The organism is Lactobacillus kimbladii, from assembly GCF_014323605.1.
GTDB lineage: Bacteria > Bacillota > Bacilli > Lactobacillales > Lactobacillaceae > Lactobacillus > Lactobacillus kimbladii_B.
This window is the reverse complement of record NZ_SCMB01000008.1, coordinates 1-56,470: the sequence shown is the minus strand read 5'-3', so window position 1 is coordinate 56,470 and position 56,470 is coordinate 1. Positions and strand designations below refer to the sequence as shown.

General features: G+C 34.5%; 53 protein-coding genes, 1 tRNA gene, 1 pseudogene and 1 other annotated feature. Of the genes and pseudogenes, 41 read left to right on the top strand and 14 right to left on the bottom strand.

Annotated features, from left to right (window positions below):
• Window positions 1-218 (top strand): IS3 family transposase (locus ERK18_RS09150; RefSeq protein WP_187154761.1); only part of this gene is annotated, 218 nt, incomplete at its 5' end.
• A gap of 123 nt (window positions 219-341) precedes the next feature.
• Window positions 342-1,526, top strand: a complete 1,185-nt coding sequence (locus ERK18_RS09145) for an MFS transporter (protein ID WP_187155191.1) — start codon at window positions 342-344, stop codon at window positions 1,524-1,526.
• A 91-nt stretch (window positions 1,527-1,617) separates the two neighbouring features.
• Here ERK18_RS09145 and pyrE read toward each other — a convergent pair whose 3' ends face one another.
• Complete coding sequence (pyrE, locus tag ERK18_RS09140) at window positions 1,618-2,253, bottom strand: orotate phosphoribosyltransferase (protein ID WP_187155190.1); 636 nt, start codon at window positions 2,251-2,253, stop codon at window positions 1,618-1,620.
• A gap of 1 nt (window position 2,254) precedes the next feature.
• Window positions 2,255-2,962: an orotidine-5'-phosphate decarboxylase gene (pyrF, locus tag ERK18_RS09135; RefSeq protein ID WP_187155189.1), complete on the bottom strand. Its 708-nt coding sequence runs from the start codon at window positions 2,960-2,962 to the stop codon at window positions 2,255-2,257.
• A gap of 244 nt (window positions 2,963-3,206) precedes the next feature.
• Between pyrF and ERK18_RS09130 the strand changes: the two genes are divergently transcribed.
• The 6 genes from ERK18_RS09130 (at window position 3,207) to carB (ending at window position 11,504) form a co-directional block, all read left to right on the top strand.
• Complete coding sequence (locus ERK18_RS09130) at window positions 3,207-4,130, top strand: dihydroorotate dehydrogenase (protein WP_187155188.1); 924 nt, start codon at window positions 3,207-3,209, stop codon at window positions 4,128-4,130.
• Window positions 4,131-4,325: 195 nt separating this feature from the next.
• A complete protein-coding gene (gene pyrR / locus ERK18_RS09125; protein WP_187155187.1) occupies window positions 4,326-4,868 on the top strand; it encodes a bifunctional pyr operon transcriptional regulator/uracil phosphoribosyltransferase PyrR in 543 nt (180 codons plus the stop codon).
• Between the two features lie 145 nt (window positions 4,869-5,013).
• Window positions 5,014-5,970: an aspartate carbamoyltransferase catalytic subunit gene (locus ERK18_RS09120; RefSeq protein ID WP_187155186.1), complete on the top strand. Its 957-nt coding sequence runs from the start codon at window positions 5,014-5,016 to the stop codon at window positions 5,968-5,970.
• Window positions 5,970-7,247 carry a dihydroorotase gene (locus ERK18_RS09115; protein WP_187155185.1) on the top strand — a complete coding sequence of 426 codons (1,278 nt, stop codon included), beginning with the start codon at window positions 5,970-5,972 and terminating at the stop codon, window positions 7,245-7,247. Before ERK18_RS09120 ends, ERK18_RS09115 begins: the two co-directional genes overlap by 1 nt.
• Complete coding sequence (locus ERK18_RS09110) at window positions 7,244-8,329, top strand: carbamoyl phosphate synthase small subunit (RefSeq protein WP_187155184.1); 1,086 nt, start codon at window positions 7,244-7,246, stop codon at window positions 8,327-8,329. The genes ERK18_RS09115 and ERK18_RS09110 overlap by 4 nt, the downstream gene beginning before the upstream one ends.
• A complete protein-coding gene (gene carB, locus ERK18_RS09105) occupies window positions 8,322-11,504 on the top strand; it encodes a carbamoyl-phosphate synthase large subunit (protein WP_187155183.1) in 3,183 nt (1,060 codons plus the stop codon). Before ERK18_RS09110 ends, carB begins: the two co-directional genes overlap by 8 nt.
• A gap of 192 nt (window positions 11,505-11,696) precedes the next feature.
• On the opposite strand, the gene ERK18_RS09100 is transcribed toward carB, so the two are convergent.
• From ERK18_RS09100 to ERK18_RS09090, 3 genes are all read right to left on the bottom strand, one after another.
• Window positions 11,697-14,096 carry a Xaa-Pro dipeptidyl-peptidase gene (locus ERK18_RS09100; protein ID WP_187155182.1) on the bottom strand — a complete coding sequence of 800 codons (2,400 nt, stop codon included), beginning with the start codon at window positions 14,094-14,096 and terminating at the stop codon, window positions 11,697-11,699.
• Window positions 14,097-14,195: 99 nt separating this feature from the next.
• The gene (locus ERK18_RS09095) at window positions 14,196-14,552 is read right to left on the bottom strand and encodes an arsenate reductase family protein (protein WP_109586452.1); all 357 of its coding nucleotides are present in this window, start codon (window positions 14,550-14,552) and stop codon (window positions 14,196-14,198) included.
• 68 nt (window positions 14,553-14,620) lie between these two features.
• Complete coding sequence (locus ERK18_RS09090; RefSeq protein WP_045928278.1) at window positions 14,621-15,658, bottom strand: PTS sugar transporter subunit IIC; 1,038 nt, start codon at window positions 15,656-15,658, stop codon at window positions 14,621-14,623.
• Window positions 15,659-16,213: 555 nt separating this feature from the next.
• Between ERK18_RS09090 and ERK18_RS09085 the strand changes: the two genes are divergently transcribed.
• Window positions 16,214-16,645 carry a hypothetical protein gene (locus tag ERK18_RS09085; RefSeq protein ID WP_052060376.1) on the top strand — a complete coding sequence of 144 codons (432 nt, stop codon included), beginning with the start codon at window positions 16,214-16,216 and terminating at the stop codon, window positions 16,643-16,645.
• A gap of 1,516 nt (window positions 16,646-18,161) precedes the next feature.
• Here the strand turns inward: ERK18_RS09085 and ERK18_RS09080 are convergent.
• The 3 genes from ERK18_RS09080 to ERK18_RS09070 form a co-directional block, all read right to left on the bottom strand.
• Window positions 18,162-19,034 (bottom strand): DNA adenine methylase, encoded by an 873-nt coding sequence (locus ERK18_RS09080; protein WP_187155181.1) that lies wholly within the window; start codon window positions 19,032-19,034, stop codon window positions 18,162-18,164.
• A 54-nt stretch (window positions 19,035-19,088) separates the two neighbouring features.
• Window positions 19,089-20,873 (bottom strand): AAA family ATPase, encoded by a 1,785-nt coding sequence (locus ERK18_RS09075; RefSeq protein ID WP_187155180.1) that lies wholly within the window; start codon window positions 20,871-20,873, stop codon window positions 19,089-19,091.
• 288 nt (window positions 20,874-21,161) lie between these two features.
• Window positions 21,162-21,437, bottom strand: coding sequence for a LexA family protein (locus ERK18_RS09070; RefSeq protein WP_390885867.1), 276 nt, complete (start codon window positions 21,435-21,437; stop codon window positions 21,162-21,164).
• A gap of 1,822 nt (window positions 21,438-23,259) precedes the next feature.
• On the opposite strand from ERK18_RS09070, the gene ERK18_RS09065 reads away from it, so the two are divergent.
• Window positions 23,260-23,445, top strand: a complete 186-nt coding sequence (locus tag ERK18_RS09065) for a hypothetical protein (RefSeq protein ID WP_187155178.1) — start codon at window positions 23,260-23,262, stop codon at window positions 23,443-23,445.
• A gap of 100 nt (window positions 23,446-23,545) precedes the next feature.
• On the opposite strand, the gene ERK18_RS09060 is transcribed toward ERK18_RS09065, so the two are convergent.
• A tRNA-Arg gene (locus ERK18_RS09060) sits at window positions 23,546-23,619 on the bottom strand.
• Window positions 23,620-23,821: 202 nt separating this feature from the next.
• Between ERK18_RS09060 and ERK18_RS09055 the strand changes: the two genes are divergently transcribed.
• The 16 genes from ERK18_RS09055 to ERK18_RS08980 all read left to right on the top strand — a co-directional run bounded on the left by ERK18_RS09055 (window position 23,822) and on the right by ERK18_RS08980 (window position 38,282).
• Window positions 23,822-25,585 carry a DUF2207 domain-containing protein gene (locus tag ERK18_RS09055; RefSeq protein ID WP_187155177.1) on the top strand — a complete coding sequence of 588 codons (1,764 nt, stop codon included), beginning with the start codon at window positions 23,822-23,824 and terminating at the stop codon, window positions 25,583-25,585.
• An 82-nt stretch (window positions 25,586-25,667) separates the two neighbouring features.
• A complete protein-coding gene (locus tag ERK18_RS09050) occupies window positions 25,668-26,999 on the top strand; it encodes a DUF2325 domain-containing protein (RefSeq protein ID WP_187155176.1) in 1,332 nt (443 codons plus the stop codon).
• A gap of 156 nt (window positions 27,000-27,155) precedes the next feature.
• Window positions 27,156-27,995 carry a YitT family protein gene (locus ERK18_RS09045; RefSeq protein ID WP_187155175.1) on the top strand — a complete coding sequence of 280 codons (840 nt, stop codon included), beginning with the start codon at window positions 27,156-27,158 and terminating at the stop codon, window positions 27,993-27,995.
• A gap of 87 nt (window positions 27,996-28,082) precedes the next feature.
• Window positions 28,083-28,157, top strand: a sequence feature (ribosomal protein L21 leader region).
• A 13-nt stretch (window positions 28,158-28,170) separates the two neighbouring features.
• Window positions 28,171-28,485 carry a 50S ribosomal protein L21 gene (gene rplU / locus ERK18_RS09040; protein WP_034981345.1) on the top strand — a complete coding sequence of 105 codons (315 nt, stop codon included), beginning with the start codon at window positions 28,171-28,173 and terminating at the stop codon, window positions 28,483-28,485.
• A gap of 13 nt (window positions 28,486-28,498) precedes the next feature.
• Window positions 28,499-28,792 (top strand): 50S ribosomal protein L27, encoded by a 294-nt coding sequence (gene rpmA, locus ERK18_RS09035; protein ID WP_034981396.1) that lies wholly within the window; start codon window positions 28,499-28,501, stop codon window positions 28,790-28,792.
• A gap of 138 nt (window positions 28,793-28,930) precedes the next feature.
• Window positions 28,931-30,040, top strand: a complete 1,110-nt coding sequence (locus ERK18_RS09030; RefSeq protein WP_187155174.1) for a M24 family metallopeptidase — start codon at window positions 28,931-28,933, stop codon at window positions 30,038-30,040.
• A 72-nt stretch (window positions 30,041-30,112) separates the two neighbouring features.
• Window positions 30,113-30,682: an elongation factor P gene (gene efp, locus ERK18_RS09025; RefSeq protein WP_045928273.1), complete on the top strand. Its 570-nt coding sequence runs from the start codon at window positions 30,113-30,115 to the stop codon at window positions 30,680-30,682.
• A gap of 17 nt (window positions 30,683-30,699) precedes the next feature.
• Complete coding sequence (locus tag ERK18_RS09020) at window positions 30,700-31,158, top strand: Asp23/Gls24 family envelope stress response protein (RefSeq protein WP_122052599.1); 459 nt, start codon at window positions 30,700-30,702, stop codon at window positions 31,156-31,158.
• Window positions 31,136-31,528 (top strand): transcription antitermination factor NusB, encoded by a 393-nt coding sequence (gene nusB / locus ERK18_RS09015; RefSeq protein WP_187155173.1) that lies wholly within the window; start codon window positions 31,136-31,138, stop codon window positions 31,526-31,528. The genes ERK18_RS09020 and nusB overlap by 23 nt, the downstream gene beginning before the upstream one ends.
• 54 nt (window positions 31,529-31,582) lie before the next feature.
• Window positions 31,583-32,434: a tetrahydrofolate dehydrogenase/cyclohydrolase catalytic domain-containing protein gene (locus tag ERK18_RS09010; protein WP_187155172.1), complete on the top strand. Its 852-nt coding sequence runs from the start codon at window positions 31,583-31,585 to the stop codon at window positions 32,432-32,434.
• Window positions 32,421-33,788: an exodeoxyribonuclease VII large subunit gene (gene xseA, locus ERK18_RS09005; protein ID WP_187155171.1), complete on the top strand. Its 1,368-nt coding sequence runs from the start codon at window positions 32,421-32,423 to the stop codon at window positions 33,786-33,788. The genes ERK18_RS09010 and xseA overlap by 14 nt, the downstream gene beginning before the upstream one ends.
• On the top strand, window positions 33,769-34,011 hold the full coding sequence (locus ERK18_RS09000) for an exodeoxyribonuclease VII small subunit (protein ID WP_187155170.1): 243 nt from the start codon (window positions 33,769-33,771) through the stop codon (window positions 34,009-34,011). The genes xseA and ERK18_RS09000 overlap by 20 nt, the downstream gene beginning before the upstream one ends.
• 12 nt (window positions 34,012-34,023) lie before the next feature.
• Entirely contained in the window at window positions 34,024-34,890 is an 867-nt protein-coding gene (locus ERK18_RS08995; RefSeq protein WP_187155169.1) for a polyprenyl synthetase family protein, read from the top strand.
• Window positions 34,891-35,703 carry a TlyA family RNA methyltransferase gene (locus ERK18_RS08990; protein WP_187155168.1) on the top strand — a complete coding sequence of 271 codons (813 nt, stop codon included), beginning with the start codon at window positions 34,891-34,893 and terminating at the stop codon, window positions 35,701-35,703. It abuts the gene before it with no gap.
• 9 nt (window positions 35,704-35,712) lie between these two features.
• Window positions 35,713-37,401, top strand: a complete 1,689-nt coding sequence (gene recN, locus ERK18_RS08985; RefSeq protein ID WP_187155167.1) for a DNA repair protein RecN — start codon at window positions 35,713-35,715, stop codon at window positions 37,399-37,401.
• Window positions 37,398-38,282, top strand: a complete 885-nt coding sequence (locus ERK18_RS08980) for a GNAT family N-acetyltransferase (protein ID WP_187155166.1) — start codon at window positions 37,398-37,400, stop codon at window positions 38,280-38,282. Before recN ends, ERK18_RS08980 begins: the two co-directional genes overlap by 4 nt.
• A 35-nt stretch (window positions 38,283-38,317) precedes the next feature.
• Here ERK18_RS08980 and ERK18_RS08975 read toward each other — a convergent pair whose 3' ends face one another.
• Window positions 38,318-38,593 carry a hypothetical protein gene (locus ERK18_RS08975; RefSeq protein WP_046332278.1) on the bottom strand — a complete coding sequence of 92 codons (276 nt, stop codon included), beginning with the start codon at window positions 38,591-38,593 and terminating at the stop codon, window positions 38,318-38,320.
• A 188-nt stretch (window positions 38,594-38,781) separates the two neighbouring features.
• Here ERK18_RS08975 and gmk point away from each other — a divergent pair, with 188 nt between their 5' ends.
• The 10 genes from gmk to ERK18_RS08925 all read left to right on the top strand — a co-directional run bounded on the left by gmk (window position 38,782) and on the right by ERK18_RS08925 (window position 49,315).
• On the top strand, window positions 38,782-39,396 hold the full coding sequence (gmk, locus tag ERK18_RS08970; RefSeq protein ID WP_187155165.1) for a guanylate kinase: 615 nt from the start codon (window positions 38,782-38,784) through the stop codon (window positions 39,394-39,396).
• Between the two features lies 1 nt (window position 39,397).
• On the top strand, window positions 39,398-39,616 hold the full coding sequence (rpoZ, locus tag ERK18_RS08965) for a DNA-directed RNA polymerase subunit omega (protein WP_046332276.1): 219 nt from the start codon (window positions 39,398-39,400) through the stop codon (window positions 39,614-39,616).
• A gap of 62 nt (window positions 39,617-39,678) precedes the next feature.
• Window positions 39,679-42,078 carry a primosomal protein N' gene (priA, locus tag ERK18_RS08960; protein ID WP_187155164.1) on the top strand — a complete coding sequence of 800 codons (2,400 nt, stop codon included), beginning with the start codon at window positions 39,679-39,681 and terminating at the stop codon, window positions 42,076-42,078.
• A gap of 14 nt (window positions 42,079-42,092) precedes the next feature.
• Window positions 42,093-43,037: a methionyl-tRNA formyltransferase gene (fmt, locus tag ERK18_RS08955; protein WP_187155163.1), complete on the top strand. Its 945-nt coding sequence runs from the start codon at window positions 42,093-42,095 to the stop codon at window positions 43,035-43,037.
• Window positions 43,024-44,349, top strand: a complete 1,326-nt coding sequence (gene rsmB / locus ERK18_RS08950) for a 16S rRNA (cytosine(967)-C(5))-methyltransferase RsmB (RefSeq protein ID WP_187155162.1) — start codon at window positions 43,024-43,026, stop codon at window positions 44,347-44,349. Before fmt ends, rsmB begins: the two co-directional genes overlap by 14 nt.
• Before the next feature lie 4 nt (window positions 44,350-44,353).
• On the top strand, window positions 44,354-45,103 hold the full coding sequence (locus ERK18_RS08945; RefSeq protein WP_034981301.1) for a Stp1/IreP family PP2C-type Ser/Thr phosphatase: 750 nt from the start codon (window positions 44,354-44,356) through the stop codon (window positions 45,101-45,103).
• Window positions 45,100-47,085, top strand: a complete 1,986-nt coding sequence (pknB, locus tag ERK18_RS08940) for a Stk1 family PASTA domain-containing Ser/Thr kinase (protein WP_187155161.1) — start codon at window positions 45,100-45,102, stop codon at window positions 47,083-47,085. Before ERK18_RS08945 ends, pknB begins: the two co-directional genes overlap by 4 nt.
• Window positions 47,081-47,971, top strand: a complete 891-nt coding sequence (rsgA, locus tag ERK18_RS08935; protein WP_373307191.1) for a ribosome small subunit-dependent GTPase A — start codon at window positions 47,081-47,083, stop codon at window positions 47,969-47,971. Before pknB ends, rsgA begins: the two co-directional genes overlap by 5 nt.
• Before the next feature lie 10 nt (window positions 47,972-47,981).
• Window positions 47,982-48,629 carry a ribulose-phosphate 3-epimerase gene (rpe, locus tag ERK18_RS08930; RefSeq protein ID WP_187155159.1) on the top strand — a complete coding sequence of 216 codons (648 nt, stop codon included), beginning with the start codon at window positions 47,982-47,984 and terminating at the stop codon, window positions 48,627-48,629.
• Window positions 48,626-49,315, top strand: coding sequence for a thiamine diphosphokinase (locus tag ERK18_RS08925; RefSeq protein WP_109586432.1), 690 nt, complete (start codon window positions 48,626-48,628; stop codon window positions 49,313-49,315). The genes rpe and ERK18_RS08925 overlap by 4 nt, the downstream gene beginning before the upstream one ends.
• A 47-nt stretch (window positions 49,316-49,362) precedes the next feature.
• Here the strand turns inward: ERK18_RS08925 and ERK18_RS08920 are convergent, their stop codons facing one another.
• On the bottom strand, window positions 49,363-49,587 hold the full coding sequence (locus ERK18_RS08920) for an IS3 family transposase (protein WP_187155158.1): 225 nt from the start codon (window positions 49,585-49,587) through the stop codon (window positions 49,363-49,365).
• A gap of 48 nt (window positions 49,588-49,635) precedes the next feature.
• Window positions 49,636-50,028 carry a DDE-type integrase/transposase/recombinase gene (locus ERK18_RS08915; protein WP_152560586.1) on the bottom strand — a complete coding sequence of 131 codons (393 nt, stop codon included), beginning with the start codon at window positions 50,026-50,028 and terminating at the stop codon, window positions 49,636-49,638.
• 121 nt (window positions 50,029-50,149) lie between these two features.
• Between ERK18_RS08915 and ERK18_RS08910 the strand changes: the two genes are divergently transcribed.
• The 5 genes from ERK18_RS08910 to ERK18_RS08890 all read left to right on the top strand — a co-directional run bounded on the left by ERK18_RS08910 (window position 50,150) and on the right by ERK18_RS08890 (window position 54,253).
• Window positions 50,150-50,356 (top strand): hypothetical protein, encoded by a 207-nt coding sequence (locus tag ERK18_RS08910; RefSeq protein WP_187155157.1) that lies wholly within the window; start codon window positions 50,150-50,152, stop codon window positions 50,354-50,356.
• A gap of 638 nt (window positions 50,357-50,994) precedes the next feature.
• Entirely contained in the window at window positions 50,995-51,378 is a 384-nt protein-coding gene (locus ERK18_RS08905) for an acyl carrier protein (RefSeq protein ID WP_052059689.1), read from the top strand.
• Complete coding sequence (locus ERK18_RS08900; protein WP_052059688.1) at window positions 51,360-52,457, top strand: aminotransferase class I/II-fold pyridoxal phosphate-dependent enzyme; 1,098 nt, start codon at window positions 51,360-51,362, stop codon at window positions 52,455-52,457. The genes ERK18_RS08905 and ERK18_RS08900 overlap by 19 nt, the downstream gene beginning before the upstream one ends.
• Window positions 52,457-53,050, top strand: a complete 594-nt coding sequence (locus ERK18_RS08895) for an NAD(P)H-dependent oxidoreductase (protein WP_038524445.1) — start codon at window positions 52,457-52,459, stop codon at window positions 53,048-53,050. Before ERK18_RS08900 ends, ERK18_RS08895 begins: the two co-directional genes overlap by 1 nt.
• A complete protein-coding gene (locus ERK18_RS08890; RefSeq protein ID WP_122052582.1) occupies window positions 53,051-54,253 on the top strand; it encodes a beta-ketoacyl-[acyl-carrier-protein] synthase family protein in 1,203 nt (400 codons plus the stop codon).
• 353 nt (window positions 54,254-54,606) lie between these two features.
• On the opposite strand, the pseudogene ERK18_RS08885 reads toward ERK18_RS08890, so the two are convergent.
• Window positions 54,607-54,857 (bottom strand): annotated as a pseudogene (locus ERK18_RS08885) (transposase); the annotation flags it as partial.
• A 60-nt stretch (window positions 54,858-54,917) separates the two neighbouring features.
• Window positions 54,918-56,312: an IS3 family transposase gene (locus ERK18_RS08880; RefSeq protein WP_222710143.1), complete on the bottom strand. Its 1,395-nt coding sequence runs from the start codon at window positions 56,310-56,312 to the stop codon at window positions 54,918-54,920.
• Between the last annotated feature and the right edge of the window lie 158 nt (window positions 56,313-56,470).

Sequence of the window (56,470 nt, the reverse complement as noted above, 5' to 3'; positions counted from 1 at the left end):
GACGGGCGACCTGCCACGACAATGCGGCCTGCGAGAGTCTCTTTCACATCATGAAGGTTGAGCTAGACTACTACACCTATACCTATCCTACTAAGAAGGCGCTGCAGGAGGCCATGGAAAAATGGATTAAATACTACAATCAAGCTAGAATCAGGCACACGCTAAAAGGCCGCACCCCGATTGAATATCGGAATACGGCCTTAGCAAACATGAATTAATGTTAACGTCCAATTCTAGGGGGTAACTTCATAAGATCGTCTTTTTAATTTTTTAATTTTTATCTTATGCCAACCTTTAAGTGATATGATAAATAAGTTAGGTTTTGAGTAGGTGAGGTAAAAATGACAAAAGAGAAATCGGTTTATACTAAAGATGTAATATTAGTTATGGCAGCTTCATTCTTTTTTATGTTTAGTACCATGTTTGTGAATCCTCTGATTAATGGCTATGCTAAGAGTTTAGGAGCTAGTAGTGGTTTTGCCGGCTTGATTGTGGGAATTATGAGTATAGCAGCGATGTTTTTGCGACCGATTGCTGGCAATTTGACAGATAGATTTTCAAAATACCGTTTGTCTTTTATAGGCGGCATTCTGATAGTGATTGGGGTAATTGGTTATGTAATTGCACCGGCAAGTGGTTGGCTGCTCCTTTTTCGGTTAATTAACGGTTCAGGTTATGTTCTTTGTACGGTTTGCATGACGACCTGGCTAGCTTTCTTAGTACCACGGGCTCATGTTGGTCAAGCAATGGGTTTTTATGGTCTAATGAATGCACTTGCGATGGCTGTTGCTCCAGCGCTTGCTATTAGTACTTACCAAAAAACTGGTTATAGAATTGCTATCATTGCTTCTGCTGTTTCGGCCTTTTTGATGGTCATTATAATTCAATTTGTTGGCAATAAGGCAAAACCCAAAGAAATTAAGCATTCAGAAAAGAAAAAATCATTTTTACATCTCAAAATTATCCAGAAAAATGTCTTGCCTATAGCAATGCTCACCACTTTATTTGCTTTTCCTTATTTTGCCACGCAAGCTGATCTGGTTACTTACGTTGAAGAACGTCATTTGAGCGTAAATGTCGGTTCCTACTTTTTAATTTATGCTGTTGTACTATTGCTTATTCGAATAGTTTTAAAAAATCTTTTTGATACTGTTAAATTTGGAACTTGGTTCTGGTTTAGCGTTGCTGCCACTCTGATTTACCTGATTTTGCTGGCAATAATGAAGAATAATTGGATAATGGCTCTTGCAGCTGCTTTTATGGCTATTGGCTATGGCCTGATGTATTCTGTTTTACAGTCGACTGCAATGCTCTTAGCGCCCATAAGCGAACAAGGTTTAGCAAGTAGCACGTTTTACTTAGGACTTGACATTGGTATGGCGTTTGGTCCAATAATCATGGGATTTATAAATGACTTATTACCAGTCAAATACTTTTATTTAGTACAACTTATTTTAATACCGTTTATGATATTGATTTATTTACAATATCGCGTTCGTTTGAACGGTGCAATAAGGCACCATTAAACCTTTTTAAAAAAAGAAAAACTGACTAGTCTTGCTATAGCAAAAGATTAGTCAGCTTTTTAATATCTCATGAAATAATCGGCTTTGCTTTTTATTGGAATTTTTTACCCCATTCCCAAGGATCTTCGTGCCAAGTCTTTAAAGCTTCATATTCAGTTGAAGTTATATATTTCATCTCTTTTTCTTTTTGCAATAGTTCAGGATATGTTAACAGAGGACTGTAGTCAACTTTAGCTTGAACAAAGTTAGCTTTAGTATCTTTTAAATAATAAGTAAATATTGAACTCACACCAATTACATTGCCGCCTTCTTTTTCAGTTGCTTTTACTGCATTAATAACTGATCCACCAGTGGTAATTAAATCGTCGATTAGTACAATTCGGTCGTTGCTATTAAAAAGTCCTTCAATTTGTTTACCCTTACCATGATCTTTTGGTTTTGGGCGCACATAAATCATAGGTAAGTGCAATTTAGCAGCAACCCAGGCCGCATGAGGAATTCCGGCAGTAGCAACGCCACCGATTATACTTACATCTGGATATTTTTCTTTAATAAGAGCTGCTAAATCTGCAGCAATCCAGTCACGCAAGTCTGGATAAGAAACAGTTAATCTTAAATCAGTATAAATGGGAGATAACATGCCACTTGCATAAGTGAATGGTTTGTCAGTGGATATTGTAATAATTTTTTTATCAACTAACTTATTAATAATTTGATCTTGATGCATTTTACTCAAACTCCTTTTTAATTTCTCGATAAACTAAAGCAGGATCTTCAGCCTGCGTAATTGGTCGACCCACTACAAGAGCACTTGAACCAAATTCTTTAGCCTTTTGTGGCGTGGCTATACGCTTTTGATCATCAGTGGTGCTATTTGACAATCTTATTCCCGGTGTTACATATAAAAAGTCAGAACCAACCTGTTTTTTTAATTTTTTTACCTCAAGTGGTGAGCAGATTACACCATCTGCTACAGCTTTTTTTGCAGTTTGTGCCAGACTAACAACTTGATCAGTCATTGATAATGAACAATTTTGTTCGTTTGCCAAAATCTTTTCCGAAATTGAGGTCAGTTCAGTCACAGCTAATAATTTAGGAGTATTGTTTCCAGTTGGTGTGCCATCTATCAAGCCTTTTTTTGCGGCGGAAATCATTTCACTGCCACCTAGAGCATGAATAGTCGTGCAAAAAATACCTAAATGAGCAATTTGCCTAGCAGCTCGATAAACTGTATTGGGAATATCGTGTAATTTAAGATCTAAAAAAATATGATAGCCTTGATTTACTAATTTTTCTACAAAATCGGATCCATAATGGTAATAAAGTTCCATGCCGATCTTTAAGTATGTTTCTTGGGGCTGTCCCAATTTTGCTAGTAATTCATGAACCTTATTTTGGCTGTCAAAGTCCAAAGCTACAAACACTGCTTTTTCCATTAAAAACCTCCACAAAAAAAGTCTATTCTGGTACGAGAGTGCATCAAAATAGACCTTTTGTTTAATTTAAGTCTTGTTTTTAACTTGCGGTCTCTCTGTACCGTTTAAAGTTTATCATTAATGAGATTACCATTTTTGTTTATAAAATACAATAAAAATTTTGTTTTTAAAAAGTAAAGAAATTGTGTAAAATATATCCAAAAATAATTGTATTGACAGTGAGCTTACACTTTTGGAGGGTAAAATGACAAACATCAGTGTAAAATTGCCTGGACTTAATTTGAAAAACCCAGTGATGCCGGCTAGTGGTACTTTCGGTTTCGGAGATGTACCAGCAGCTAAAAAATTTGATTTGAATGACCTCGGAGCGCTGGTTATTAAAACTACCACTCCGCAGCCACGTTTAGGAAATCCGCAACCACAAATTGCAGTTTTAGACAATAGTGTATTAAATTCAGTTGGGTTGACCAATCCAGGAGTTGATAAAGTTATCAGCGACAAGTTGCCTGCTATCAAAAAACAATATCCAGCTTTACCAATAATTGCCAGTGTAGGCGGTGAAAGCGAAGATGGCTATATTGAAGTTGCTCAAAAACTGTCAGATTCAAAACTGGTTAATGCTCTAGAAATTAATGTTTCTTGCCCTAATGTAGCTCAAGGTGGGATGTCGTTTGGCGTTCACCCAAAAGTTGTGGAAAAGCTAACTGCAGAAATAAAAAATACAGTTGATTTGCCTGTTTTTGTAAAATTAACACCTAATGTAACTGATATAGTTGTGTTAGCGCAGGCAGCTGAAGCTGGTGGAGCGGATGGTTTATCCTTAATAAATACTGTAACTGGTATGAGGATTAACATAAAGACTCGCAAACCTCTGCTTGGAAATAATTTTGGTGGTTATTCTGGTTCTGCAGTGAAGCCCATTGCCTTATATCAGATTAATCAGGTAAGACGGGTTACTAATTTGCCAATTATCGGTATGGGGGGAATTGCATCTGCTGAAGATGTGGTCGAATTTATGCTTGCTGGTGCTAACGCTGTTGCAGTAGGTAGTGCCCATTTTAAAGATCCTTTAGCTTGCCTTCATATTGTCCATGACTTACCGCAGGTTTTGGATAATTTAGGTGTCAATGATATTAAAGATTTAGTTGGTCAGGTTGAATATAATTAAAAAGCTAGCATCAGCAATATCCAACTTTACTATTGACAATTTGAATTTGAAACAGTATATTTAAACAGATGTCCTTTAAAATTAGTCCCGTGAGGCTAGCAAGGAAAGCTCAATTAAGTATTGACTTTTACAAAGCATTTAGTCTCAAATAGATTAAGTGCTTTTTTCATGGGCAATGTACTACAGGAGAAAAAAATGACAAAAGAAATTTGGGACGCCTCAGCAATGAAAAGAGCGTTGACAAGAATCACTTATGAAATCATTGAACGAAATAAGGGCACAGAGGACCTGGTTCTGGTAGGAATAAAAACTCGTGGCGTCTATTTAGCTCAACGTATTCATGATCGGATTCAGAAGCTTGAAGGTGTTGATGTTCCACTTGGTCAGCTTGATATTACTTTATATCGTGATGATCGTCATGATGCATCATTAAAACTAGACCCCGTTGTTAATTCAAAAGATTTGGGTATTGAAATTAGCAATAAGCATGTGGTTTTAGTTGATGATGTCATTTTTACCGGTCGGACAATCAGAGCGGCAATGGATGCTTTAATGGATAAAGGCAGACCAAGTTCAATTGCCGTTGCTGCTTTGGTTGATCGTGGTCATCGCGAACTACCAATTCGAGCAGATTTTGTTGGTAAAAATATCCCAACTTCATCACATGAAGAGATAGCTGTTCATGTAGAGGAAATTGATAATAAAGACAATGTGGAATTAAAACCATTGCCACAATAAAAAATTAATTCAACCGTTTAATTGGCTCCAGAGAGGGTCAGAAGGGTTTGAGTTCTTTTATTGAGTCTCTAACTATACTAAAAACCCTTTTGCTAAACCTGGAGCTGAAAAAGCTTTAGGTTTATTTTTTTGGAAAAGAGTAAAAATGAAAAATATTAATCTTGTTACCCTAAAATCATTTGTAAGTGTTGAAAACTTAAGACTTGAGCAAGTAATGGCACTTATTGAACGAGCAGAATACTTTAAAAATGGTGGAGCTCGTCCACATTTAACACAGCCGGTTTTTGTCACAAACATGTTTTTTGAAAATTCCAGCAGAACTCACACGAGTTTTGAAATGGCGGAAAGAAAATTGGGCTTAAGCGTAATACCATTTGACCCTGCACACAGTTCAACTAAAAAAGGGGAAACGCTTTATGATACTTCGCTTATTATGGCAGCTCTTGGGATTGATCTTGAAGTTATCAGACATTCTGAAAATGAATACTATAATCAATTAATACATCCCAAACAAAACCAACATCTTAATATTGGTGTCATCAATGCAGGAGACGGCAGTGGGCAGCACCCATCACAATGTATGCTTGATATGATGACAATTCACGAACATTTTGGACATTTTAAGGGTCTTAAAGTAGCTATTATAGGAGATATTACAAATTCTCGAGTTGCTAAAAGTAATATGGAACTTTTGACCAGACTAGGAGCTAAGGTTTATTTCTCTGGTCCTGAATATTGGTATGACAAACAATACGATAAGTATGGTCAATATATGCCAATTGATGATTTAATTAATCAAATGGATGTGATGATGCTATTACGTGTGCAACACGAAAGACACGCAGGAGATCCTAACGAAGCAAAATTTGACGCCAAAAGCTACCATGAAAAATTTGGTATTAATCAAAAAAGGTATGAGCAAATGAAAGATGATGCTATTATCATGCACCCGGGTCCAATTAACCATGATGTTGAACTTAGCGGTGATTTAGTTGAAGCTCCTAAGTGTCAGTTTGTAAGGCAAATGGAAAATGGCGTTTTTATGAGAATGGCAATGATTGAAGCAGTTATGCGAGGACGTAAATTAGGGGGATTGTCTTGATGGCAACTGTAATTAAAAACGGCTATATTTATACTGCTGGAGAATTAGTACATGGTGACCTTTTAATTAAAAATGGCCTAATTTCTGCAATCGGCACTAATTTGAAAGCGGAAAATATAATTGATGCCAAAAAGCAATTAGTAAGCCCAGGACTTGTTGATGTACATGTTCATTACAGAGATCCGGGACAAACTGAAAAAGAAAATGTTAGAACCGGTTCGCTGGCAGCAGCACATGGTGGCTTCACCACGGTTTGTGCAATGCCAAATGTAGTACCGGTACCCAATACACCAGAGCTGATGGGTAAAATGGTGAAAAACAACTGTGAAAATGGTGTAATTCATGTTTTGCAATATGCACCAATTACTGTTAATGAAGATACTAACGAAATTCCTGATTATGCAGCTCTAAAAAAAGCCGGCTGTATTGCACTAAGCAATGATGGCAAAGGTGTGCAAAATGCTCGCACTATGTATTTAGCAATGCAAAAAGCTCAGGCTAATAATTTAATTATTGCCGAACATGCTCAAGATGATTCATTGTTCAATCATGGCGTTATAAATGAAGGTAGAAAAGCAAGTGAATTTAATTTAGCTCCGATTACTGAATTAGCTGAAACTACTCAAATTGCTCGAGATTTATTATTGGCGCAAAAGACTGGCGTTCATTACCATGTTTGCCATGTTTCTACTAAGAAAGGCGTTGAATTGATCAGAATTGCTAAAAGTAAAGGTATTAATGTTACCTGCGAAGTTGCTCCTCATCATCTTCTATTAGGAGAAGAAGATATTATCAGTGATAATGCTAATTTTAAAATGAATCCGCCTTTGAGAACCAAAGGAGATCAAGAAGCACTTATAGCTGGATTGCTTGATGGCACAATTGACATGATAGCTACTGATCATGCTCCTCATACTGCAAGTGATAAGCAAAATGGTTTTGCCACGGCTGCATTTGGTATTGTTGGCAGCGAAACGGCTTTTAGTGAGCTCTACACTAAATTTGTTAAAACTGGTATTTTTACTCTGGAGCAGTTATTAAATTGGCTCACTTTGGCTCCCGCTAACGCTTTTGGCTTGAAAAAAGCTGGGAAAATATCTTTAGGTCAACCGGCAGATATTGCTATTTTCGATCTTCAGAAAAAAGAAGCTATTAATTCAGCTAATTTTAAGTCAAAAGGGAATAATACTCCTTTTAATAATGATGCAGTTTATGGCCAAACTGTTTTAACAATGGTCGACGGCCAGATTGTTTTTCAAAGTGAGGAAAGTAAATGAGATATTTAATTTTAGAAGATGGCAGTATATTTGCAGGCGAAGGCTTTGGTGGAAGTCAAGCGACTAAAGGTGAAGTCGTGTTTACAACCGGAATGACAGGTTATCAAGAGGCAATTACCGATCAATCGTATGCTGATCAAATTTTAGTTTTTACTAATCCGTTAATTGGCAATTATGGGATCACGCTGGCAGATTATGAATCACTTGAGCCGGGCATAAAAGGAGTGATTTGCCATGAAGTGGCACGACACCCTGATAATTGGCGCATGCAAACTACTTTACCAGATTTTTTAAAGAGTCTAGATGTACCTGGTATTCAAGGAATAGATACCAGAAAATTGGTTAAAAAATTACGCGCCCACGGCACAATGAAGGGTCAGATTTGTGATTCTATGGAGAAAGCTACTGAAATTGCAGAGCAGTTAAAAGCAAGTCAGCTTTCAAAGGGCGTAGTTAAGAGAGTTGCGACTACAAAAGCTTATCCTGTGCCGGGCTCAAAGCGCAATATTGTTGTAGTAGATTTTGGACTAAAAAATAGTATTTTGCGTGAATTAAGCAAACGAGATTGCAACTGTATAGTTTTGCCTTATATTATTTCAGCTGAAAAAATATTATCTCTTCATCCGGATGGCGTTTTGCTGTCTAATGGACCTGGAGATCCTTTAGAAATGCGGGGTGCCGTCAAAATGGTTCAAGAAGTAGAAAAGCAGGTACCATTAATGGGAATCTGCATGGGTCACCAGGTTTTTGCTCTGGCTAATGGTGCAAAAACTTATAAAATGAAATTTGGTCATCGGGGATTTAATCATCCTGTACGGGAAATAGCTACTGGAAATATTGGCTTTACCTCACAGAATCATGGCTATGCTGTTAGCCGAGATTCAATTGATCCTGATATTTTAATGGTTACTCATGTTGAAGTTAATGACGGTACTATCGAAGGTTTGCGGCACAAGAAATATCCTGCTTTTTCCGTCCAATTTCATCCTGATAGTACGCCTGGCCCTCACGATGAAGAAGGCATCTTTGATTACTTTATGCAAATGATTGACCAAAGAAAGGATGTTAAAAATCATGCCTAAAAGAACTGATATAAAAAAAATAATGGTAATTGGTTCAGGACCAATTATTATTGGTCAGGCTGCAGAATTTGATTATTCCGGTACTCAAGCATGCCTTGCATTGCGTGAAGAAGGTTATGAAGTGGTTCTGGTTAATTCTAATCCGGCCACAATTATGACTGATACCACAATAGCCGATAAAGTTTATATTGAACCATTAACTGTAGAATCAGTATCACGTATTATCCGCAAGGAATTTCCTGATGCAATTTTGCCAACTTTAGGTGGTCAAGTGGGTTTGAATATGGCCTTATCATTAGCTAAAAGTGGTATTTTAGATGAATTAAACATCGAATTATTGGGAACAAAGCTTGATTCAATTGAACAAGCAGAAGACAGAGAAAAGTTTAAAGAGCTCTGTCAAAAATTAGGGGAGCCTGTGCCACCTTCAACTAGTGTTAAAACAGTACAAGAGGCATTAGATTTTGGAGATAAGATTGGTTATCCCATAATCGTGCGTCCAGCTTTCACTATGGGTGGAACCGGCGGCGGTATTTGTAATGACAGGGATGAACTAGCTAAAATTGCTAAAAATGGTTTGGAATTGTCACCTGTAACTGAATGTTTAATTGAACGATCCATAGCTGGATATAAGGAAGTCGAATTTGAAGTCATGAGAGATCATGATGATAATGCCATGATTGTTTGTTGTATGGAAAACTTCGATCCTGTTGGTATTCATACGGGCGACTCAATTGTTTTTTCACCCTCTCAAACGTTATCTGATAAGGAATATCAAATGTTAAGGGATTGTTCTTTAAAACTTATTCGGGCACTAAAAATTGAAGGTGGTTGCAATGTTCAATTAGCCCTTGATCCAAACAGTTTTAATTATGATGTCATTGAGGTTAATCCCCGGGTTTCACGTTCTTCTGCATTAGCGTCAAAGGCTACTGGCTATCCCATTGCCAAGATGGCTGCTAAAATCGCTGTGGGTTTGACTTTAGATGAAATTAAAAATCCGGTAACAGGCACTACATTTGCCGAATTTGAACCAGCATTGGACTATGTGGTCTGCAAGATCCCTCGTTGGCCCTTTGATAAGTTTGCCAAAGCAAATCGTGAACTGGGAACCCAAATGAAAGCAACTGGAGAAGTCATGGCGATGGGCAGGACAGCTGAAGAAGCGTTTCAAAAAGCTGTGCGTTCTTTGGAAATTGACCAAAAAGACTTTTACTCAACTGAAGCACATGATGCAAGTGATGAAGAATTGGAAAACAAACTGGTTAAAGCTCAGGATGACCGTCTCTTTTATTTAGCTGAAGCTTTTCGCAGAGGCTACGCAATGTCAGACTTACATGAATTAACCAAAATTAATTTCTATTTTCTAGATATTGTTAAGCATATTGTTGATTTAGAAAAATCAATTGCAGCTGGCCCTGATAATCTGGCAGTGCTCAAAAATGCCAAAAAGTATGGTTTTAGTGATCATACTATTGCCAATTTGTGGCACGAAGATGAAGATCATGTGCGTAATTTACGCAAGAAAAATCATCTTTTACCCGTTTACAAAATGGTTGATACATGTGCTGGAGAATTTATCTCACAAACTCCTTATTTCTATTCTACTTATGATGCCGAAAATGAGAGTCAGAAGACGACAAAGAAATCAGTTTTAGTTGTTGGTTCTGGGCCTATCAGGATTGGTCAGGGTGTTGAATTTGACTATGCCACTGTGCATTGTGTCAAAGCACTACAAAAGATGGGTTATGAAGCTATTGTTATTAATTCGAATCCGGAAACTGTTTCCACTGACTTTTCGGTGTCAGATAAATTATACTTTGAGCCACTAACCTTAGAAGATGTGTTAAACGTTTGCGATTTAGAACAGCCCGAAGGTCTAATTATTCAGTTTGGTGGACAGACTTCGATCAATCTGGCTGCTGGTCTGGAAAAACATGGTATCAAAATTTTAGGTACTAGCGTAAAAGATCTCAATCGAGCCGAAGATCGCGAATTATTTGATCAGGTAGTAAAAGAATTAGGTTTAAAGCAACCGCAGGGAATCACGACTACTACACATGACGGTGTTATCAAAGCGGCAGACAAGTTGGGCTATCCGGTTTTAGTTAGACCTAGTTATGTTTTGGGTGGAAAAGCCATGGAAATTGTTTATAATCAGCCAGAACTTGAAGACTACTTGCAAAATCACGTGGATATCGCTAGCAGTCATCCTATTTTAGTTGATGATTATCTTGATGGGCGTGAGTGTGATGTTGATGCCATCTGTGATGGTAAAAGAGTGCTAATTCCCGGAATAATGGAACATATTGAGCATGCCGGAGTTCACTCAGGAGATTCAATGGCAGTTTATCCCGCTCAAACTTTTTCTCCTGCAATTAAACAAAAAATAGCTGACATCACAAAGAAGTTAGCATTAAAGCTTAATTGTCGCGGAATAATGAATTTGCAGTTAATTGAGCGCGATGGTGAAATTTATATTATTGAGGTCAATCCTCGTGCTAGTCGTACTGTACCATTCTTAAGTAAAATTACGTCTATTGAAATGGCGCAAGTAGCAACAAGAGTAATTATGGGTGAAAGTTTACAAAAGCAGGGTTATGATGATGGCCTGGCACCAGAAACTAAAATGATTAGTGTTAAAGCCCCTGTATTCTCATTTAGCAAGCTTTCTGATGTTGACAGCTACTTAGGGCCAGAAATGAAGTCAACCGGTGAAGTTATGGGTAGTGATTTGAGTTTTCCTAAGGCACTTTACAAGGCCTTTTCAGGTGCAAACATGCAGATCCCTGACAGCGGCAATATTTTATTGACAATCGAAGATCGTGATAAACAAGAAATTTTGCCTATTGCCAAAAGATTTGCCCAAATCGGTTACCGTATTTTTGCTACCAGTGGTACAGCGAGCTTTTTAAAACAAAATCATTTACGTGTTGCTATGGTAGATAAAATTCATGAAGATACTGATACAAATATCCTAAATGAATTGAAAAACGGTAAAATCGATTTGGTAATCAACACTATGGGACATGATTTGGCTAAAACTTCTGATGGCTTTGTCATTCGTCAAACAGCCATTCAGCAAAACATTCCGCTAATTACCAGTTTGGATACTGCACGTGCATTGTTAACTGCATTGGAAAACAGGTCGTTTGCTACAATAAACATAAAATAGAATTTGGCAATTTAAAAAGTATCTGGGAAAAAAGTGCTCTTTGAAGTTAAATTAAAAAATTTACAATTTAAAAAGACCGACAAATCAACGTTTTATTGACGTAATTTGTCAGCCTTTTTAGTTAGGTTAGAGTTTTTTACCAGATTCTTTTATGTTTAGCCTGGAGAAGGACCGATATGTATAAATTCCAAGTTATTTAGTGCTAAATTTAATGGCGGTTTTAGACAGATCGATTGTGTAATCTGTATTTTCAAGAGGTCTTTTCGTCATTCCCTGGTCAGTTGAATAAATAATTAAGCAAAGCTTGCTTCCTGCCGGCATTGTGTAATAAGTTGGTTGTAATTTAAACTGCAAGTCATAAAACTCACCGGCTTTTATACTACTTGGCTTTTTCATATCTGCATAATTCTGCAGATTCATGTGCGCCTTGGTAATCAATTTGGCGTGAGTTAGTTTGTCAGGCATAAATTCTTGTAAAGAGTCAAGTTGAAAATGGAAGCCCAGTTCTTGTCCACCAGGCATTAAAATTTTGGGGGTAGGAGTCAAACGCTTGCGATCAGCAATTTCTACTAAAGCAACAGAAATCTGTCCTTTGTTAAGGCTGGATGAAACACTCAGCCGTATTTCCGGTCGTCCCACAATTGTTACTGGATGAATAAATTCATCTGTGGTAAAACGCAAGCTGGCTTTTGCCCACTTTTCTTCACCACAAATAAATTGATATTGCCAGTTATTGTCAGAAATTTTTGCCTTTTTAAATTCAGTTCCGCCTACATCAGTAAAGGAAAGTTTTTGCTTGCTGCTAGTATCTTTTGTTAACTCATTATTGGAAGTAGGGAAATAAACAGTTTCACTGCCAATCTCATTACTCCAATCCTTTTCTTTGTGCCACTGATCTGCTTTTAGGTTATCTTGAATAAGCACAGTTGGCCACTGATTATAGGCATTATTTTCAATGCCCAAGAGTTCATGAACTAGCCATAAGTTCATTAGATCAGTAAAATCAATTGAAACCAAATTATTCATGTTATAATGAGGTCCCTGATGCAGGAAAAGATGATGCTCAATCGGAAGGTCTTTGACCTTTTGCCAAACTTTATAGACGTTCTTAGGCTTAACGTTCCAATCATTTAAGCCATGGACGCTAATCCAGGAACATTTAATATTATCAGTATGGTGGCGATAATTGCGCTTTTCCCAGAAATCAGAATACTGACCAGTTTTGCGATCAGACTTTTCTAATAAAATCTTCTGCATTTCGTCAAACTTAGGTTTAATTTTTAAATAATCTCCAGCATCCCACAAGTTCGATTGACAAGTTTCTGCAAGCATATCCAAATCTTCACCTTGGCAATCTTCTGGTGCAATTACCAAGCCATGTTCACGGTAATAATCATACCAGGAAGAAATGGCAGCCTCAGAAATAACTGTTTTTAGGCCAGGTACACCCGTAGTAGCAATGGCTATTTGCAAAGTGCCTAAATATGAACGACCAGTCATCCCAATTTTTTTGTTACACCAAGTTGCTTTTGTTTCGTGTTGACGTGTTCTATCAGTATAAGCAATGCGATCTCCATGCAACCATTCAATTATTTCTTTGGCGCTTTCGGTTTCTTCCGGAGCACCAGTAATTCTGAGACCGTCGCTGCCTCGCGTTCCGATAGCGCCAGCAGATACGCTGGCAAATCCACGAGCCAGCATATATTCGTTCAGACCATAGGAAGATTTGCCGACAGCTTGTTCTACCGGCCTAGATGAGTTTTCACTATCCAATGGTTTTTTGGCTTTAACTATTGCAGAAGCCTGATATTGTGGATTAGTCCACTCAGTCGCATCAGTCAAATTTTCATCTACGTTGTGGTTACGCTTTTCGTTATCAATGATACCGCCAAAATAGGGGCTAGCAGTGTAAAGAGCAGGAACCGGTAAAGTTTCACTTTCAATTGGACGAAAAATTGTTGTTTGTAAAAGGTCACTCTTCCCATCACCGTCTGTATCCAAATCACTTTCAACATAAACGACTTCTCGGATCACCTTGCTGGTATCAAAAACAGGCAAGCTTTTACCGTTAAAGAAGAGGAACTCATTGGATGCAATTTCTGTTTTTCTGTTGTAAAAATAGCCTTGACCAGCCATGACATCTATTAGCAGTTGTCCATTTTTGGCACGAGTGTTAAGCAAACGATAAAAAGCTTGAACAAGAGATTTCTTGTCGTTAATTTTCTCAATGTAAGGTAGTGCCTGCTTTTTCATAAAAGCCAAAGGGTCATTTAGTTGATAATCGTAGCCAACATGATAACCAAGAAGCTGCAATGCAACATTATAAAATTGGCTAGAAGTAATTTCTTCTGGATTGGTATCTAAAAAAGCACTAAGGGGCTGGACACCTGAAACTGCAAACTCAGCTAATTTTGCTTTGCGAGCACTTTCGTCGCGGGGGCTAATCACTGCCACTGCATTTGCGATCAGCTCTCCTAAAAGATTGGAAAAAGAGCGTTTTTCATAATCTATTGGCAAAAATTTAATTTGCAATAATTCTTTAACTTCTGTTTTGTAATCAGTTTCCACATAAGCGTATTGGTTATACTTCATAAAATTCTCCTTTTTGTATTATTTTACCTGTTAACAATGATATTAGAAAGCTGATTAATAAAAAAGAAGGTACTGTTTTCAATACCTCCTTTTTAAATTTTATAGCCAAATTTTTTCGTAAATTTTTTCATTAAAGCCACAGGTCAATTTTTTACCTTCAACAACCAGAGGCCTTTTGATTAGTTTTCCGTTTTTGGACATCATATCTGCAGCTTCTGCAATTGTCATATCTGCAATTTGATCTTTAATGTGTAATTTACGATAATCTTGACCATGAGTGTTAAAAAAATATTTTAAGCCGCGATCTTTATGTTGAGTAAGCCAGTTAATTAAATCAGATTTCTTAGGCGGTTCTTCGACCAAATCTTGAAAATCGAACTCAACATTGTGCTCCGTCAGCCATTTTTGAGCAGCCCTTGAAGTAGAGCAACGTTTGTAACCATAGAATTTTATCATATTCATACTCTCCTTTACCTCAATTATAGCAATAAGACTGATAAACCAGAAGAGTAGAGTACTTTAAACTAACTGAAATCCAGTTCAAAGTCTTTACTAGTAAAAAGATGAACTTTGTTATTAAAAAGGTAATTCATTGCGATGCCTAATGCAATTGGTAACACGAAGAAAAGAACAGCAATTAATATAATATTAACCAAATTCGCTGGGCGATTTGCCATGGCGGCAATAGGGCCAATTAAACCTGAAAAGCCAAATCCTGCACTCATTGGTGTACCCTGAATTTGAAATACTGCACCTAAGGCACCCATTATACCAGCATTAATTAAAAGCGGGATAAGTAATTTGGGATTAGTCATTAGATTAGCCATTTGCATTTTAGGAGAACCTAAGAAGTGGGCAATTGATGTACCAAAACTATTTGATTTCCAACCGAAAACAGCTAAAGAGAAGGCAACAGCTGTGATACCTAAATTGGCAGAACCGGAAGCTATGCCAGAGATGCTTATCGCAGTAGCGATACCGACTGAAGAAATAGGGGAAACGATAAGTAACCCAAATACTATTCCCATCAACATTCCCATAATAATTGGTTGCAATGCCGTCAATTTTTCAACTCCGACACCGATCAAACTAGTTAATTGGCCAACAGGGATGCGGGTAAGACAGCCAATTCCTCCAGCTATTAGCAGAACAAGCAGTGGAACTAATAGAATTGTGTATGCTTTTAATTTCTTACCAAAAAACAAAACTAAGCCGTAAGCTATCATAATAGTGATGGCCGTGTTAATAACGTCACCACTGCCCATAACCGCAACTTTACCTTTGTTCATCACAAAGTTGCCAGCTCCGGCTGTTGCCGCTAAAGCAATAGATGAAGTTTGGATTGGTGTTAATTTACCAGTCATACCTACACAAACAGCACTGATTGCTGGCAACAATGCCGAAGCAAAGGTGGTTAAAGCTAAAATAAAGCTTAATTGAGGCATGCTTGGCAAGAGTGCTTTTACCAACTGATTAATTAAGGCTCCAGGAATTAAAGCTACAACTATACCTGTTGATAAGCCATTTAGTGTATCTAACGTAATCTTTTTTAAAGTATTCATTTTACTCTCCCAATAAAAAACTCACACAGATGACGACAACTGTGTGAGTCTTCAGAGAAGAAAGTACTTAAATCTTTTAAACACACAATTGTCATAAAGATTGAACTGTGTGTCTAAGACGATGACAAACTAGGCACTCAGATCAAATAGCTGAAGTACCAGAAATAATATTTAACTTGCGGTTGATTAATTTTTTTAATTGCCGTCATAATCTTTACCTCTCATAAATATTTAAGGAATATCATAACTTATTAGTAAAAAAAAAGCAAGAGAATTTTAAAGAAATAATTTCATTGGTATATCAAGCTTTAAGTATCTAATAGTCTTTTTGTTGAGAAAGAAAAAGTTAGTTAATTATTAAAAAAATATTTTTTCTTTTTCAATTAGCAAAATAGCTTGCCAAAATTTGAATAACTTTTTTGAATAACTGGTTGGTAACGACTAAAATAATGACAAGTAAAAATAATAATTCAGTTTTATAATAAAAAGATATAGAAAGAAGTGTTTATTATCTCACTGTTTATTAATTGCATCAGTTTCTTAGGAGATTGGTTGTTGTTTGCCTTCCCTCTTTATCAGGGATTAATGGAGCTTTATGATTATGAATGGTTTTTGAAGGAATTTAACCAATCAAGTAAAGCACAACCAAAAATTTCTCCTTTGTACTGGATTATACCTATTGTAAAAATTTATCTTGAAAAACGGCGTGCAGTCAAGATTTTAGGTAGTATTATCAAAAATGAATCTGATTTGCGTACAGCTATGAGTTTTATTGATAAGGCTACTGCCTGGTATTTTGTCTCTCTTGGTGGTTGGTTGAAGATGGTATCTTCTCTATATGAATTTATCGGAGAACTTCATGAAGACAGCATCTTATTACTGGTTATCGGAACAGTTGTTTTAACCTTTTTGGGAATTTTTTCAGGCTATTACCGGTTAAATCCCAAACGTCAAAGGGTTCTGATATCAAAAATCAAGAAGAATTAAAGGCAAGCTGGTTAAATTATAGAAGAAATTCTGTTTTTGATTAAAATGGCTAATTATTTAAAAAGAACTTTAGCGAAAACTAAAGTTCTTTTTAATTGTGTTATTTCAATCATTTTTATTATGTGGTTGTAGCAGAACATTGGTGTAGTAATATTTTGCTTTTTACAGACTCCATTGATATTTATAAATGATTCGGGTGGTAATGAATTTATCCTTGTATATCTTGATATCTCCATGCTTGATTAACAAAAATTAGCCAATTTTTTGACTCTATGCAAACGTAGTTTTTGAGGTTAATTTGTTAAGTCCAAAAACTATAGTTATGTGCTACTCTTTTTGAATTTTCATTTCGTTAATTATTTAAGAATAATTTTCAATAGTAATCCTAATATTTGAAGGTTCAAGACGTTTAATAAATTCATATAAATCAACATAGTAAAAGGCTAGATAGGGAACAGTCAATGTCCTAAACTGTAAAAAAGAAACCTTTACGCTCAATATATGCTTTTTAAGTCTAAACATTAAAGCCTTATTAACTACATTATCTAAAAAATTTAGCCTTTATTCTCGGCAAAGTAAAATTTTTTATATTAAATTTAAGTTCTCTTAATGTAGTAATTAAAGATGCTTAAACAATGATAATTATACGTCGCTCCCAAATAATCAGATTAATATTTAACTATTATGGATTCCTTCATCTTCTTAGAGCTTTTGTTTGTTAGCTTTTTTAGAAATATAGTTGCAAGATTTTTTTAATATTGATTGTATTCTTATTGAAGTTTATGTCGGACAATTTAAGAGTCATGATTTTACTAATGCTCATACTTACATTAATACCGGTTTAAATCATTTAAGAATAGTTTACTTACGATTCCGAGTCTGCATGTGATTTCGGTTAATGACTAAATTTTAGTAATTAATAAATATTTAACTAGGTTAGTTCTTTTAGAATCCCAACAAAAATTAATTTTTTAGTGAAATTATGAGGAATTAGACTGTCATAAGCATCAGTTAGATAGCTTTTTAATAGTTACTTCATAATGATTTTTACCATAAGAATTTTACAATTTTTGTTAAATTCTTAGATTAACTTTATTAATTTTAGTCGTCCCAAAGTACTTGTGAACAAAACTACATGTATAGTTATGCAGCTTTTGATACCGTTAGTTTCACCAGGAATACAATATGTAGTAACCGATCTCCAAATTACTGTTCAATAATTGGATTTTCATTTTTCAATTTTTGAGCTTCGGCTTTACCTCGAAATCCGCCTTTTGTTTTATATTTTTCTTTTTTCCATTTTTTGATTGTGGATCATCTATATACCAAGTTACTTGTACAACCCAACCATTGTATAAACTATATACTGCAAAATTTAATTACTTTGTATTTTTTCTAAAATGGGATGTACAAAAGGGCGAAAAGGTTGTCTTGGTGTCTACCTCGATAAATCTTTGGAGACTTATTGAGGTAAACTCTTAAAATTATTTTTAATAATTTTATAATAAATATATTTTTATTTAATTTTTATTAATTTAACATTGTGGAACGATTCAATTTTTGTCTCATAGTTTGCAAACAGATATTCTTTTGCTTTACGTTTGACGTTTGCAGAATAGTTGAGGGAATATGTATAAGTCTGTGATTTTCCTGAATATAATTGGTATATTTCATCTTGAATGTCATAAGTAGTTATCCAATTATATTTATTCTTAGAAATTATATTACTGGCTAACTGTTGATGATCCTTATTCCTAACAAATGACATATAAAGATTTTTGCCCTGTTTAAAATATGGTGGATCATAAAAAATAAATGTATCGTTGGGATCATAGTTAATTAATTTTTTGTTAATAAACTCATTTGCATTAAGGTTATTAAGATAAATTGAATCTTTTCGTTTATTAATTTCTGTTGCTTTATCAATGAGAACTTTCTTTTTGAAACGACAATCTAATTTATATTTTCCTTGTTGATTAATGCCACCAATTGGACCACCATTGATAATTCCACTAACATTTGTTCTATTTAAAAATAGGGTAGAGTATGCATTATCAATAGATAAAGGATTATCTTTAACCTCTAAATGAATGTCTCTTTGATGATGCCATTCTTCAATGGAAATATTAGTGGTATTTATCTTATAGATCAATTCATCAACGTTATTTAAAATGTTGTACCAAAGAGAGTAGATTGAAGGATCAAAATCATTTAGAACAACATTTTTAACCGAACCATCAAATAAAAGGTTTAAAGCAAGGCCAAAACCGCCAGCAAAAGGCTCAATGTAAGTTTCATGAATATTATTTATATCTAGTAAATGTTTTATGAATTTTGTTAATTGAGACTTTCCGCCTGGATATCTCAACAAAGATTTAGTTAAAGGCATGTTTATCACCTCTATTCTCTATGATAACAATGATTTGATAATCCGACTAGTTATCTAAAGATTGTTACTCTTAATACGTTCATTTGCGTCACTAACTTGTTTTGTAAATATATTGATAAAATCAATTAATTCGTCTTGTTTAGTCGGGTCACTATAGTAATCCGTCAGAATATTTGTTAATTTAGTAAAATCAAGTATTTTTTGTTGTAGTTCACCCTTTAGCTTAGAATTGAAAAATTCTTTGTCTATTTTCTTATGATTAGTATCTATTTTTTCTTGTACTAATTCCGAATCGTATGAATGTGCGTCTGGATTCTTATCTACATCTCTCCAAAAATTGTAATGTTTTTCAGGATGATTAGCATATTCTTTAATAATATTGTATAAAAATAGTTCAGGTGGTAAGCAACTTGGTAAACATACTTCATTAAATCTACACTTTTTACTGTCTTTATTTATACGTTTTAATGAATCTATATATTCAGTTTTCAATTCATTATCTTCGTTAAATGCTTCCTCTATGTTTAGACTATTTTTAAGATGACCATCACCATCTAGTAGCAGAACAACTTGATTAAAATATGAATCTTCAACAGGTAAATTTCTTAATTGATTTTTTCCTAAGTGAATAGCTATAGCATCAAATTTAGGTATATTAAACTTAGGTATATCTGTATTTGATAAATTACTCGAAACTATGTCTTTATATGTTTCTATTAGCATGTTAAGAACGGCAACGGTTACGTCATCTTCAGCGTATACTTTAACTGTCGGAACAATAGGTCTGTTTTGGTTGTATAGATTAGCTTTTAAAGAAGTAAAATCTTTAAAATGTGTTGGTGCAGGAATATTCCTGTCTTTAAAATATACAAGTTGATAATCTGAAGGCTGGTCTTTATGTAACCGTAATATTTCACTTAGAACAATTAATGAATGGGAAGTCAAAATAATTTGGAGACTTAGCTCATTACTTAATCTGCTTAACAAACCAATTAAATTTATCACCGCACTTGGATGCAATGAAGAATCGATTTCATCAATACACAGTATTCCTCCACAGTAGCTAGAGGGATTTTGTCTTTTTAACTCATAAAAATCAACTAGACATGTAATTATAGAACTAAGATTGTCTTCACCTACAGAAATAGTTTCATCAGAGGTCTTGTCTATAGCCATTTTTAAATATGACTTTTTAGTAATTGCCTTATTTACTAAAGTTACGTAATCTTTTTTAATATCTATGGAATTTGGGAGAACTTCATTGTAATATTCGGCATATTTCATATTTAAGTCATATTTATATATATTTGCATTCCTACTTATAACTGAATAGGTATTGCTTATTGTAGAATCATGTTCACCTAAAGGATATAGTCTTGATAAACTTAGATATATGGTAGGTATGGGTACGCGTGAGGAATCCCCAATATTTAGACTATTTTTCAAGTTTTGCGCAGCTTGTTTTATAGTTAGATTACTATTTTTAGAAACAGAAGTTCTAGGGATAGGTCTTATGCCTCTATTATTTTTAGTGTCATCTTTGAATCCGATTCTTTTAACAAACGTTTTCTTTTTAAATCTAAAATCGACATATAATTTATAATTTTTGAAATCTTCTTGTGGTGATATTTTAAAATATTCATTAAACTCAGGTTGAAAATGTGATTTATTTAATCTATATTCTTTCGTACCAGTAGTTGAGGATAGTAAAGATAATAAACTAGATTTACCAACTCCATTTACACCAGATAATACAGTAATTCTAGAACCTAATTTAAATTCAATTTTTTTAAATTTCCTAAAATTATTAATAGTAAGTTTTTTAATGAAACCGTCCATAATTATTCCCTCTATCTACAATTTGTCATCATAATGAACGCCTCTATCAATAATGTTGATATAGACGTAATAGACAAAATTTCTGATATTAAAACTAAAGCAATTGCTGGAAAAGAATTATAGTATAAATATCTAGAATTAGCTTTTTCATGTTTAATTTTTGTATAAGAGATAGCATAAATAATTGCAATATCAAAATTTAATAAAAAATCATGTAAAATGCCTTTATTTACAAACCCCCATCGTAATGAATAGCTTTTCCAATAATTTTCACATTTTCTTCACCATCTAAAAAATCGGTTCGTATTTCTGATCATTAGTGTAAAGCATAATATGGACTTTGCCTAATTCTTTAAATCTTTTTAGTGTGTCTTCCCCATTAATCATAACTACAGAAATTTCATCTGTTTCTGCAGTAGACTGTTGGTGAATAGTAACAATAGCTCCATTAGGAATTAAAGGCTCCATTGAATCGCATTTGCAGTGAAGAACAAATAAACTTACGGTAGGTACTCGATTCAAGCAAACATAATGATAACCATTTACATTTTGTTCATCTGTAATAGGTGTATTTCAAACAATATTTCCGATGACTGGCACATGAATGTGATGTAATTGAGAAATGTCAACTGTAGATATATTTGTTAACATATTAATTTGACTACTTACAGTTTTTATATTAGAAGATAAATCATTAGTATTACCGAATAGACAATCAGTAAATGTTTATAGAGCATCAGCTACTTTTTTAAGATTTTCAGTGCTAGATTTTTGTATTTTCCATATATATTGCTTTTTTCCAAGACCAGCTTTTTCATTTATTTGGCGTAAGCTTAAACCACGAGCTTATGCCAATATTATACATTACCAAATAATATCATTTTAATCTCCTAAAAGGTTCAGACAACTAGCTTTAATTGTTTAGATAAATGGCCTTTAGTTTAACCATCAAGTAATTAAGCTAGAAAAAATCATATTAATATAGTAACTTTTACGAGCATGAATAATAATAATATAGTAGTAATTTTCGCTTATTTGATATGTATTAAATATAGTCGAATGTCTACATAAGTGCAAGATCTTGATTAATATATAATTGAAAGTGGTGTGAAATCAATGTACAAATAAAAAGACCCAGAATGCTGACCTAATTTATAGTATTTGTGCTTTTACCATATTAAAATTTTGCGGCAAAATTTGAAACTAAAGAAGTAAAGTCACCAAATTGTTTATTCAATTTGGTTAGCGCTAAAGTTTTTAAATCTTTAACTTCTAGAAATTTCATAGTAGCTCAGCACTCCTGGGACATTACCCTATTGATTAGGCCTGGCTCAAAGTTGCTAAACTAGTTAACTAGTTTAGCAACTTTGAATTCCCTTGATACTATTAATGTATCATTACCTTAATGTGTAATTAATAACACTAAATATATTATATCAAAATAGTAATTAATTAGTAAAGGAAGTATAGCAAAATAACACAATGTTATGAAAAAATACAGGTGTTTTTAAATATAAAGGTTGATCTTTAGTTAAAATATCAAGAAATTTAGGCATTAAGGATGGGATATTAAAAAACTATAAGTTTAAGGGATTGATTCTAGTATACTAATGCCTGTGAGATAGGTGATGCATTAAGAATGATCTAAACAATTTACAAGAGAGGAAGTGAAGTAAATGGTTATACAAACGTTGGCTTGAAAATATTGAAAGCTTAATAGTTGAATTAATAATTTCTTTGATGAGGCTTTACATGACGTAAGGAGGATCAGCTAAATATGTTTGTACAACCTCACAGCAGTTTAGCGGCAAAAGATGTTAAGAATTTAAATTTAATCGAGGTAAAATTAATGGATTGAATTCAAACTTTCAGTTTTGAAAAGCAACAAGTTAGAATAATGGATATTAATAACGGATCTTACTTTATAGAAAAAATGTAGCTGAAATTTTAGGATATATAAATTTTCTAAAAGCAATTAGGGATTATGTTGATGAAGAAGATAAGACGATGAACAAATTCGTATACCGTTAATGGCACTTTGACAATATTGATTAACGAATCCAGAAACACTAATTCAACTGGTTGCTCAACTTAAAGATGAGCGTGAAGATAAATTAATTTTTAAACAGCAAGTCAATGAATTGAAGCCAAAAAGCTACCTACTATAAGCGTATTTTAACTAACCCATCATTGGTCAAGATTACGGTGATTGATAAAGATTATGACATAAATGATGCTGCCATAAATACAAAAGAGTGAGGTGTGCAATACAAGCAAGTTATTATTTGGCTACTTTATTCCGAATACAAAACGTTAAGATAAGTATAATCAGAATTGCACAGAGTACTAAGAAATATGTTCTGAAAAAAACAGTAGATAATACTAAGTGGACTCAAAAGGGCAATTAGGACTTTATGAATTGCTAAAAGAAATTTTAATAAAACAAACAACAAATAGTAGAGAAATAATAAAAGAAACCACTCTGAAAATTAATTTATCTGAAGTACTTTCTTTTATAAATAGTTTTTTAAAACAACAAAAATCAAGAAATCACTGGGAAATCTTGATTTGAAAATGTTAGCTAACTTTAAACTTAATAATAATAAATAAAAATAAAATTGTTGATATAACAGGATTTATAATTAGTAAAAATCAATAAAAATCATTTAAAATGATCCGGGTGAGATTCGAACCCACGACCCACGGTTTAGAAGACCGTTGCTCTATCCAGCTGAGCTACCAGACCGTCAGTTTTGCGTATTCCTGCGCAAGAACATTAACTATTATAGAGAAAAGTTGTTGTAATTGCAACTGGAAATTTCTTTTTTGTCGAACTTATTTTTAAAGCTAGATAGGTGGCAGGATTAAGGGAGTGAAAATTCATTTGTTAATTGTATTTCACAACCTGTATAATTAAGAAAAGTGAAGAATGAAAGATAGGAAAAAGCATGAAACATAAAATTCTAAAACTGATATCTCTTATAGGAATTCTTTTATTTTTCTTTGTTTCTGGACAAGAAGTAAAAGCAGATGTTGATTATGATATTGCTAAAAACATCACCACTGCTAAAGTGAATTCTGATGGTTCGTTGTCGATGAAAAGGGCAATCACCTATAAATTTAATAGCTCTGCACATGGTGTTTTTTATCGCCAAAATTTACAATCGAATCAGAAACTTGACGATATCAAAGTGACAGTCAAGGACGATCAAAACAAGGGTCGCAAAACAGAGAATTATGATCTTAAAAGAAGTAAAAAAGGTTACCGTTTTAAAGTATTTCATAATATAAAGAATAATAGTCGCTTTACTGTTACTTATTTTTACCGTATCACTAATGCTATTACCAATTATCGGGATGTTGCGGAACTTAACTTTAAGATTATCGGCAATGGCTGGGATAGAGATTTGGACTATGTCAGAGCCAGTGTGATTTTTCCAGGGCCTGTAAAGGGTCTAAAAGCATGGGCCCACGGACCACTTGATGGTCATCTGCAAGTTAATCCTCAAAAAGGGAAAATAATCATGACAGCTGAAAATCTTGCTGGTGACATGGGTATTGAAGTTCATACTATTTTCCCTCCTAAAATTACTGCCAACAATCAAAATGTCAAAAATAAGAATCACAGGCAGGCAGTGATAAAGCAAGAAAAAGAGTTAGCGCGAAATACGGAATTAAAGCAAAAAAGAGGGGTAAGAAGAAGTCTCTGGCTAATTGCTGTGAGTATAATAGCAGGACTTTTAGGTATCATTAAGGGTTTTAGGGCCAAAAAGATTGGTTTTAAGCCCCGCAAAATTCGTGAATTAGCCCATAACTATGAAATACCTGATGTGGATCCCATATTAGCGCAAATTTTGGATACTGCAAAGCAACCGGATAATCGCGCGTTTACCGCTTATTTGATGGAACTGGCCGCACAGAAAAAAATTAGGATTGAAGATTATAAAGCCCATCTTAAAACTTATTATCGGATAACCGCGATAGACGAAAGTATTGTTGACGAAAGCCGATTAATGAAAACACTCTTTAACAAGATTGGGGATGGAACTAGTTTTACCACTCAAGCCTTGAAAAAATATCATGGTAAGAGATTAGGCAATGATTTTGACTTTTGGGCAGGAGATTATTTTGATAGTAAAGAAAAGCAAATATATCTGCCCGATTCATTAATAAATCGTAAAAATAGAAATATAGCAATCATAATTTTAATGATGGTCATCAGTTTCGCAGCTTCTGTTGTAGCTCTAATGAGCTCACTTAAGTTTATACTCCTGATAGTTTTTGGTGAAGCTTTGATCCTAATTTTGAGTTTACTGGCGCTAATTTTCAGTATCAGGCAGACTGGTATTTATTCAGAAAAAGGAAAAATTGAAACCGAAAAGATACGTGGTTTCAAGAAAATGTTGAAAGATATCGGTAAGTTTAAAATGAAGGATGTGGGTGACATCATTTTATGGGAAGACATCATGCCTTATGCTGTTGCTTTTGGTTTAGCTAATAAAGTAATGAAACAGCTAAAAATCGAATTTAGTCAAGAAGAATTGGCAAAGAGTGATTACTTTTACTATGGTTTTGTTTCTAATTCCGGCAAAGATAGCTTTTCTGCCAACTTTGATTCTTGCTTTAACGACAGTATATCTACTGGTTCAAGCAGCTTTTCCAGTGGTTCATCCGGTGGCTTCGGTGGAGGATCCGGTGGAGGAGCTTTCTAATTTCTGACTTTAAGCCTGGCATTGAGCTGGGCTTTTTTGCATTTGCTATACTTAAGTAAATTAAAAAGAGACAGGTAAAAAGATGTTCGATTATCGCAATAATTTAAAAAGAATTCTTAATCAGACTGCCGGAGATGAAAAGAGCCTCAAGAATGGATTGGCTGCAATAAAGCTAATCCTGGGCATGACTGACAATGCTAAACAAAGCAATTCAACTGGGAAAGATAAAAACACTGTAGAAATCGATTTACAGCAGCTTAATTTATTACTAACAAGTCTAACGCAGTTAATTACTAATCCCGCAAACATTTCTGCCAAAAATACAGCTCTCTCCGCTGCACAAAAATTAACGCTAGCTCAAGGTATCAATACAGAGTACCGTCAAAATTTAGTTGATTTAAAAGAAGCAATTAAATCTATTCAGGCTCCAAAAGATTTAATCGATAAAAAAGTTTTTGAACAGGCACTTGAAACGCCAAAAGATCCTAAGAGAGATTACCGTAAAGGAAAGCGGTATACAGTGGTTCGATTATTGTCAGGCTGTGATTTGATTAATGATAGTAATAGAACCGTTTATACGTTAAAAGAATCACAGATCCATTCCTTGAATTTGAAAAGCGGGGATATTGTTGAAGCTGTGCCAGAAGAAAAAAGTTCTCATTATGAAGCGACTATTTTAAGAATTGTTGGCTATCGTGATCTGCCCAGTATGGAAGTTGATTCTATTTCAACTTTTAAGTATGCAGTAGTTCAGGGGAGAACCGGACATCTGGCTATTTCACGTAATGCTCAAGGCAAGAAACTACGAGTTCATGGTAAAGCGGTTCTTTTACCAGTTGATTCAAGTAAATATTGGGACGAAAATATTAAGTTAGTTGATGGTTCAATAGTAGACTTAGCATGGTATGACGGAGATGTGCGTCTGAAAAAGAATCCGGCTGAGGCTATTCAAATTCGCTGGGTTTATCAAATTGAACAGTCAAGGAAAAATAGTGCAAACAAAAAGAAAAAGAGTGACACTGAATCAAAGAAAGCTGATTTGCCTAAATTAGCAATGAACCTGCACTATCAAAGGGTCGGAATTGCCATTGGTAATAATCAAAATGAGGCTATGCTTGAAGGAATAGTTAATCGATATGGCGGCATTCCAATTCCTATTGATGCTTTTCAGGGCAAGAAAAAAGTAATTGAAAACCAAATCAAAGATCTGGATATCGTGATTTTGGTGACAGCTTATGCTGCCCATGACAGTACTTGGAATATAAGCGAATTTGCCAGCAAATACCATATCAAGTTTGCCGTTAGTTCAAGTAAAGGCTATCAAGCGTTTGAGCGCGCATTATATCGGGCTGAAAAAGGTCTACCAGCATACGAAGGCAATCAGACTATTAGATACGAACTTGCTGATCAGTAATATTTATAATTTCTTAATAATTTAAGATAATTTCCTTTGAATTATAGTTTTTGTAATTTTAAGAACAATAGAACATATCAAAAACCCATATTTCTTGCATTATTTTGCTCCTTTCCTGTAAAATGTAAAATAACAATTTTATGGAAGGAAGATGAGATGGACACACAAAAGCAAACTCATACATGGCAATACTGGCTCTTTTTCTTGGCTGGTTTGGAAATAATAACAATATCAATTAACTTCTTTTATGCTCCAATAAATGTTGCTGCTGGCGGCTCGACCGGGATCTCAATATTGATTGATGCTGTTTGGGGAATTAACCGCTCAATTTCGGTATTTGTGGTTAATGGTTTAATGTTAATTTTAGCCGCAATCTTTTTAGGCAAACAAACTTTAAAAAAAGTTGCATTGGGCAGTATTTTAGTACCTGTCTTAATGGCAATCACTCCTAGCTTTAAACTAACTTCAAATAATATGCTAGCGGTAATTTATGGCGGAGTTTTAATGGGCATTGGTGTTACGATGCTCTACCGAATTAACGCTTCATCTGGCGGTACCACAATTCCCCCACTAATTATTAAAAAATATTTTTATGTTGACCCGGCAATATCGCTTATGGTTATTGATATGTCGGTCATTGTCCTGAACATTTTTGTTGATGGCACTGAAGCTTTTTTACTAGCAGCTTTTTCTCAGGTTATTACTACAATTACTATGCGTTATACTGAGACCGGTTTTGACAAAAAATATCAAGTGCGCATAATGAGTAACAATAAACTTGATAAAATTAGGCAAATGCTCCAGCAGGATTACGATGGACTGACTGTTTATAACGTTGTAGGCGGATATAGTGATCAGGATAAGCAACAACTGGTTATAATCGTTGATACTAATGAATATGGTCAATTAGTTGCCAAAGCTCGCGAAATTGACAGTGAAGCATTTATTGTTACAGAAAATATTGCTAAAGTTCACGGTGGCAAATGGCAGATTTAATGTCAATTTGTCCAATAAAAAGGGCATTTTTTATTGCCAACTAGACCTAAGAGTAGTATTATGTAGTAGTTGTATTTGTGGATTCCTCTACATCTGCAACCGCACATTTCGGGGTAATAAGTCTTTCACGGAGCACCTCGATTGGCGAGTCTAAGTAAATTTTGGAGGGTAGTAAATGTACGCAATTATTAAAACCGGTGGCAAGCAATATAAAGTTGCTGAAGGCGATAGTGTTTTTGTTGAAAAGCTTGATGCTGAAGAAGGCAAAGAAGTTACTTTTGATGAAGTAGTTCTTACTTCCGATGGCAAAGATGTTAAAGTTGGTACACCGTTAGTTAAAGGTGCTAAAGTTGTTGCTAAAGTTGAAAAGCAAGGCAAGGAAAAGAAAGTAGTTACTTTCAAGTACAAGCCTAAGAAGCACTCACATTCAAAATATGGTCACCGTCAACCTTATACTAAGGTTACAGTTGAAAAAATTGAATTAAACTAGAGGTGAAGTAATGATGAATATTTTAAATCTTAAATTATTAGCCCACCACAAGGGTGGAGGTTCTACTGCCAATGGCCGTAATTCAGCTGGTCGTCGTTTAGGTGCTAAAGCTGCAGATGGCCAAACCATTCATGCTGGTTCAATTATTTATCGTCAACGTGGTACAAAGATTCACCCTGGTAAAAATGTTGGTCAAGGTGGAGACGATACTTTATTTGCCTTAGTAAATGGAGTAGTTAAGTTTGAGCGGAAAGATAAATACAGAAAACAAGTTTCTGTTATTCCGGTTGAAGAAGAAGCTAAGTAATTTAGTTCTTAAACAAGAAGACGAAAAGCATATGCTTCTCGTCTTTTTTCTGCTTTAATTTAGTAAAAATAAGTTAGTATTGTATCTCTTTTTAGGGTTAAAATTAAGTTAAAGATTGATATACAGGAGATTATGGGTATGACTGAGAAGGAAGAACTATTAACGCTGCTTAACAGGCGAATAAATAAGGTTACTGAACTAATTAAAAAACGTAATGCCGATGGACTGTTAATTTTTAACCAAGCAAATTATCGTTACTTGACTAATTTTACTGGTGAAGAAGCTCAATTGATTTTAACTTCAAAAGGAGATCGAATCTTGCTTTCTGACTCACGGTTTGACGATCAGATTAAAGCCGAGGCCCCAGGCGAAATTAAGGTGGTAATGAAAAAAGAAGGTCAAGACCTTGAAATTTCTAAACAATTAAAAGAGGTAAATTTAAAAAAAGTTTTAATCGAAGGTGAATTCGTTTCTGCAGTTGAGTTTGCAAACTTGCAAAGATTAAACCCTGGTATCGATTTCGAAATATGCGAGGAATTAGTCGAACAAGTCCGTAATGTTAAAGACGCACTTGAATTAGAAACGTTGCGTAAAGCGATTAACATCTCAATGGATAGCTTTAATGAAATATTGCCTTTGATTAAGCCAGGTGCTGTTGAGCGGAAAATCGGAGCAAAATTAGATTACTATTTTAAAATTAATGGCGGTGATGGTCCTAGCTTTGATACTATTATTGCCTCAGGGGTGCGTTCTGCATGGGCTCATGGTGTTGCCAGCGATAAAATGATTGAAGATGGTGATATGGTTGTGGTTGATTTTGGTGCGTTTTACCATGGTTATGCTGCTGATATTACCAGAACTGTTGCTGTTGGCAAAGTTGACCAGGAAATGCACAAAATTTATGAAATTGTTCATGAAGCACAGAGGCGTGGTATTGAAGTTGCTATTGCAGGCAATCATGGCAGCGATGTTGATCGAGCAGCCAGAAGCTACATTACAGAACAAGGATATGGAAAGTATTTTGGTCATGGGATTGGTCATGGCATCGGATTAGAAATACATGAATTATGTCAACCTGCTTTACCTTTCGGCAAACAAGAACTCGTAAATGACATGGTTCATACAGTTGAACCAGGAATATATTTGCCGAATAAAGGCGGTGTCAGAATTGAAGATGACATTTTAATTCATAATCAAACCCCTGAGACACTTTCTACTTTACCTAAAGACAACTTAATTTCTTTATAAAAGATAAATAATAATTATAGTAAAATCGCTTACTAATTGGTAAGATAATATTATGGAGATGAGGTACTCAATATGACAATGATTTCAGTAAATGAATTTAAAAATGGTTTGACTATCAAGTATAATAATGACTTATGGCGTATAGTTGAATTTCAACATGTTAAACCAGGTAAGGGTAGTGCATTTGTTCGCTCAAAGCTAAAGAGTTTGAACACAGGTGCTGTACAGGAATATACTTTCCGCTCTACTGCAAAAGTTGAAACTGCAGAAATAGAAACAAAATCTATGCAGTACCTATATAATGATGGCGCCAGTTACGTTTTTATGGACACTAACACTTATGATCAGTTGGCAATTCCTAATGAACAAGTAAAAGATGAAGCCAAGTTTTTAAAGGAAAATATGAATGTAAGTGTAATTATGCATGATGGCAAAACCTTAGGAATTCAATTACCGAATACTGTTGAATTGACGGTTGCCAAAACTGAGCCTAATATTAAAGGTGATACTTCATCAGGTGGTGGAAAGCCTGCAACTATGGAAACGGGTCTAGTAGTAAACGTACCTTTCTTTATTAATGAAGGAGACGTTTTAGTAATTAATACTGTCGATGGTACATACGTATCTCGCGCAAATAAATAAATTTTCGAGGTAAAAAAATGGCAGATAGTTCAAAAATTGTCTTAGATGATAAAAATAACGGCGAAGAAATTGAAATTGATCCTAGCGTTCTTGAAGTTATTATGGGCATCGCTGCCGAAAAAGTAGATGGAGTTGCCGAAATGCACGGTGACGTCAAGTCCGGAATTAACCGTGTTTTAGGAAGAGAAGATCGTGGCAGAGGCGTGTCTGTTAATATTGATGATGAACATAACTTGATTGCCGATGTTTATGTCAGTATTGAAGCTGGTAAAAATGTGCCTGAAATAGCAATGGATTTGCAGAAGACTTTAAAGCAACAGGTTTTACAGATGACCGATTTAACTCTTAGTGAAATTAACGTGCATGTTACCGGACTTGAATTTCCAGACGATGATAATGAAGATGGCAGCGGAACCTCTCAGCTATTTTCCGACATAGATGAAAAGGGTAAAAATGAATCAACACGAGAGTCGTAGAGTCGCAATGCAAGCTGTTTATTTGTCTAATCAGGACTTAAAATATACAGCTAAGGAAGTTGAAGCTAAAACTGTTGCAATGCTTGATTTAAAAGTACTTTCTGCCTATTCAAAAGAATTAATTGAAGGTGTAATTGAAAAACGGGATGAATTAAAAGGAGAACTCGCCAGCTATTTGAAAAAGAACTGGCGTATTAACCGTATTAATCAAATTTCGTTGGCCATTTTGGAAGTTGCTTTGTATGAAATTAAATACAGTAAGGAAATTGAGCCAAAAGCTGCGGTAAATGAAGCTTTGAACTTATGTGATGAGTTTGCTGATCCCAAAGATAAGCCATTTATTAATGGTATGTTGGCAAACTTTGTCTAAAATATCTTATAGTCGGCTTTAGGCCGACTATTTTTTTAGAAAAGGAAAAGAAAAATGGGTCAACTTTTAGATGGCAAAAAGTTAGCTAATTTTCGTGCAGATCTTCTTCAAAAACAAGTATTAAATTTGAAGAAGTTGAAAATACAACCACTATTTTGCGTAATTAATATTGGTCAAGACCCTAGTAGCCTAATTTACCTGAAAACCAAAAAAAGACGCGCAGATCAAACAGGAATTGAACAAAAATTGTTCCAACTACCCGTAACTGTTTCACAGAAAGAATTATTAGAACTTATTGATAAACTTAATCATGACAAAAATGTTAACGGCATTATGATTCAACTGCCAGTACCGAAGCAAATTATTTTAAATGAGGCTTTAGCAGCTATTGCTCCTGAAAAAGATGTCGATTGTCTGACACCAGCTAATATAGGACGCTTGTGGCAAGGAGATCATTTTGTAGAACCTGCAACTGCACATGGTATTTTAGCTTTACTAGATCATTATCATATCAGTTTAAGGGGTAAGAATGCTGTGATTATAGGTAGAAGCAGCATTGTAGGTAAACCTTTGGCTGCATTGATGCTTGAGAGGGACGCAACAGTTTCTATTCTACATTTGAAGACTAAAAATTTGGCTGAATATACTAAGCGAGCTGATATATTAGTTTCGGCAACAGGGCACCCCAAATTAGTAAAGGCGAATATGATTAAGAAAAATGCAGTCATTGTTGATGTAGGAATAAGTCGAGTTAATGGCAACATAGTTGGCGATGTTGATTTTGACCATGTTGCTCCAATTGCGAGTTTTATTACGCCTGTTCCAGGAGGGATTGGTCCTCTAACCGTGGAGTCTCTCATGGAACAAGTTGTTCAGTTGACAAGGAGAAATAATGGAAAGCAGTAAGTACCTAACAGTTTCGGATTTGAATTACTATATAACTCAAAAATTTAAAAATGATCCTTATTTGCATAAAGTATTTCTTCAAGGTGAACTGTCTAATTTTCGTTATCGGCGCAATTCACACCAGTATTTTTCACTAAAAGATGAAAAATCTAAAATTAATGTGGTTATGTTTCGCTCGTATTTCGATAAAGTGAAATTTAAACCTGAGGAAGGTATGAAAGTATATATAACTGGCTATGTTAGCGTATACGGACCTCAGGGTTCTTACCAGTTTTATGCGGAATCGATGGAACCTGCAGGATTAGGGGCATTATATGAACAATTACAGCAATTGCAAAAAAAGCTGGCTAGTGAGGGACTTTTTGACCAAAGGTATAAAAAGCCGCTTCCTCGTTATCCAGATTATATTGCTGTTGTAACAAGTGCTTCTGGTGCAGTAATTCATGATATCTTAGTAACCGTGAACAGGAGATTTCCCCATGCAGAAGTGGACTTGTTTCCAGCTCAAGTTCAGGGAGATTCTGCCGCTGATTCACTAATAGCGTCAATGAAGCAAATAGCTCAGTTTAAAGATAAATATGATGTTATGATCATTGGTAGAGGTGGGGGCTCGCTTGAAGATCTATGGCCCTTTAATGAGGAAAACGTAGTACGACAGGTTTTTGATATGAAAATGCCGGTCATTTCTTCAGTGGGTCACGAAACTGACACTACACTATGTGATTTAGTTGCTGATGTAAGAGCAGCGACTCCAACTGCTGCAGCCGAATACGCCACTCCTAATTTACCAGATGAATTGATAAATATTCGTCAAATGCAAAACAGCCTTGTTTCCAGTATACAAAACATAATTAGGGTACGTCGTGATGCCTTAAGTCGCATTAATAATTCTGTTATCATGAGAGAACCTGCAAGACTATATGATGAGCAAGCACAAACTTTAGATCTTTTGCGAGACAGACTTCATAATGATATGGTGCGGCAGCTGGAACGCAAACGGCATAATTACCAGTTGGCAAAACAAAGCCTGGTTACAGTCAGTCCCAATAAAAAAATCAAGTCTTTTTTGCAACAAACAGATTTTTATGACCAGAGGTTAGTTGCTAATACAGAACATTTCTTACAGGCAAAACGTAATGTTTTTGGCCAAACAGAACAACAACTTAACGATTATGATCCCGACAGAATTTTACGAAGAGGATATGCGTATGTTAAAGACCAGAAGAATAAAATGGTCAATTCCGTAAGTCAAATTGCGGTTAAAGATGAAATCAGCATCAAATTTAAAGATGGATTAGCAACAGCAGTTATCAGTTCAATAAGGAGAGAAAAAAATGGCGACCAAGAAAAATAATTTTGAAGAGGAATTGACTGAATTACAAACAATTGTTAATAACTTAGAAAAAGGCGATATTCCTTTGGAGGATGCACTTGAGCAGTTTAAAGCTGGAAAAAAATTAAGTAACGATTTAAATAAAAAATTAACAGAAGCAGAAGAAACAGTTGCTAAATTAATTGACAGCGATGGAACTGAACATAAGCTTGATCCTAATAACGCTTCAGCACCTGAAAAATAGAGAAGATTTGACATGACTTTTAAAGAATTTAAAGAAAAATGGACTCCGATAGTAGATGGTTACTTAAAAGAGCATTTAAAAAGTGAAGTTTCTGACAGGAAAATAAGTCAGATTATGTCTTATTCAGTAATGGCTGGAGGCAAAAGGTTGCGTTCCCTGCTTTTTTTAGCAACGCTTGACGCACTTAAAGTAAAAATAAATGACGAAGAAGTCAGGATTGCAAGTGGAATTGAGCTGATTCACACTTATTCGTTAATTCATGATGACTTGCCGGCTATGGATAATGACGATTATCGCAGAGGAAAATTAACGAGTCACAAAAAATGGGGGGAAGCTGAAGCCATCCTTGCTGGAGATGCTTTATTACCAATGGGTATTGAATGGATTTCTGAGGGCAGTAATTCAGCTAAATTAGTTAAAATAATTACCCAAGCTGTTGGTCCTAACGGCATGGTTGGTGGACAATATTTAGACATTGATTCTACCAATAATGATAGTGTCGCAAACAATTCTGCATTTATTAATAAAATGGAGTGGTTAAAAACAGGTTGCTTAATTAAGGCGTGTGTTGCAATGGCAGTTGAATATGGTGATGCTAATTCTTCTCAAAAAAAGACGCTAATTCAGTTTGCTGAAGATTTTGGAAGATCATATCAAATTTATGATGATTTAGTAGATGTGGTTGAAACTTCTGCAGAAGCGGGTAAAAAAACTCATAAAGATTTAGAGAGCGGCAAAAATAATACTTTGACTTTGCTTGGTATTTCAAGAAGTCGTAAAGAGCTGACTGATTTAATGATTGATGCTCAAAAGTGCTTAAAATCTGTTGATGCGAATGTTTTAGCTGGATTTCTTGATTTATATAAAAAGGTATTGTAAATGGTCAAAGAGAGAGCGGATGTATTATTAGTCAGACAAGGCATGTTTCATTCTCGAACTCAGGCTCAACGGGCGATCATGGCAGGGTTAGTATCAGATCATAATCATCAGAGAATTGATAAAAGTGGTACTAACTTACCGGTTGATGAAAAGTTTTTTGTAAAAAAATCGGATAAAAAGTATGTCTCAAGGGGTGGTTTTAAACTGGCTAAGGCCTTAAGATCTTTTCAAATTGACTTGACCAATAAAATTTGTCTAGACATCGGTGCTTCTACTGGGGGATTTACTGATGTCGCTTTACAAAATAAGGCTAAGATGGTTTATGCCCTCGATGTAGGCTACAATCAACTTGCTTGGCAATTGCGTGATGATCCGCGTGTTATAGTAATGGAGAAGCAAAATTTTCGTTACAGTAAGCCTGAAGATTTTACTCATGGTCAGCCTGATTTTGCAATGACTGATGTTTCCTTTATTTCTTTAGATTTAATTATGCCGCCAATGTTTCAGATTCTAAAAGATAAATGTGAAGCAGTTTGTCTGATAAAGCCTCAATTTGAAGCTGGTCCAGAACATGTCGGTAAACATGGCATAGTACATGATCATGATGTCCATTGTGCCGTTATCAGACATACCATTGATCAGGCAAGGGCTAATGGCTTTAACGTGCTCAGCCTTGATTATTCACCAATAAAAGGTGGTAAAGGCAATATTGAGTTTTTGATACATCTACAAAAAGACGAAAAAGATGGTGGTAAATTAATATGGTCTGGGAACCCAGAAGATTTAGTTGCTCAGGCTATTGCCAATCTTTAGGAGAAAAAAATGTTAGTTGAACTGGATATTAAAAATTTTGCAATTATTAAAGCATTGAAGGTTCGCTTTCAAGAAAATATGACCGTGCTAATAGGTGAAACTGGAGCAGGTAAATCAATTATTATCGATGCAGTTTCATTACTAATGGGGAGTCGCAGTCAAAAAGAAATGATCCGTAGCGGTGAGAAAAAGGCTGTCATTACAGGCTTATTTGCTATTGATCATGAATCTAAAAAAATTGCTGCAATTTGCGAAAAGTACGGTATACCTGATGCGGATAAGCAATTAATTATCAGCCGGGAAATAGCTGCTAAGGGAAGAAATATTGTTCGCATAAATGGACAATTGACTACCATCAATGTATTAAAGGAATTAGGAAATTTTTTAGTTGATATTCATGGTCAAAATGATCAACAAATATTGATGGATCAGGATAGGCAAATTGATTTGGTTGATAATTATGCTCCAGTCGATTTTAAAGAGGAACTTAATATTTACCAGGAAAATTTTCAAAAATGGCAAGAATTAACTTCTCGAATTAATCATTTGCATAAAGATGCCCAGGAATTAGCCCAAAAACAAGATATATTATCCTTTCAAAATGATGAATTGTCCAAAGCAGACCTGCAAGATCCTCATGAAGATGATCAGCTTGAAGAAGAATATAACGAACTAAATAACTACCAAAAAATTGTCGATACTGCTAACTATTTAATGCAATTATATGATGATGAAGACCATGGCATTGAAACTCTGTTGGGTAATGCTCAAGGAGCAGCCAACGAGTTAACGGAATATGGCGCTAAATTCAAAGATATTGCCAAGACTATTGACGATGGAGTTTTTGCTTTAAGTGATGCCCGGAGTGAATTATCAAATGTACTTGATGAAATGGATTTTGATGAGGAAAGATTTCAATACGTTTCAAACAGGTTAGATTTGCTTAATTCATTGAAGAAAAAATATGGTCCTTCATTAGAAGATGTTTTTGCCTTTTATGCCAAAATTCAAAAAGAATTGAGTCAATACGAGACAGGTGGACTCGATGAAGAAAAGTTGCAAAAGCGGCTTAATATTCTGGAAGAAAAACTCAAAACTGAAGCACAAAATCTTCATGAGACGAGGAAAAAAGTAGCCGCAACACTTGAAAGTAAAATCAAACAGGAATTAGCGGATTTATATATGGCAAAAGCTCGTTTTAGGATTGATTTTTCGACAACAAAAAGTTTCACCAGCAAAGGTACGGATAATATTGTATTTTTAATTGCACCAAATCCGGGTGAGGAATTAATGCCATTAGTCAAAATTGTATCTGGTGGTGAGCAATCACGGCTGATACTGGCATTAAAAGCAATTTTCAGTAAAGTTGAACCTGTAGGCACAATGATTTTTGATGAAATTGATACTGGGGTTTCTGGCCGTGTCTCAGCAGCAATAGGTCAAAAATTGCACTCAATTGGAGAAAATAAGCAAGTAATCGCCATAACACACTCACCACAAGTTGCTGCTGCTAGTGATCAAAAATATTTAGTAGCAAAAAAAGTTGAAGATGGTGCTACATACACCCAAATAGGTCCATTAACTCAAGAGGAAACAGTGACTGCGATTGCAGAAATGATGGCCGGAAGCGATGTAACACAAGCAGCTAAGCAAAATGCTAAAGACCTGATGAAAAGTTTTAAAAGGAAGAAGAAATGATACTTGTTGAAAAAGTAACTTTGAATGAAAAAGAAATTAGACAGGCAAATGAACTAACTGAAAAAGTAAAAAAAGCTGATAAAACTTATTCAAATTTTTACTTAAGTAATCAATTTAATTATTTTCAAGATATGCCAACTTTCATTTTGGCTTATGATGAAAATAAGTTAGTTGGGTTAACCATGCTATATGCAGATGAGTGTCCTGAAGAAGAGGTGGAAGTCAACTTAGAAGTTGCTCCGGAATTTCGCAGACAACAGATTGCTACAGGAATGTTTGAGCATGCGAAAAGAATTATGGTGCAATATGGTTATCACAAATGGGTGTTTGTGACAGAGAAAGTCTTTTTAGAAAAAAATCCAAGTTTTTTGAAAAATATGAGTTTAAAAGTTGTTCCAGAAGATTCAGATTATTATATGCGAACTGTAGAACCAGTAATGATTGAAAAGACTGACAAATTAAACCAAGTTCTAGCAGTTAAGCCTTTAACAATGAGCTATGTTGATCAAGTTGCTAAGGCTCACAGCCGTGCATTTGGGGAAGATGTTGAAACTTCTACTAAATATATCAAGAATTCCCTGGCAGATAAAAATACTAAAAGCTTTATTTTATTAAAAGTAAATGAAGTTGCTGGCTATTGTGCTGTGGATCATGGTGAAAATGAGGACTATTTCTTCGGATTGTTTATTGATAAGCCATTTCGTGGACAAGGTTTTGGCACTTTTTTTATTAAAAAGATGACTGCAATTTTGCAAAAGGAAGGCAGCAGCGTTTTTGCTTTAAATGCTGATGTTGACAATAAAGCGGCAATTCACATTTATGAAAAAGCTGGCTTCAAAATATTAAGCGAAACATTGTATTTAAAAAGCCAAGAATCATAATGATTCTTGGCAATGCGTTTTTATAATGAAATTTATTATGCGAAATCAATTCTAAATATAGTATCAATATCAACTATTTTAATTAGTTTTTTATTTGCTAAACGTAAAATAAAACGACCTGCAGAAACACGTTTTATGATTTGTCCGATTTCACTCGTTCCGTCTTGATAACTTACCAATACATAGGAGCGATGGACTAGGGCGCTATTAAGAGCAGCTAATATTTCATAGTAGTATTGACTGTAAATACTTAATTTATCTTCATCATAATCGAAAAAATAGTGATAAATTTTCTTAAGTGAGTTTTTCATCAAACCACCCCTTAGAGTTAACCGAACATTTGTTTGACAAATTATATTATAAGAACATTTGTTCCAAAAAACAAGTATTTAAGCAAATTTTTTTAAGAGAATTTTGATTTGTTGAAAATATCATAACTTGAAAATATTTTCATTTTAGTGCAAACTAGATACAATAGCTTTTTGTAAGGGAGTATGGCATGGCAGAAAAAGGTTTGTTACTTGTTCTTTCTGGCCCTTCGGGAGTAGGTAAGGGTACCGTTAAAAGTGCAATCGTGAAAAATAAAGTATTTCCGTTTGAATATTCAGTATCAATGACTACCAGGAAACCCAGGCCTGGAGAAATAAACGGCAAGGACTATTATTTTGTTACTCAAGAACGGTTTAAGCAGGCTATCAGTCAAAATGAACTTTTGGAGTATAATCAATATGTAAATAATTTTTATGGCACTCCTAAGGCACCAGTGAAAAAAATGCTTTATGAAGGTAAGGACGTGCTTTTAGAAATTGATGTCAATGGTGCTAAGAAGGTTAGGAAACAGATGCCTGATGGTGTCTTCATCTTTTTAACACCACCTGATTTACATACTTTGCATACTAGATTAGAAAATCGGGGTACTGAATCCGAGGATGTAATTATGGGTCGAATAAAACAGGCTCGTCAAGAAATTCTGGTAATGCAGGATTATGATTATGCAGTAGTTAATGATACAGTAGCAAATGCTGTTGATCATATAAAAGCGATTGTTGAAGCTGAACACGTGAGTGTTAAACGTGTCATTGATACATATCGGAAAATGGTTAAGGAGGATTAAATTGAGAGTTACGTATCCATCTATAGATAAATTGTTGGCCCAGGTTGATTCGAGATATTCTTTATCAGTTCTTGCTGCAAAAAGAGCACACGAACTTGAGGACGGCGAACCTGAAGCTCTGAAAAATTATAAATCACAAAAACCAGTTGGCAAAGCTTTAGAAGAAATCGAAGCTGGCAAAGTTACCGTTGATCCCAAGCATCGTGAGGTTAATCAGTAATTAATAAAGTTTTATGACCTCCATCCTAAGAAAGATGGAGGTCATTTTTTAAAGGTGATTAAATGATTGCACAGGTTATTGTTGATGTTGCAGCTAAGCAAACAGATCGCATTTTTGAATATCATATTCCTGATGAGTTAGGTGAAGTAGAAATTGGCTCCAGGGTTTTTGTGCCTTTTGGTCCACGCAAGTTACAAGGTTTCGTAGTTGGTTTGAGTAACAAAAGTCAATATCGAGGTAAATTGAAAGACTTGCTTTTGGTGGTAGATGAAATGCCCCCTCTAACCTCTGAATTAATTAGATTATCAAAAGATTTGGCTGATCATGTTTATTCTTATCGAATTACTATTCTTAAAACAATGCTTCCTAGAGTTATGCGTGCCAATTATCGTAAAATTCTGGTGCCGGAATCTTCTAAAGCAAAAAAAATGACTATTTTTCAAGGAAAGCCGTTAGATTTAAATACGATTAATGATAATAAACAAATTGCTGAAATTCGCAAATTGTTAAGAACAAATATGGCCAAAATTGAGTATGTTGTTGAAAATCGGGCTCGGGTCAAAACTGAAAATGAATATTCACTAACGAATAATAAAAAAGAATATATAAATATATATGAATCTTTAAGAAAAAATGCTGTTAAACAAAAGCAGCTCATTATGTATATAATTGAAAATTACGATAAATTTCCAAAAATGCAGAAAGAGATCGAAAATAATGCAAATCTCAGCACTGTTTCATTAACGAATGCTGTCAAAAGAGGCTGGCTTAGAAAAAAACCGGCTGAAATTTATCGTGATCCACTGACAAATTATGAGCAGGAAGAAAAATCAGATAAAAAAATCAAGCTTAACACTGAACAAAAGAACGCATTAGCTAAAATAGAACCAGCAATAATCGAGAAAAAAGCACGTACTTTTTTATTAGAAGGTGTTACTGGCAGTGGTAAGACAGAAGTCTACTTAAATGCTATAAGTACTACTTTAAAGGCTGGAAAAAATGCCTTAATGATGGTTCCTGAAATATCCTTAACCCCGCAAATGGTAAGCCAAGTGAAGAATCGTTTTGGTCAGCAAGTAGCAGTTCTACACAGTGGATTATCAGAAGGAGAACTGTATGATGAATGGCGTCGCATACGCCGAGGCGAAGCACGCGTTGTTGTTGGTGCTCGAAGTGCTGTCTTTGCTCCTTTAAAGAATATCGGCTTAATAGTGATAGACGAAGAGCATGAATCTTCTTATAAACAAGAAGATAATCCGCGTTATCATGCTAGAGATGTTGCAGTTTGGCGCAGCAACTATAACTCATGTCCCCTTGTGCTAGGCAGCGCAACACCCTCATTAGGAAGCAGAGCTCGAGCACAAAAAGATGTTTATCAATTATTGAGACTACCACATCGTGCTAACCAGCAAAGTTTGCCAGAAGTTAAGTTAATAGACTTAAAAAAGGCTCATTTTAATGGTGGGCAATTTGACCTATCTATTCAACTGGTTGAGGCAATAAAAAAAAGGATTGCCAAAAAAGAACAAGTTATTTTAATGCTAAATAGGAGAGGCTTCGCCAACTTTATGTTATGTCGTGAATGCGGCTATGTTATGAAATGTCCAAATTGCGACTTATCTTTGACAATGCATAAAGATACCAATAAAATGCAGTGTCATTATTGTGGCTTTTCTACTGCGATTCCTGAAAAATGTCCTAATTGTCAAAGCACAAAAATCCGCTTCTTGGGTACTGGCACACAAAAAATTATGACAGAGCTTGAAAAAATAATACCAGGCTGCCGTATTTTGCGAATGGATGTTGATACTACACGAAGAAAAGGATCATTTAAAAGGATCTTAGATGCTTTTGGCAATCGTGAAGCAGATATCCTGCTAGGTACGCAAATGATTGCCAAAGGACTGGATTTTCCCAATGTGACCCTAGTAGGCGTTGTTAATGCTGATACGGGATTATGGTTACCAGATTACAACGCCTCTGAAAGAACGTTTGAGTTGTTAACACAAGTGGCAGGACGAGCTGGACGAGCCCAAAAGAAAGGTGAGGTAATTATCCAAACTTTTAATCCTGATCACTATGCTATTAAACTAGCTGAAACTCAGGACTATGAGCAATTTTATCAGTATGAAATGCGTGTTCGTCATGCTGGCAATTATCCGCCTTATTTTTACACGGTGCTAGTTTCTGTTGCGGCCAAAAATGAACAAAATGCTGCTAGAGAAGCTTTTAGAATTAAAAAATGGTTACAACCAAAATTACACCAATCAACAATAGTTTTAGGTCCAACCCCTAGTGCAATTTCTCGCTTAAAAAATCAATATTATTATCAAATACTGGTAAAATATAAAAAAGAGGATAATTTAAACAAGTTATTACACCAAATTCAAGACTCAGCGCAAAAGGTTAAAAAATATGGTTTGTCTGTTTATATTGATAATGAACCAGAGCGCATAATGTAAAGGGGAAATGATTAATGACATCAATAATTTTTTTAGGAACTCCTAAATTTGCTGTACCAATTTTAAAGGCTCTTTCAGAGAATGATTATGAAATAAAAGCCGTGGTTACTCAACCTGATAAAAAAGTTGGACGAAAACAAAAAGTTACTGAAACTCCGGTTAAGATTTTAGCTAAGAAACTGAATTTACCCGTTTTTCAGCCTGAACATTTGGGAAAATCTGCTGAATTAGCTGCTTTAATAAAAATGCACGCTGATTTAATCATCACTGCTGCTTATGGTCAGTTTTTGCCTAGTAAATTTCTGCAATCGGCAAAAATTGCTGCTGTTAACGTTCATGGCTCTCTATTACCAAAATATCGTGGTGGCGCGCCAATTCAATATGCTCTTATTAACGGTGATCAACAAACTGGGGTCACCATTATGGAAATGGTTAAGCAAATGGATGCTGGTGATATTTATGCCCAAAAAGCAATAGATATTCAAAAAGAAGATAATGCAGGAACCTTATTTGAAAAACTGTCTCTTTTAGGTCGTGACTTGCTAATCCAAACTTTGCCGCAAATTATTGCTGATCCGCAGAAAAAGACAGCGCAAGATGAAAATAAAGTGGTTTTTTCACCAAATATCAGCAAAAAACAGGAACAAATAAAATTAAATATGACCGCGACTGAGGCTAATAATTTAATTCGAGGCCTTAATCCTGATCCAGGAGCTTATTTGCTCATTGATGGTAAAAGATTTAAAATATGGCAAGCTGAAGTTGCTGCCGACACGACTAGCTTTCCTGCTGGAGTTGTCGTTGAAAATAAAAAACGATTTGCAATTAGTTTTGCTAATCATACCGTTTTGAATTTACTTGAAGTTCAGCCTTCTGGAAAGAAAAAAATGGCAATTAAAAGTTTTTTGAACGGTCAGGGTAAAAACTTCAGTAAAGGTGATAAGATTGTCAGTTCATAAAAGTGCACGTTCTGTAGCACTTGCAACCTTGATTCGAGTATTTCGTGATGGCTCTTATTCAAATATTAGTTTTAGCAATAATTTGCAGGGAACGAAGCTGTCACAAGCTGACCAAAAGTTGGCAACAAGAATTGTATATGGCACTATTCAGGAAAAGATATATTTGGAGTATCAGTTTCGCGGTCTATTAAAGACTGAACTTAAAGAAGATTACCTTTTGCCATTGTTATTGATGTCCGCCTATCAAATTTTATTTATGAACAGTATTCCAGATCGAGCCGTTCTAAATGAAGCTAATAATCTGGCAAAAGAATTTGGTAGAAAACATTCAGCTGGATTTAAGATTGTTAATGGTATTTTACGTGCTTTCTTAAGAAGGGGACAGATTTTACCTGATGATAAAGGTAAAGTGCTTTTTTTAAGTGTTAAAGAAAGTACTCCCCAGTGGCTAGTTCAGTACCTTATTAATAATTGGGGTGAGAGCAGAACAGCTTCTATCTTGTCAAGTATCAATAAACCAGCAAAAAATACTGTTCGAGTTTCAGGTTTAACTGATTATAATTTGATCAAAGAAGAATTAACTAAATTAGGATTTTTTCCTAATGAATCTCAAATTGCTGATGATGAACTGGTTTTAGCACATGGTGGTGTCTTTAAAACTTCCCTATTTAAAGAAGGAAAATTGACAATTCAAGACGAAGCTGCTAGTTTGGCAGTAAGTGCTTTCACTTTTGCAGGTAATGAAGAAGTTCTTGATGCATGTAGTGCACCAGGTGGAAAAACTATTCAAATTGCTGAAAAGCTAAAACATGGTTATGTTACTGCTCTTGATATTCACAAAAACAAACTGCGTTTGGTTAAGCAAAATGGTAAAAGAATGAAAGTTGAATCAAGAATAAACGTTAAAACGATGGATGCCAGAAAAGCTGATCAAACATTTAAAAAAGGACAATTTGATAAAATCTTGGTGGATGCTCCGTGTTCTGGATTAGGTCTTATAAGAAGAAAACCAGAAATTCGTTATACTAAAACATTACAGGATTTAGTCAAATTACAAAAAATACAATTGGATATTTTAGACCATGTAAGTACGTTGTTAAGTCGAGATGGTGAATTGGTTTATTCTACTTGTACTATTACTCAAGAAGAAGATGAAGACGTTGTTAAGGCTTTTCTAAAAAGTCATACTCAGTTTGAATTACAACCTTTCACTGCGGGTAAACTTAAAGCAACACAAGGGATGCTGAAAATTTTACCTGATAGTTATGGTAGTGACGGCTTTTTTATAGCTAAGTTTAAAATGCGAGGTTAAAGTTTTGATTAGAACAGCATTTGCATCTAGTATCGGGCGAATACGCAAGAGTAATCAGGATTCTGTCCAGGTTTTCAAAAATAAAAGGAACGCATTGTTGGCCATAGTTTGTGATGGTATGGGTGGACATCAGGGAGGTGATGTAGCCTCAACTATGGCTGTAAGTCATTTGGGTCATAATTTTGGCGTTACTGACTTTTACGATTCTGACAGCGCACGCAAGTGGCTAAACGTCCAGCTAAGTAATGAAAATGAAACTATATTAAGAACTGCAGATCGCTTTCCAGATCTAAATGGTATGGGTACCACTATTGTCCTGGCTGCTATTTTTAACAACGAAGCTTTAATTGCACATCTCGGGGATTCAAGAGCATATGGTTACTCTGATGGTAAATTCATCCAGTTAGTTGAAGATCATTCCCTTGTTAATGAGTTAGTAAAATTAGGACAAATTACGAAGCAACAGGCTAGAAATCACCCTCAAAAAAATATTATTACTCAATCACTGGGGGTTTCTAGTACAATTGATCCAGAGTTTAAACAAGTAACTTTAAATGATAACGATATTATTTTGCTTTGTACCGATGGGTTAACAAACTCATTAAGTGACCCACAGATTCAGCAAATTCTTGCTACAAAAGATTTATCATTAAAGAATCGGTGTCAAAAATTGATTGATGAAGCTAACCGCTTAGGTGGTGAGGATAATATTACTGCTTGCTTAATTCTAAACGAAGGCGGTGACGGTAAATGATAAATAAGGGCTATTTGTTAGGCGATCGTTACCGTATAATCGATACTTTGGGTGAAGGTGGCATGGCAAATGTTTATCTTGCTGAAGACATAATTTTACAGCGAAAAGTTGCGGTTAAAATTTTGCGACTTGATTTGCAAAAAGAACCGCAAACTTTGGCTCGTTTTCAAAGAGAAGCACTGGCAACGAGCGAACTGAGCCATCCTAATATAGTAATGGTTCTTGATGTTGGCACTGATCATGGACTGCCATACATGGTAATGGAATATGTCGATGGACCAGATTTAAAAGACTATATTAGAGCAAATTCTCCTTTGCATTTAGGAGATATTATCCGCATTATGGACCAAATACTAAGTGCAATGTCCCTGGCTCATAAACATAATGTTATTCACAGAGATCTAAAACCGCAAAATATTTTAATGGATAAGCATGGAAATATAAAAATTGCCGATTTTGGCATTGCTGTGGCTCTTAATCAGAATTCAGTTACCCAAACTAACTCAGCGATTGGTTCTGTCCATTACATGTCTCCTGAGCAAACGAGGGGAGGACTCGTCACCAAGCAGTCTGATATTTATTCTTTAGGCATAATTCTATATGAATTAATTACTGGTCATGTTCCATTTAACGGAGATTCAGCTGTTTCAATTGCTTTAAAACACGCACAAGAGCCAATTCCCTCGATACGAAAACAAGATCCAAACATTCCCCAATCTTTAGAAAATGTTGTTTTAAAAGCTACTGCTAAAGATCCACGTGACAGATATGATTCAGCCAAAGAAATGAAAGATGATCTCGACAGTAGTTTAGAGCCAGGTAGGGCTAATGAACCGGTTTTTAAGCCAACTCATGGGAATAATGATGACGAAACCATTATATTACCTAATTTCAAATCTGATCCAAATAGCAATAGATTAGATGAAGAAAGCAGAACACAGAATGATGAATCAGGTGATAAGTCCAAAGTAAATCATTCCAGTTTTACACAGGCTTTGCGTAAACATAAATGGTGGTGGCTTTTTGTTGGAATTGCTGCGGTTTTAATCGTTGGATTAATGTTTTTTGTTTTAAACAGCAACAATCATAAAGATGTACGTATTCCAGACGTTACAAATATGAGCGAAAGAAGCGCAAGAAATAGGCTTGAGATGGTAGGCTTGAAAGTAGGCAAAATAAAACACCGGAGTTCTGACAGTATAGATCGTGGTAAAGTAATTGAAACTTCACCTACTGCAGGAGTAGAAATAAAACGAGGCAGATACATTGATCTTTATATATCAGATGGAGCAGGTATGGTAAGAGTACCTGATGTCACTGGAGACGAATATGAAATAGCAGTACACAAGCTAGAAAAATTGGGCTTTGAAATAATTCGCGAAAACCAATTTTCTTATAACGTTCCACCTGATCATGTTATTTCTCAAAGTGTTGCAGCTGATGTGGAGGTAAAGCCAGACCAAACAACCATTACTTTAACTGTGTCAAAAGGAAAGAATCATCGCGCAAAAGATCATATGACTAAATTACCGGATCTAACTAATTATTCATTGAAGGAAGCGCAAGAATTTGCACATAAGCATGGTTTAACTTTGCAAGTCAGTTCTGCGTATTCAAATAAAGTTAAAAAGGGTATGATTATTTCAATGAGTCCGGCAGCTGGTACTAAAGTACCAAAGGGAAGTACAATTTCAGTTAATGTTTCTGAAGGCGCAAAAAAAGAGCGTGATCTAACAGCTATAAAAAACTTCACAGTTAGTTATGAAGATAATGATGAAGATGATTCAGATGACAAGCGGGGGAATCATGTTCAAATTTATGTTTCAGATGATAATCATTCAATTAACAATATTTATCGGGATCTTTACATTAAAAAAGATATGAATTTTTCAATACCATTTGAACTTAAGGATGGTCCTGGTCAGCTGAAAGTAGTGCGTGACGGGCAGACAATTTTGAATGAGAAGGTCAAAAATGATTAAAGAAGATCAGGGAATTGTTACTGGTCTGATTGCTGGCTTTTATGACGTTCAGACGAGCACTGATACAATAAGAACCCGTGCCAGAGGGGTTTTCCGTAAAAATAATTTAAAACCTACTGTTGGTGATCACGTTAAGATTCAAATTGATGATCAAGGCACAAGTTATTTGGTTGCAGTGTTGCCTCGCCAAAACCTGATTGGTCGTCCTGCTGTAGCCAATGTGACTCAAATTTTACTCGTAATGTCTGCTGTACAACCAGATTTTTCATTACAATTGCTAGATCGCTTTCTAACTTATTTTTCTTGGAAAAACATTGCTGTAAGTATTTTTTTATCGAAAAGAGATTTAGTTGGTATATCCGACCTAGATAAAATTCAAAAAAATTTGAATTATTATCAAGAAGTAGGCTATAAGGTCTATTATAGTAAAAAAGAAGTTGCAAGTAATTTACCTAATGACATTGGTTCCGAGCAGATATGGACTTTAGCAGGCCAATCAGGTGCGGGCAAATCAACTTTAATTAACTCACTAAAAAGTGGTCTGCACCAAGAAACTGGGATTATTTCAAATTCCTTAAATCGTGGCAAGCACACAACAAGAACAGTAAACCTCTTTCCTTTAGGTAAGGGTTACCTTGCGGATACACCAGGGTTTTCAGCAATTGATTTAACTCCAATTAAAATAAATGAATTATGCAATTATTTTATTGAGTTTAGAAGAGCAAGTAAATTCTGTAAATTCCGTGGTTGCCAACATCTTAATGAACCCAAGTGCAGAGTAAAAGAACTAGTTGAAACAGGCGAAATAAAAAAAAGCCGCTATGATGATTACTTGTTATTGCGCAAAGAAATAGAAAATGGCAAATTACCAGAATATTTAAAGTAAGGAGAATACAGTGATAGCACCATCAATACTAAATATTAATAACTTAAATTTAGAAAAAGACATTCAAACAGCTGTGAATGCAGGCATTAACCGATTTCACATTGACATCATGGATGGGCATTTCGTACCTAATTTATCTTTTGGGCCACAACTTGTTTCAGATTTCAAAAAAGCTTTTCCATCTATTGTGGCCGAGATTCACTTGATGAGTAACAATCCTGATGATTTGGTACCAGCTTTTACTAAGGCCGGTGCTCAAATAATGTTGCTTCATTATGAAGCAATGACTGAAGAGAAACTAAATTACTGGTTAGATTATTTAAATGAAAATCAAGTTAAAGCTGGTGTGGTTCTTAACCCTGATACTTCCGTATCTGTACTTTCCAAATTTATTTCTAAAATAGATCAAATTTTATTAATGACAGTTTTTCCTGGCTTTGGTGGACAAAAATTTATTCCAGATTCTCTTTCTAGAATTAAAGAAGCATCAAATTTAGTAAATGGAAAAGTTCCTATTGAAGTTGATGGAGGAATCAACGGACAAACTGCTAAAAAAGCTAAAGATGCAGGAGCAGAAATTTTTGTAGCTGGATCATACCTTTTTTGTCAAAATAGTGTTGAACAACAAATTGCTGAACTGAAAGGTATATTAGAATGAAAGCATGGGCGTTGCTAGGCGCTCCTAAACAGTTATGGCCTAATGATCTTAAAAAGCAGCTTTTAGCAGCCAAAAAAAACGGCGATTTAATAATCGGAGTTGATCGTGGGACTTATCTTTTAGAAGAAATGGGTATAAAGGCCGATTTAGCTGAAGGAGATTTTGATTCATTGCAAAAAAATGAATTAGCTGCAATTGAAAAAAATGTTAATGATATCAGGTATTCTCTTCCAGAAAAAGACTTGACGGATGCTGAAATGGTTATTAGATGTGCTTTTATAGATTATCATGCTTCTCATTTAAGCCTTTTTGGAGCAACTGGAGGGCGATTAGATCATTTTCTATCTAATTTATTTATGGTTCTTAAACCTGGATTTAACCAGTTTGCTGAAAGCATCGAACTTATTGACCAACAAAATTCAATCAGATTCTACAATAACGGACAACATTTGATAGAAAAATTACCAACTTATAAATATTTTGGAGTAATACCATTAACAGCTGTTCAAAATTTAAAAATTACGGGAGCTAAATATAATTTAACAGATTTTAGCGGGAATAATCCTGTCTCGTTTAGTTCGAATGAATTTTTACCTAATAAAGATCAATTTGAATTATCATTTAAAAAAGGAACTGTTGCAGTTATTCAATCTAGGGACATTGATCGCTTTCAAAATATCAAATAATAAAAACAGCAGATTCTGAAGCTAACCCCTAAAACTGGACGTTAGTTTTATATCATTTTACTTAAGGCTTGATTCCGATATTGAATCGGAGTTAAGCCTTTTAGTTTGTGCCGAATTCTATCTTCATTGTAATAACTTAGCCATTCTTTTATTGCCTTAACCAATTGTTTCTTAGTATCAAAGTGATGTGTAAAATAATTCATTTCAACTTTCATAATGTGAAAGAAACTTTCCATAGCTGCATTATCATGATATGTAGCTCTTCGTGACATGCTTTGAAATACTTTATGTTTTCGTAAAGCATGTCGATATGGATTAGATTAATATTGAATTCCTTGATCACTATGGATTATCATTCGATAATTTAATAGCTTTTGTCTTGCAGTAAACACTCCCTCTAATCCTTCTAGAACATATCTTGTTAATGGACGATCGGTGATCGTATAACTAATAATTTCACCATTGAATAAGTCCTTAAATGGCGATAAATATACACGATCACGGATAGTCATGTTACCATATCTAAATTCACTAATATCAGTTACGACCTTTTGATATGGTCTATCAGTCTTAAACTTTTGATGGAACCGATTCTTAGCTTTCTTATTTTGTGGACCCTTTGAAGAATCATATTTATCGGCTCTCAGATTATATTTATTAGCTCCTAAATTGTTCTCACGCATTAAGCGTTGGACACGTTTATGATTAATCATTAGGTGATAAGTCATCATCATAATTTTCGATACTTTGAATAGCAGAAAACAGCTTATTTCTTAAATTAATAGCATAGGACAATAAAAACAATTCAATTTTAAAATAAGGATAGTTACTAAGATGACGAAAGAAGGGAAAGAAGACAAGCAAAAAGACTTATTGCATTATTTGATGATTTATTTATGTAGCAGCTACGCCAATATTGTGCACCTCAAAGCTCGACGGCTGCCTAACCAACCAGATCAAGTACTGTGCCACAAGCAAAGCAATTTTATCTTTCTAGTGATGATGCACCTTGGATTAGAGAAAGGGTTAAATATTACCTAATTGTAAGCTTGTTTTAAATTGCTTTCACTTATTGAAATATTGTCGTAAGGCTGCTGTTAATACTAAAATAGCCGCCACTTATTGTTTATATCACTTGGGGCTTTAAACAGTCAACGCGACAAAGTAGAATTATATTTTAAAACGCGTTATAGTGATCGAGCTTTAACATTACCCAAATCGAGATGTTAAAGAAGGTCAAAACTTATATCTTAGGCAACTGGCAAGCTATTTTAAATACGCAGACTACTACTTATCAGCGGTGAAGGTCATATAAGTGGTAATATAACTAAGTATTTGCTTGAAAAGTAAATAAAAATTATTAAAGAGTAGCAAATTAAGCGTGAAGATCAGCACTTTAAGGTAAAAAATGTAGTATTATGAGCATTTTCAAGCAAACTTTGACGAAGCAGTTAAGACACATTACTGGCATCAAAGAATTATTAATGGCGGTAAAATATTAGAACTATCTGAGCAAATAATTTAAAAAGTGAAACCTGCAACTAGCAGCAGGTAAGGGCTAAAAGTTTATTACACACAAAAAGTTGACGCTAACAATTAACATTAACTGTTATTAATATAAATAATAAAAATGTTATAATCATTGTGTTAAATAAAATTTATTTAGAAGGGATTTAACTATGGAAAAAGAATTCAGTAAGTTGCTCAATATAATTTCTGAGATATCTGGAGAAAATAAAGAAACAATAAAAAAGAGTGATAAGTTAATTGTTGATATGGATTTTGACTCATTAATGATGATTGATTTAATTCAGACAATTGAGTTTGAATATGGATTATCTGAAAAATCCATTGATTATAAAGAACTTAGTGAGGAAATTACCGTAGGCGAGGTTTGGAGTATAATTCAGAAAGAATTAGGTATTAATGTATCAAAATATGAAAAAAACGTATCAAGTATAAATTCATTTCCTGAAATAATTAAATTTGACGAAATACAAAAGAAGTATGGAGATAAGGTGCCATATTTTATTAGGATGAAGGAGTGCCTACTAATTATATAAATGAAGGAGGCAAAACATATATAAATTATTCTACATATAACTACTTGGGATTAAATGGTGATAGTAATGTAAAAGAAGCTGCTAAAGTTGCTATAGACAAGTATGGAACATCTGTGTCTGGTAGTAGGCTATTAGGAGGAGAGCTAAAAATTCATGAAGATTTAGAACATGCGATTGCACAATTTTTAGGTACGGAAGATTCCATTGTACAAGTAGGTGGACATAGTACAAATGTAAACATGATTGGTAATATTGTTAATGAAAAAGATTTGATTGTTCATGATGAACTTGCTCATAATAGTATAGTTGAAGGAGCGAAGCTTTCGCATGCAATGAGACGCTCATTTAAGCACAATGATATGGTATCTTTAGAAAAAGTATTAAAGAGATTAAGAGATAATTATAGGCGTACCTTGTTAATTGTTGAGGGTGCTTATTCCATGGATGGTGACATTTGTAATCTGCCTAAATTACTTGAATTAAAAGAGAAATATGGTTGTATTTTAATGATAGATGAAGCTCATTCATTTGGAACAGTTGGAAAAAGAGGAGCTGGCATCTGTGATTATTTTGATATTGATCCGAAAAATATTGATATTTTAATGGGAACTTTAAGTAAAACTTGTGCTAGCTGTGGAAGCTATATAGCTGGTAGCAAAACTCTTATAAATTATTTAAAGTATAATTCACCTGGCTTTGTTTTTAGCGCAGGTATTACGCCAGCTAATACTGCAAGTGCTTTAGCTGCTATTAATATATTTAAAAGCGATCAAAGTAGATTGAAATCGCTTAAGCGAAATTCAAAAATTTTATTAAATGAAATTAAAAATTTAGGTTATGATACAGGAAATAGTAAGGACACACCTATAATACCAATAATTTTAGGAGAATCTGAAAAAGCTATGAAGCTTTCAAAATTTCTTCGATTTAATGGTATAAATGCTTTACCAATAATCTATCCAGCAGTAAAAGAAAGTGAGGCAAGAATTAGATTTTTTGTCTCTAGTATGCATACTGATAAAAATATAAAAGATACTTTACATATTCTCCGAGAATTTAAGGCAAAAGAGGCTATGTAATGAAAACTACCATAATATACGCACATCCTTATATAAGAAGCTTTAACCATGCAATACTTAATAAGGTTACAGAAGCATTGATAAATAATAAAGAAGATTATGAAGTTATAGATTTGTATAATGATAAATTTGATCCAACATATTCCACTGAAGAACTATCTTTATTTAGTGTTGGAAAGACAATTGATCCTTTAGTTAGTAAGTATCAGAAGATCATCAAAAGTACAGATAAAGTTATATTTATTTTCCCAGTATGGTGGAATGATACTCCAGCCATTATAAAGGGGTTTATTGATAAAATAATGAAAAAGGACTTTGCTTACAATGTAGGCAGTACGGGAGTAATAGGAAACCTTAAAAATATAAAAAAGACTTTGATTCTTACGACTTCGACTTCTCCGACATTTTATTTGAAAATGTTTTGTGGCAATGCTATTAAAGGAGTTTTTATTAACAGTACACTTAAACAGCTTAATTTCCAAAAGCGAGTATGGAAAAATTTTGGAAGTATTGATCATAGTAGTATAAGTAGAAGAAATAAATATTTAGAAAAGATAGCTAATTATGTGATTGAATGGGTTGGTGAAAACTAATTGAATCGAGTAGTTGTAACTGGTTTAGGAACAATTAATCCCTTAGGTAATAATGTTATTTCAACTTGGGAAGCAGCTCAAAAAGGTAATAATAATTTTGAATACTATGAAAAATTAAATGTTACTATTAGTCGAGTAAGAGCAGAACTGTCTGATTTTTTGTCAAAAAGAGAACAAAGATATCAGGATCGTGTTTCACAATTAGCAATGGTTTCGACTATGGAAGCTGTTAATGATAGTGCACTTTTACAAAAAGATTTAGATAGAGCAATTATAGGAGTTGGAACTTCAATTGGTGGGGTTAACACCACAGTTGAAGAAACCAAGAAAGCCACTCAAAAGTCTATTAAAGCAATAGGTATTAGGACTATAATTAAAATGTTACCTAATATGATAGCGTCAAATCTATCAATTAAATTGGGAATTCATGGAAGTATTACAACATATAGTGCAGCATGTGCTTCCGGTAGTGTGAGTATAGGGGAAACATTTAGAAAACTACAAAATGGTGATGCCGATGTTGGTATTGTTATAGGAGCAGAATCTTGCTTAAATGATGAAGCAATAGAAGCATTTAAAAAATTAGGCGTGTTATCAGATAATCAAGATTTAGATAAAGCTTCTGTGCCGTTTATGAACAATAGGTCAGGCTTTGTTATGTCTGAAGGTGCTTCTACTATTATTTTGGAAAATATGGGTCATGCTTTAAAAAGGAATGCTAGAATTTATGGAGAAATATTAGGCTATGGCAATTATTCAGATGGGCTATCTTTAGTTGCACCAAGTAGTGAGGGTATGATATTAGCGATGAAACAAGCAATTTTAGATGCTAAAATTGATGCACAACAGGTAGCATATATAAATGCTCATGGAACTTCTACGATAGCTAATGATAGAGAAGAAGCTAATGCAATTTCATCTATTTTTTCTAGTAATAAAACTAAAGTTTCTTCTACAAAGGCAATTTTTGGTCATATGCTTGGAGGTTCTGGTACATTAGAAGCTTTACTATGTATGAAAATGTTAGAAAAAGGCATATGCATACAGCAATTTGGAATTAATAATACAAATTTAGATAATACATCAGAAAATTTTTCTAATATGCTATTAAGAAGTAATAGTAGTTTAAAAAATTATGTAATGTCTAATTCTTTTGCTTTCGGTGGTACTAATGCTGTTTTAATTTTTGGTAAGGTGAACTAAAATTTTAAAATATTAGATTTACATAGATGTAAAATTAAAAGCTAAAGGTGGGTTTTCTTATCTTTCGTGATATATTAGCATTTTATAAGAAAATATACGTAACTAAGCCTTTTCTAAAATTAAGAGTTAGTTGTCAAACATCTTAAAGTAGATAGTAGGTAAAAGTATGATGATATTTTTATTTACTTTTTCTTTTATAATTAAAGTTGAGATCGACAACAGAATTGAATTTTTGACGCTTTGTCAAATTTGTTGATAAAGATAAATAGTAAATTAGATTCGAGTCTGGGAAAAAACTAGCTTATTAGACAAAAAAATATAGACCAAGAATTTCTCTTTAGAAATACTTGATCTATTTTTTTCTTGCCTCGCAAGTGTGTTCTTCGCATACCAAATACACTCTTCATATGCCCAAAGACTGGCTCGACATCTATTTTTTACACCCATAGATACGTTTACCTTCGTCACTTTGAAGAGTTTGTTTGGCTTTTTCTTTTAAATATTGCCAGTTGGGGTTATATTGCACCTGTCTTTGGATCCCGCTCTTAGTTTTAGCTAGCTTAATCAGTTCTGTTAACTGAAACTCATCTGCTTCATAGATTTTTTAAAATCAGATATTAAAAAAATTAATCTGAACTCTAAAATTAGGACAGATTATTAAACTTTAACTTAGGACTAGTTCCCGATATTTTATCGGGGCTAGTCCTTTTAATTTTATTTTGATTCTTTCATTATTGTAATAATCGATATATTCTCTGATCGCCTGTTCTAATTCAGTTAGATTCTTAAAATTTTTTTCAAACCCATAAAACATTTCTCTCTTTAAAATGCCAAAGAAGCCTTCCATTAACCCATCATCTAAGGAATTCCCCTTACGTGACATTGATTGCTCAACACCATGATTCTTAAGCCATGCCTGAAATGATGCGTGCTGATACTGCCAGCCTTGATCGGTATGAAAGACTAAGCCATTTAATGCTGGATGTTTCTGCCAAGCTAACTTTAACATGTCCATTGTTTGCTTTAAATTAGGACTGCGGGAAATCGTGTAAGAAATAATTTCCTGCGTGCAGCCATCAATAATTGGCGACAAGTATGTTTTTTGACCGTTAAGCTTAAATTCAGTCACATCAGAATACCATTTACGATCAGGTAAAATAGAGAAGAAGTTACGTCTAATTAAATCAGGCTTAATTGGACCTTGACTGCCGCGATAGCTGTTGTACTTCCGCCAGCCCTTGATTCTAATACCATATAATTTCATTTTAGTCATTAATCTTTGGATCTTTTTATGATTAACTTTAATACCTAAATTTTGAATTGTTTGAGCAACACGGCGATAGCCATAATGATGTTTGTTATCTTCATATATTTTGCGTATTAAGGTCATTAACGGTTGATTTTTTGCATCTTTATCTTTCTTATTAATGGTGTAGTAATAATTACTGCGTGACATGTGCGGCAGATCAGGATTGGCGTTAATAGTTTCAAGAATAAAAGTTACACTGACTTTAAGTTCACGTCTTAGCTGGGTAACTGCCGCAGCTATTTCTTCGGCTTTTGGTTCTTGTTCCTTTGGTTGACTAAGACGTGCAATTTTTTTACAAATTCGTTCTCGATAGTAAGTTTTAAGTTCGCTTGGCGTAAGGCTTGGTTTTCTTGCTTTAAGCGGTGATTTTCCTGCTTGATCAGCTTGTTTTTGGCTTTCATGACGAGGGCGTCCTTTCGGTTTAATAATGACATTATACCCGTTTTCTTTGTAAGAGCGCACCCAATTAAACAGTATACCTGGACTCTTAAGTCCTAAGTCCAGCGCAACACTGTACAAAGACTCATGATTAACTATGACACGTCTAATAGCCTGTTCTTTAAATTCTGCAGAATAAGTAATGTAGGATTTATTGAGGATACTAAAACCATGGCGATCGATTAAAGCAACTAAGTAGTTAAGTACACTAATATTTACATCATATCTGCGACTTAATTCTCCAGAACCAACCTGATAGTTTTTCCATAGATTATAGATATCAATTTTGTCTTGCTTAGATAATTTAGACATAATAAAAACCTCAAAATTAATTTGTCTTAATTTGAAGTGCTCCATAATAGTTAGACATTAATCTGACTATTAGGAGCACTTTTTTCATGACTAAATATTCAACTACTTTGAAAATGGAAATTTGCAGTAAATACTTATCCCACCAAACCTCTTTAGCT

Coding starts and splice junctions, on each gene's coding strand:
- ERK18_RS09145 (WP_187155191.1), top strand. CDS start 342: ATGACAAAAGAGAAATCGGTTTATACTAAAGATGTAATATTAGTTATG.
- pyrE (WP_187155190.1), bottom strand. CDS start 2,253: ATGCATCAAGATCAAATTATTAATAAGTTAGTTGATAAAAAAATTATT.
- pyrF (WP_187155189.1), bottom strand. CDS start 2,962: ATGGAAAAAGCAGTGTTTGTAGCTTTGGACTTTGACAGCCAAAATAAG.
- ERK18_RS09130 (WP_187155188.1), top strand. CDS start 3,207: ATGACAAACATCAGTGTAAAATTGCCTGGACTTAATTTGAAAAACCCA.
- pyrR (WP_187155187.1), top strand. CDS start 4,326: ATGACAAAAGAAATTTGGGACGCCTCAGCAATGAAAAGAGCGTTGACA.
- ERK18_RS09120 (WP_187155186.1), top strand. CDS start 5,014: ATGAAAAATATTAATCTTGTTACCCTAAAATCATTTGTAAGTGTTGAA.
- ERK18_RS09115 (WP_187155185.1), top strand. CDS start 5,970: ATGGCAACTGTAATTAAAAACGGCTATATTTATACTGCTGGAGAATTA.
- ERK18_RS09110 (WP_187155184.1), top strand. CDS start 7,244: ATGAGATATTTAATTTTAGAAGATGGCAGTATATTTGCAGGCGAAGGC.
- carB (WP_187155183.1), top strand. CDS start 8,322: ATGCCTAAAAGAACTGATATAAAAAAAATAATGGTAATTGGTTCAGGA.
- ERK18_RS09100 (WP_187155182.1), bottom strand. CDS start 14,096: ATGAAGTATAACCAATACGCTTATGTGGAAACTGATTACAAAACAGAA.
- ERK18_RS09095 (WP_109586452.1), bottom strand. CDS start 14,552: ATGATAAAATTCTATGGTTACAAACGTTGCTCTACTTCAAGGGCTGCT.
- ERK18_RS09090 (WP_045928278.1), bottom strand. CDS start 15,658: ATGAATACTTTAAAAAAGATTACGTTAGATACACTAAATGGCTTATCA.
- ERK18_RS09080 (WP_187155181.1), bottom strand. CDS start 19,034: ATGCCTTTAACTAAATCTTTGTTGAGATATCCAGGCGGAAAGTCTCAA.
- ERK18_RS09075 (WP_187155180.1), bottom strand. CDS start 20,873: ATGGACGGTTTCATTAAAAAACTTACTATTAATAATTTTAGGAAATTT.
- ERK18_RS09055 (WP_187155177.1), top strand. CDS start 23,822: ATGAAACATAAAATTCTAAAACTGATATCTCTTATAGGAATTCTTTTA.
- ERK18_RS09050 (WP_187155176.1), top strand. CDS start 25,668: ATGTTCGATTATCGCAATAATTTAAAAAGAATTCTTAATCAGACTGCC.
- ERK18_RS09045 (WP_187155175.1), top strand. CDS start 27,156: ATGGACACACAAAAGCAAACTCATACATGGCAATACTGGCTCTTTTTC.
- rplU (WP_034981345.1), top strand. CDS start 28,171: ATGTACGCAATTATTAAAACCGGTGGCAAGCAATATAAAGTTGCTGAA.
- rpmA (WP_034981396.1), top strand. CDS start 28,499: ATGAATATTTTAAATCTTAAATTATTAGCCCACCACAAGGGTGGAGGT.
- ERK18_RS09030 (WP_187155174.1), top strand. CDS start 28,931: ATGACTGAGAAGGAAGAACTATTAACGCTGCTTAACAGGCGAATAAAT.
- efp (WP_045928273.1), top strand. CDS start 30,113: ATGACAATGATTTCAGTAAATGAATTTAAAAATGGTTTGACTATCAAG.
- ERK18_RS09020 (WP_122052599.1), top strand. CDS start 30,700: ATGGCAGATAGTTCAAAAATTGTCTTAGATGATAAAAATAACGGCGAA.
- nusB (WP_187155173.1), top strand. CDS start 31,136: ATGAATCAACACGAGAGTCGTAGAGTCGCAATGCAAGCTGTTTATTTG.
- ERK18_RS09010 (WP_187155172.1), top strand. CDS start 31,583: ATGGGTCAACTTTTAGATGGCAAAAAGTTAGCTAATTTTCGTGCAGAT.
- xseA (WP_187155171.1), top strand. CDS start 32,421: ATGGAAAGCAGTAAGTACCTAACAGTTTCGGATTTGAATTACTATATA.
- ERK18_RS09000 (WP_187155170.1), top strand. CDS start 33,769: ATGGCGACCAAGAAAAATAATTTTGAAGAGGAATTGACTGAATTACAA.
- ERK18_RS08995 (WP_187155169.1), top strand. CDS start 34,024: ATGACTTTTAAAGAATTTAAAGAAAAATGGACTCCGATAGTAGATGGT.
- ERK18_RS08990 (WP_187155168.1), top strand. CDS start 34,891: ATGGTCAAAGAGAGAGCGGATGTATTATTAGTCAGACAAGGCATGTTT.
- recN (WP_187155167.1), top strand. CDS start 35,713: ATGTTAGTTGAACTGGATATTAAAAATTTTGCAATTATTAAAGCATTG.
- ERK18_RS08980 (WP_187155166.1), top strand. CDS start 37,398: ATGATACTTGTTGAAAAAGTAACTTTGAATGAAAAAGAAATTAGACAG.
- ERK18_RS08975 (WP_046332278.1), bottom strand. CDS start 38,593: ATGAAAAACTCACTTAAGAAAATTTATCACTATTTTTTCGATTATGAT.
- gmk (WP_187155165.1), top strand. CDS start 38,782: ATGGCAGAAAAAGGTTTGTTACTTGTTCTTTCTGGCCCTTCGGGAGTA.
- priA (WP_187155164.1), top strand. CDS start 39,679: ATGATTGCACAGGTTATTGTTGATGTTGCAGCTAAGCAAACAGATCGC.
- fmt (WP_187155163.1), top strand. CDS start 42,093: ATGACATCAATAATTTTTTTAGGAACTCCTAAATTTGCTGTACCAATT.
- pknB (WP_187155161.1), top strand. CDS start 45,100: ATGATAAATAAGGGCTATTTGTTAGGCGATCGTTACCGTATAATCGAT.
- ERK18_RS08925 (WP_109586432.1), top strand. CDS start 48,626: ATGAAAGCATGGGCGTTGCTAGGCGCTCCTAAACAGTTATGGCCTAAT.
- ERK18_RS08920 (WP_187155158.1), bottom strand. CDS start 49,587: ATGTCACGAAGAGCTACATATCATGATAATGCAGCTATGGAAAGTTTC.
- ERK18_RS08915 (WP_152560586.1), bottom strand. CDS start 50,028: ATGATTAATCATAAACGTGTCCAACGCTTAATGCGTGAGAACAATTTA.
- ERK18_RS08910 (WP_187155157.1), top strand. CDS start 50,150: ATGACGAAAGAAGGGAAAGAAGACAAGCAAAAAGACTTATTGCATTAT.
- ERK18_RS08905 (WP_052059689.1), top strand. CDS start 50,995: ATGGAAAAAGAATTCAGTAAGTTGCTCAATATAATTTCTGAGATATCT.
- ERK18_RS08895 (WP_038524445.1), top strand. CDS start 52,457: ATGAAAACTACCATAATATACGCACATCCTTATATAAGAAGCTTTAAC.
- ERK18_RS08880 (WP_222710143.1), bottom strand. CDS start 56,312: ATGTCTAAATTATCTAAGCAAGACAAAATTGATATCTATAATCTATGG.